The sequence below is a fragment of the Stenotrophomonas sp. TWI819 genome, assembly GCF_039673075.1.
GTDB classification, from domain to species: Bacteria; Pseudomonadota; Gammaproteobacteria; order Xanthomonadales; family Xanthomonadaceae; genus Stenotrophomonas; species Stenotrophomonas rhizophila_B.
Map to the genome: position 1 here is coordinate 400239 of NZ_JBDJKY010000002.1, position 54969 is coordinate 455207.

57 protein-coding genes (2 of these 57 running past the window's edge) are annotated in these 54969 nt (G+C 67.9%); 23 read left to right on the plus strand and 34 right to left on the minus strand.

What is annotated here, in order from left to right; genetic code table 11:
- The 3 genes in view from lgt to ABE463_RS04395 are tightly spaced (at most 11 nt apart) and all read left to right on the plus strand, a layout consistent with a single transcriptional unit that may run on beyond the window.
- On the plus strand, nt 1-26 hold the final stretch of the coding sequence (gene lgt, locus ABE463_RS04385; RefSeq protein WP_346467376.1) for a prolipoprotein diacylglyceryl transferase. 865 nt of this gene lie to the left of the window's left edge; only the last 26 of its 891 coding nucleotides appear in the window; the start codon falls outside the window, past its left edge; it ends in the stop codon at nt 24-26.
- On the plus strand, nt 23-817 hold the full coding sequence (locus tag ABE463_RS04390) for a thymidylate synthase (RefSeq protein ID WP_346467377.1): 795 nt from the start codon (nt 23-25) through the stop codon (nt 815-817). Before lgt ends, ABE463_RS04390 begins: the two co-directional genes overlap by 4 nt.
- An 11-nt stretch (nt 818-828) precedes the next feature.
- On the plus strand, nt 829-1320 hold the full coding sequence (locus tag ABE463_RS04395) for a dihydrofolate reductase (protein ID WP_346467378.1): 492 nt from the start codon (nt 829-831) through the stop codon (nt 1318-1320).
- A 43-nt stretch (nt 1321-1363) separates the two neighbouring features.
- Here ABE463_RS04395 and ABE463_RS04400 read toward each other — a convergent pair whose 3' ends face one another.
- The 9 genes from ABE463_RS04400 to ABE463_RS04440 all read right to left on the minus strand — a co-directional run bounded on the left by ABE463_RS04400 (nt 1364) and on the right by ABE463_RS04440 (nt 10749).
- Entirely contained in the window at nt 1364-2398 is a 1035-nt protein-coding gene (locus ABE463_RS04400) for a symmetrical bis(5'-nucleosyl)-tetraphosphatase (RefSeq protein WP_346467379.1), read from the minus strand.
- A gap of 13 nt (nt 2399-2411) precedes the next feature.
- Complete coding sequence (gene apaG / locus ABE463_RS04405; protein WP_346467380.1) at nt 2412-2795, minus strand: Co2+/Mg2+ efflux protein ApaG; 384 nt, start codon at nt 2793-2795, stop codon at nt 2412-2414.
- A 123-nt stretch (nt 2796-2918) separates the two neighbouring features.
- Nucleotides 2919-3749 (minus strand): 16S rRNA (adenine(1518)-N(6)/adenine(1519)-N(6))-dimethyltransferase RsmA, encoded by an 831-nt coding sequence (gene rsmA / locus ABE463_RS04410; protein ID WP_152154483.1) that lies wholly within the window; start codon nt 3747-3749, stop codon nt 2919-2921.
- Nucleotides 3746-4726 carry a 4-hydroxythreonine-4-phosphate dehydrogenase PdxA gene (gene pdxA / locus ABE463_RS04415; protein WP_346467381.1) on the minus strand — a complete coding sequence of 327 codons (981 nt, stop codon included), beginning with the start codon at nt 4724-4726 and terminating at the stop codon, nt 3746-3748. Before pdxA ends, rsmA begins: the two co-directional genes overlap by 4 nt.
- A gap of 3 nt (nt 4727-4729) precedes the next feature.
- Nucleotides 4730-6079 (minus strand): peptidylprolyl isomerase, encoded by a 1350-nt coding sequence (locus tag ABE463_RS04420; protein WP_346467382.1) that lies wholly within the window; start codon nt 6077-6079, stop codon nt 4730-4732.
- Nucleotides 6076-8529 (minus strand): LPS-assembly protein LptD, encoded by a 2454-nt coding sequence (gene lptD / locus ABE463_RS04425; RefSeq protein ID WP_346467383.1) that lies wholly within the window; start codon nt 8527-8529, stop codon nt 6076-6078. Before lptD ends, ABE463_RS04420 begins: the two co-directional genes overlap by 4 nt.
- A gap of 116 nt (nt 8530-8645) precedes the next feature.
- Nucleotides 8646-9557 (minus strand): histone deacetylase family protein, encoded by a 912-nt coding sequence (locus ABE463_RS04430; protein ID WP_346467384.1) that lies wholly within the window; start codon nt 9555-9557, stop codon nt 8646-8648.
- Nucleotides 9558-9591: 34 nt separating this feature from the next.
- Entirely contained in the window at nt 9592-10146 is a 555-nt protein-coding gene (locus ABE463_RS04435) for a cob(I)yrinic acid a,c-diamide adenosyltransferase (protein WP_259261884.1), read from the minus strand.
- An 18-nt stretch (nt 10147-10164) separates the two neighbouring features.
- Nucleotides 10165-10749: a hypothetical protein gene (locus ABE463_RS04440; protein WP_259261885.1), complete on the minus strand. Its 585-nt coding sequence runs from the start codon at nt 10747-10749 to the stop codon at nt 10165-10167.
- A gap of 94 nt (nt 10750-10843) precedes the next feature.
- On the opposite strand from ABE463_RS04440, the gene ubiH reads away from it, so the two are divergent.
- Nucleotides 10844-12049 (plus strand): 2-octaprenyl-6-methoxyphenyl hydroxylase, encoded by a 1206-nt coding sequence (gene ubiH / locus ABE463_RS04445; protein ID WP_346467385.1) that lies wholly within the window; start codon nt 10844-10846, stop codon nt 12047-12049.
- A complete protein-coding gene (locus ABE463_RS04450; protein WP_346467386.1) occupies nt 12046-13221 on the plus strand; it encodes a UbiH/UbiF family hydroxylase in 1176 nt (391 codons plus the stop codon). Before ubiH ends, ABE463_RS04450 begins: the two co-directional genes overlap by 4 nt.
- Nucleotides 13222-13230: 9 nt before the next feature.
- Here the strand turns inward: ABE463_RS04450 and ABE463_RS04455 are convergent, their stop codons facing one another.
- From ABE463_RS04455 to ABE463_RS04470, 4 genes are all read right to left on the minus strand, one after another.
- Entirely contained in the window at nt 13231-13626 is a 396-nt protein-coding gene (locus ABE463_RS04455; RefSeq protein WP_123728402.1) for an EF-hand domain-containing protein, read from the minus strand.
- A gap of 114 nt (nt 13627-13740) precedes the next feature.
- A complete protein-coding gene (rlmM, locus tag ABE463_RS04460; protein ID WP_121042813.1) occupies nt 13741-14787 on the minus strand; it encodes a 23S rRNA (cytidine(2498)-2'-O)-methyltransferase RlmM in 1047 nt (348 codons plus the stop codon).
- 24 nt (nt 14788-14811) lie between these two features.
- Entirely contained in the window at nt 14812-15372 is a 561-nt protein-coding gene (locus tag ABE463_RS04465) for a nucleoside deaminase (RefSeq protein ID WP_282263133.1), read from the minus strand.
- A gap of 202 nt (nt 15373-15574) precedes the next feature.
- Nucleotides 15575-17323 (minus strand): glutamine--tRNA ligase/YqeY domain fusion protein, encoded by a 1749-nt coding sequence (locus ABE463_RS04470; protein ID WP_346467387.1) that lies wholly within the window; start codon nt 17321-17323, stop codon nt 15575-15577.
- Between the two features lie 133 nt (nt 17324-17456).
- Here ABE463_RS04470 and ABE463_RS04475 point away from each other — a divergent pair, with 133 nt between their 5' ends.
- Together ABE463_RS04475 and msrA are read left to right on the plus strand one after the other, a co-directional pair.
- Nucleotides 17457-17723 carry a DUF2007 domain-containing protein gene (locus ABE463_RS04475; RefSeq protein WP_346467388.1) on the plus strand — a complete coding sequence of 89 codons (267 nt, stop codon included), beginning with the start codon at nt 17457-17459 and terminating at the stop codon, nt 17721-17723.
- A 30-nt stretch (nt 17724-17753) separates the two neighbouring features.
- A complete protein-coding gene (msrA, locus tag ABE463_RS04480) occupies nt 17754-18407 on the plus strand; it encodes a peptide-methionine (S)-S-oxide reductase MsrA (RefSeq protein ID WP_346467415.1) in 654 nt (217 codons plus the stop codon).
- Between the two features lie 161 nt (nt 18408-18568).
- Here msrA and ABE463_RS04485 read toward each other — a convergent pair whose 3' ends face one another.
- The 5 genes from ABE463_RS04485 to ahpC form a co-directional block, all read right to left on the minus strand.
- Entirely contained in the window at nt 18569-19531 is a 963-nt protein-coding gene (locus ABE463_RS04485) for a transaldolase (protein ID WP_346467389.1), read from the minus strand.
- A gap of 52 nt (nt 19532-19583) precedes the next feature.
- Nucleotides 19584-19991, minus strand: coding sequence for a nucleoside diphosphate kinase regulator (gene rnk, locus ABE463_RS04490; RefSeq protein WP_123728408.1), 408 nt, complete (start codon nt 19989-19991; stop codon nt 19584-19586).
- A gap of 137 nt (nt 19992-20128) precedes the next feature.
- The gene (gene oxyR, locus ABE463_RS04495) at nt 20129-21085 is read right to left on the minus strand and encodes a DNA-binding transcriptional regulator OxyR (RefSeq protein ID WP_123728409.1); all 957 of its coding nucleotides are present in this window, start codon (nt 21083-21085) and stop codon (nt 20129-20131) included.
- Nucleotides 21086-21176: 91 nt separating this feature from the next.
- Nucleotides 21177-22769: an alkyl hydroperoxide reductase subunit F gene (gene ahpF, locus ABE463_RS04500; protein ID WP_346467390.1), complete on the minus strand. Its 1593-nt coding sequence runs from the start codon at nt 22767-22769 to the stop codon at nt 21177-21179.
- A 151-nt stretch (nt 22770-22920) separates the two neighbouring features.
- Nucleotides 22921-23484, minus strand: a complete 564-nt coding sequence (gene ahpC / locus ABE463_RS04505; RefSeq protein WP_123728411.1) for an alkyl hydroperoxide reductase subunit C — start codon at nt 23482-23484, stop codon at nt 22921-22923.
- Between the two features lie 427 nt (nt 23485-23911).
- Here ahpC and prmC point away from each other — a divergent pair, with 427 nt between their 5' ends.
- Both prmC and pip read left to right on the plus strand, forming a co-directional pair.
- Nucleotides 23912-24760 (plus strand): peptide chain release factor N(5)-glutamine methyltransferase, encoded by an 849-nt coding sequence (gene prmC, locus ABE463_RS04510; protein ID WP_259262163.1) that lies wholly within the window; start codon nt 23912-23914, stop codon nt 24758-24760.
- A gap of 102 nt (nt 24761-24862) precedes the next feature.
- Nucleotides 24863-25807 carry a prolyl aminopeptidase gene (gene pip, locus ABE463_RS04515; protein ID WP_259262161.1) on the plus strand — a complete coding sequence of 315 codons (945 nt, stop codon included), beginning with the start codon at nt 24863-24865 and terminating at the stop codon, nt 25805-25807.
- Between the two features lie 89 nt (nt 25808-25896).
- On the opposite strand, the gene ABE463_RS04520 is transcribed toward pip, so the two are convergent.
- Nucleotides 25897-26784: a LysR family transcriptional regulator gene (locus ABE463_RS04520; protein ID WP_346467391.1), complete on the minus strand. Its 888-nt coding sequence runs from the start codon at nt 26782-26784 to the stop codon at nt 25897-25899.
- 109 nt (nt 26785-26893) lie between these two features.
- Here ABE463_RS04520 and ABE463_RS04525 point away from each other — a divergent pair, with 109 nt between their 5' ends.
- Nucleotides 26894-28339, plus strand: coding sequence for an MFS transporter (locus tag ABE463_RS04525; protein ID WP_346467392.1), 1446 nt, complete (start codon nt 26894-26896; stop codon nt 28337-28339).
- Nucleotides 28340-28343: 4 nt separating this feature from the next.
- Complete coding sequence (locus ABE463_RS04530) at nt 28344-29054, plus strand: hypothetical protein (protein ID WP_346467393.1); 711 nt, start codon at nt 28344-28346, stop codon at nt 29052-29054.
- On the opposite strand, the gene ABE463_RS04535 is transcribed toward ABE463_RS04530, so the two are convergent.
- Genes ABE463_RS04535 through ABE463_RS04550 form a run of 4 tightly spaced genes read right to left on the minus strand, consistent with a single transcriptional unit; the run spans nt 29011 to nt 31903 of the window.
- Nucleotides 29011-29820 carry an N-formylglutamate amidohydrolase gene (locus tag ABE463_RS04535; protein WP_346467394.1) on the minus strand — a complete coding sequence of 270 codons (810 nt, stop codon included), beginning with the start codon at nt 29818-29820 and terminating at the stop codon, nt 29011-29013. The two genes, ABE463_RS04530 and ABE463_RS04535, sit on opposite strands and share 44 nt — an antisense overlap.
- Nucleotides 29813-30364: an NUDIX hydrolase gene (locus ABE463_RS04540; RefSeq protein WP_123728417.1), complete on the minus strand. Its 552-nt coding sequence runs from the start codon at nt 30362-30364 to the stop codon at nt 29813-29815. The genes ABE463_RS04535 and ABE463_RS04540 overlap by 8 nt, the downstream gene beginning before the upstream one ends.
- Nucleotides 30361-31326 carry a 5'-3' exonuclease H3TH domain-containing protein gene (locus ABE463_RS04545; protein ID WP_226956695.1) on the minus strand — a complete coding sequence of 322 codons (966 nt, stop codon included), beginning with the start codon at nt 31324-31326 and terminating at the stop codon, nt 30361-30363. The genes ABE463_RS04540 and ABE463_RS04545 overlap by 4 nt, the downstream gene beginning before the upstream one ends.
- A 1-nt stretch (nt 31327) precedes the next feature.
- A complete protein-coding gene (locus tag ABE463_RS04550; protein ID WP_259262155.1) occupies nt 31328-31903 on the minus strand; it encodes a nitroreductase in 576 nt (191 codons plus the stop codon).
- A gap of 331 nt (nt 31904-32234) precedes the next feature.
- On the opposite strand from ABE463_RS04550, the gene ABE463_RS04555 reads away from it, so the two are divergent.
- Both ABE463_RS04555 and ABE463_RS04560 read left to right on the plus strand, forming a co-directional pair.
- On the plus strand, nt 32235-34562 hold the full coding sequence (locus ABE463_RS04555; protein WP_346467395.1) for a DUF1631 domain-containing protein: 2328 nt from the start codon (nt 32235-32237) through the stop codon (nt 34560-34562).
- 71 nt (nt 34563-34633) lie between these two features.
- Nucleotides 34634-35716, plus strand: coding sequence for an NAD(P) transhydrogenase subunit alpha (locus ABE463_RS04560; RefSeq protein WP_346467396.1), 1083 nt, complete (start codon nt 34634-34636; stop codon nt 35714-35716).
- 60 nt (nt 35717-35776) lie between these two features.
- Here the strand turns inward: ABE463_RS04560 and ABE463_RS04565 are convergent, their stop codons facing one another.
- From ABE463_RS04565 to ABE463_RS04575, 3 genes are read right to left on the minus strand one after another with little or no spacing between them, the layout of a single operon-like run.
- Nucleotides 35777-36208, minus strand: a complete 432-nt coding sequence (locus ABE463_RS04565; protein WP_259262151.1) for a DUF3106 domain-containing protein — start codon at nt 36206-36208, stop codon at nt 35777-35779.
- Nucleotides 36208-36543 (minus strand): hypothetical protein, encoded by a 336-nt coding sequence (locus ABE463_RS04570; RefSeq protein WP_259262150.1) that lies wholly within the window; start codon nt 36541-36543, stop codon nt 36208-36210. The genes ABE463_RS04565 and ABE463_RS04570 overlap by 1 nt, the downstream gene beginning before the upstream one ends.
- Nucleotides 36540-37115 carry an RNA polymerase sigma factor gene (locus tag ABE463_RS04575; protein ID WP_259262148.1) on the minus strand — a complete coding sequence of 192 codons (576 nt, stop codon included), beginning with the start codon at nt 37113-37115 and terminating at the stop codon, nt 36540-36542. Before ABE463_RS04575 ends, ABE463_RS04570 begins: the two co-directional genes overlap by 4 nt.
- A gap of 130 nt (nt 37116-37245) precedes the next feature.
- Here ABE463_RS04575 and ABE463_RS04580 point away from each other — a divergent pair, with 130 nt between their 5' ends.
- Together ABE463_RS04580 and ABE463_RS04585 are read left to right on the plus strand one after the other, a co-directional pair.
- Nucleotides 37246-37554 (plus strand): NAD(P) transhydrogenase subunit alpha, encoded by a 309-nt coding sequence (locus ABE463_RS04580; protein ID WP_121044596.1) that lies wholly within the window; start codon nt 37246-37248, stop codon nt 37552-37554.
- Complete coding sequence (locus ABE463_RS04585; RefSeq protein ID WP_102789567.1) at nt 37551-39002, plus strand: NAD(P)(+) transhydrogenase (Re/Si-specific) subunit beta; 1452 nt, start codon at nt 37551-37553, stop codon at nt 39000-39002. Before ABE463_RS04580 ends, ABE463_RS04585 begins: the two co-directional genes overlap by 4 nt.
- Before the next feature lie 198 nt (nt 39003-39200).
- Here ABE463_RS04585 and ABE463_RS04590 read toward each other — a convergent pair whose 3' ends face one another.
- Nucleotides 39201-39620: a hypothetical protein gene (locus ABE463_RS04590; protein WP_346467397.1), complete on the minus strand. Its 420-nt coding sequence runs from the start codon at nt 39618-39620 to the stop codon at nt 39201-39203.
- Between the two features lie 118 nt (nt 39621-39738).
- Between ABE463_RS04590 and sufT the strand changes: the two genes are divergently transcribed.
- From sufT to ABE463_RS04605, 3 genes are all read left to right on the plus strand, one after another.
- On the plus strand, nt 39739-40290 hold the full coding sequence (sufT, locus tag ABE463_RS04595) for a putative Fe-S cluster assembly protein SufT (RefSeq protein WP_123728426.1): 552 nt from the start codon (nt 39739-39741) through the stop codon (nt 40288-40290).
- 57 nt (nt 40291-40347) lie between these two features.
- Entirely contained in the window at nt 40348-41445 is a 1098-nt protein-coding gene (locus ABE463_RS04600; RefSeq protein ID WP_346467398.1) for a branched-chain amino acid aminotransferase, read from the plus strand.
- A 422-nt stretch (nt 41446-41867) separates the two neighbouring features.
- Complete coding sequence (locus ABE463_RS04605; RefSeq protein ID WP_346467399.1) at nt 41868-43613, plus strand: S8 family peptidase; 1746 nt, start codon at nt 41868-41870, stop codon at nt 43611-43613.
- A gap of 66 nt (nt 43614-43679) precedes the next feature.
- Here ABE463_RS04605 and ABE463_RS04610 read toward each other — a convergent pair whose 3' ends face one another.
- The 3 genes from ABE463_RS04610 to wrbA all read right to left on the minus strand — a co-directional run bounded on the left by ABE463_RS04610 (nt 43680) and on the right by wrbA (nt 45203).
- The gene (locus tag ABE463_RS04610) at nt 43680-44165 is read right to left on the minus strand and encodes an asparaginase domain-containing protein (protein WP_026070231.1); all 486 of its coding nucleotides are present in this window, start codon (nt 44163-44165) and stop codon (nt 43680-43682) included.
- 103 nt (nt 44166-44268) lie between these two features.
- Entirely contained in the window at nt 44269-44616 is a 348-nt protein-coding gene (locus ABE463_RS04615; protein WP_346467400.1) for a DUF2069 domain-containing protein, read from the minus strand.
- On the minus strand, nt 44613-45203 hold the full coding sequence (gene wrbA / locus ABE463_RS04620; protein WP_019186096.1) for an NAD(P)H:quinone oxidoreductase: 591 nt from the start codon (nt 45201-45203) through the stop codon (nt 44613-44615). Before wrbA ends, ABE463_RS04615 begins: the two co-directional genes overlap by 4 nt.
- A gap of 121 nt (nt 45204-45324) precedes the next feature.
- On the opposite strand from wrbA, the gene ABE463_RS04625 reads away from it, so the two are divergent.
- Nucleotides 45325-46599 carry a YihY family inner membrane protein gene (locus ABE463_RS04625; RefSeq protein WP_259262138.1) on the plus strand — a complete coding sequence of 425 codons (1275 nt, stop codon included), beginning with the start codon at nt 45325-45327 and terminating at the stop codon, nt 46597-46599.
- The gene (locus ABE463_RS04630; RefSeq protein ID WP_346467401.1) at nt 46596-47159 is read left to right on the plus strand and encodes a TlpA disulfide reductase family protein; all 564 of its coding nucleotides are present in this window, start codon (nt 46596-46598) and stop codon (nt 47157-47159) included. The genes ABE463_RS04625 and ABE463_RS04630 overlap by 4 nt, the downstream gene beginning before the upstream one ends.
- A gap of 112 nt (nt 47160-47271) precedes the next feature.
- Here the strand turns inward: ABE463_RS04630 and ppk2 are convergent, their stop codons facing one another.
- Genes ppk2 through hemA form a run of 4 tightly spaced genes read right to left on the minus strand, consistent with a single transcriptional unit; the run spans nt 47272 to nt 52199 of the window.
- The gene (ppk2, locus tag ABE463_RS04635) at nt 47272-48051 is read right to left on the minus strand and encodes a polyphosphate kinase 2 (protein ID WP_123728431.1); all 780 of its coding nucleotides are present in this window, start codon (nt 48049-48051) and stop codon (nt 47272-47274) included.
- Nucleotides 48052-48102: 51 nt separating this feature from the next.
- Nucleotides 48103-49812, minus strand: coding sequence for a tetratricopeptide repeat protein (locus ABE463_RS04640; RefSeq protein WP_346467402.1), 1710 nt, complete (start codon nt 49810-49812; stop codon nt 48103-48105).
- Between the two features lie 25 nt (nt 49813-49837).
- Nucleotides 49838-50923 (minus strand): peptide chain release factor 1, encoded by a 1086-nt coding sequence (gene prfA / locus ABE463_RS04645; protein WP_259262134.1) that lies wholly within the window; start codon nt 50921-50923, stop codon nt 49838-49840.
- Complete coding sequence (gene hemA, locus ABE463_RS04650) at nt 50901-52199, minus strand: glutamyl-tRNA reductase (RefSeq protein ID WP_019186102.1); 1299 nt, start codon at nt 52197-52199, stop codon at nt 50901-50903. Before hemA ends, prfA begins: the two co-directional genes overlap by 23 nt.
- A 65-nt stretch (nt 52200-52264) precedes the next feature.
- Between hemA and ABE463_RS04655 the strand changes: the two genes are divergently transcribed.
- The 3 genes in view from ABE463_RS04655 to ispE are tightly spaced (each overlapping or abutting the next) and all read left to right on the plus strand, a layout consistent with a single transcriptional unit that may run on beyond the window.
- Nucleotides 52265-53953: a tetratricopeptide repeat protein gene (locus ABE463_RS04655; RefSeq protein WP_259262133.1), complete on the plus strand. Its 1689-nt coding sequence runs from the start codon at nt 52265-52267 to the stop codon at nt 53951-53953.
- Nucleotides 53950-54609, plus strand: coding sequence for a lipoprotein insertase outer membrane protein LolB (gene lolB, locus ABE463_RS04660; RefSeq protein WP_259262132.1), 660 nt, complete (start codon nt 53950-53952; stop codon nt 54607-54609). Before ABE463_RS04655 ends, lolB begins: the two co-directional genes overlap by 4 nt.
- Nucleotides 54606-54969, plus strand: partial view of a 4-(cytidine 5'-diphospho)-2-C-methyl-D-erythritol kinase gene (gene ispE, locus ABE463_RS04665; protein WP_259262131.1) — the 5' portion only. The gene runs 506 nt beyond the window's last position; only the first 364 of its 870 coding nucleotides appear in the window; the start codon lies at nt 54606-54608; its stop codon lies beyond the right edge, outside the window. The genes lolB and ispE overlap by 4 nt, the downstream gene beginning before the upstream one ends.

Here is a 54969-nt window from a genome sequence, read left to right on the forward strand (position 1 = left end):
TCGCCCCTGAAGGCGCCAAGGCATGAAGACCTATCTCGATCTGCTCGCACATGTGCTGGAGCACGGCACGGAGAAATCCGACCGCACCGGCACCGGCACGCGCAGCGTGTTCGGTTGGCAGATGCGCTTCAACCTCAATGACGGCTTCCCGCTGGTCACTACCAAGAAACTGCACCTGCGCTCGATCATCCACGAGCTGCTGTGGTTCCTGAAAGGCGATACCAACATCGGGTACCTCAAGGACAACCAGGTGCGGATCTGGGACGAGTGGGCCGATGCCAACGGCGACCTCGGCCCGATCTACGGCAAGCAGTGGCGCAGCTGGGCCACCGCCGATGGCGGGGCGATCGACCAGATGCAGTGGCTGGTGGACGAGATCAAGCGCAACCCGGATTCGCGCCGGCTGGTGGTCAGCGCCTGGAACGTGGGCGAGCTGTCGCAGATGGCGTTGATGCCGTGCCACAACCTGTTCCAGTTCTATGTAGTGGACGGCAAGCTCAGCTGCCAGCTGTATCAGCGCAGTGGCGACATCTTCCTCGGCGTGCCGTTCAACATCGCCAGCTACGCGCTGCTGACCCACATGGTGGCGCAGGCGACCGGGCTGGGCGTCGGCGATTTCGTGCACACCCTGGGTGATGCGCACCTGTACTCGAACCACGTCGAGCAGGCCCGCGAACAGCTCGCCCGTGAGCCGCGCGCGCTGCCGACACTGTGGTTGAACCCCGAGGTGACCGATCTGTTCGGGTTCCAGTTCGATGACATCCGCATCGATGGCTACGACCCGCACCCGGCGATCAAGGCCCCGGTGGCGGTGTGAGCAGCACGCGCATGACGCTCTCCCTGATCGCCGCGCTGGATACCGACCACGGCATCGGCCGTGACAACGACCTGCCATGGAAGCTGCCGGACGATCTCAAGCGCTTCAAGGCGCTGACCGTCGGCAAGCCGATCCTGATGGGGCGCAAGACCGCCCAGTCGCTCGGCCGTGCCTTGCCGGGCCGGTTGAATCTGGTGCTGACCCGCAGCGGGCAGGTGCCCTTCGAGGGCATGCAGGCGGTGACCTCGATCGAGCAGGCGCTGCAGGCAGCGCGCGCTGCGGGGGCGGAGGAGCTGTGCGTCATCGGTGGCGGCGAGATCTATCGCCTGGCGATGGCCCAGGCCACCGATCTGCACCTGACCTGGGTGCAGACCACCGTGCCGGCCGATACCCATTTCCCGCCGGTCGATCCGGCGCTGTGGGTGGAGGTGGCGCGTGAACACCACGCGGCCGACGAGCGGCACGCGTTCGCGTTCGATTTCGTGGATTACCGCCGCGCCTGAGCCGGTGGTGCAGGCAGGCCGGTCGTACTGACCGGCCTGCGGATCATTCCGCGTCGCTGGTGACGTCGGTGTTCTGCGGCTGGTGCTGCGGCTGGGCGTTCTGCGCGGGCTTCGCACCCCCGCCTTGTCGGCCCTGACCACCACGGCCACGGTCGCGTCCTTGACCTTGCGCCTGGCGCGGCGGACGCCCGTTCGGCTGTGCACCCCCCTCCGCGGCCGGCCGGCGAGCCGGTGGACGCGGTGCGGACACCGGCTTGGGCACATCGCGGCCCGGTACCTGCACCACGCGCAGTTCTTCGGTATCCAGCTGCAGTGCGGTGAGCTTGCCACCCCAGACCGCGCCGGTATCGATCGCATGCACGCCCTGGGTGATGGTCAGGCCGAGGGCGGACCAATGCCCGCAGACGATCTTCAGATCGCGCTCGGCGCGGCCCGGCACTTCGAACCAGGGGTACAGGCCCTGTTCCTGCGTGCCCGGCGTGCCCTTGTCTTCGATCCCGATCCGGCCCCGCGGGGTGCAGTAACGCATCCGGGTGAACAGATTGATGATCGCGCGGGAGCGGTCGTAGCCGGCCAGCCCGGGGGACCAGCTGGGCTTGTCGCCGTACATGTTGCGGAACAGCTTGCGGTAGCCGCTGCCGTGCAGCTGCTGCTCGACCTCGCGGGCATGCTTTTCGGCCAGCTGGGTGGTCCACTTCGGGGCCAGCCCGGCGTGGATCATCATCCAGCCCAGCTCGCGGTCCACATGGGCCAGCTTCTGCAGACGCAGCCAGTCCAGCAGCTCGTCGCGGTCCTCGGCCTGCACGATGCGCAGCAGGTCCGGATTGACCTTGCGCTGCTCTTCCTCGGTGCGTGCACCGACCGCGAGCAGGGACAGGTCGTGGTTGCCCAGGACGATCACGCTGCTCTCGCGCAGTGAATGGACCAGGCGCAGGGTTTCCAGCGACTGCCCACCGCGGTTGACCAGATCGCCGCAGAACCACAGCTTGTCGACGGCGGGGTCGAACTTGATCTTTTCCAGCAACCGCTGGGTGACGTCGTAGCAGCCCTGCAGGTCGCCGATGGCCCAGACACTCATGCGTGCGCCTCCATCAGTGCAGTGTGCGCGGAACGGTCAGGACGAACGGCGCGATGTCGGCGGCGAACTCGGTGCCGTCGTCGGCCACCATGTCGTAGTGCCCCTGCATCGTGCCGTGCTCGGTCTCCAGCATGACACCGGAGGTGTAACGGAAGTCTTCACCGGGGCGCAGCCGCGGCTGTTCGCCGATCACCCCATCGCCATCGACATGCTCGATGCGGCCATTGGCATCGGTGATCTGCCAGTGGCGGGCCACCAGCCGTGCCGCGACGCGGCCCCGGTTGAGGATGCGGATCGTATAGGCGAACGCGTAGCGGCCGTCCTCCGGGGTGGACTGGTCATCGAGGAAGCGGGGGGCGACCTCGACGGAGATCGCGTAGTTTGCAGCGTCGTTCATGCAGGCAGTTTAGTGAATGTTGTGCACGATGAGATGAGTGCTGCCCAAGCTGGCAGCGCCCCCGTCATGGATGTCAGGCGGTTCCACGTGCGCGCGGCCGGTGAGGGCCACGAGGTGGCGCGCTCAACCTTGCGGCGCGTCAGCCTCGTACGGGACGTTGGCCAGCGCGATGAACTGCGCCACGTCCAGCTGCTCGGCACGGGCATCGCTGCGCACGCCGGCCGCCTCGAACTGTTCGGGCGTGCACACGTTCTGCAGCGCGTTGCGCAGGGTCTTGCGGCGCTGCCCGAAGGCGGCCTTGACCACATGGGCAAAGCGCTTGCGGTCCAGAATGCCGACCGTGGCCGGATCCCGCGGGACCAGTCGCACCACCGCCGAATCGACCTTGGGCGGCGGACGGAACGCACCCGGCGGCACCACGAACAGCGAGGTCACCTTGCAGAACGCCTGCAACATCACGCTCAGCCGGCCATACACCTTGCTGCCCGGATCGGCGGCCATGCGGTCGACCACTTCCTTCTGCAGCATGAAGTGCATGTCGGTGATCACCGCGGCGTGGTCCAGGGCATGGAACAGGATCGGCGAGGAGATGTTGTAGGGCAGGTTGCCGACCAGACGGATGGGGCTGCCGGCGGCCAGCTCGGTGAAGTCCACCTGCAGCACGTCGCGGTGGATGATGGTCATCTCGCCCAGCGGTTCGGCGGCGGCGGCCAGCGGGCCGACCAGGTCCCGATCGAACTCGATCACGGTCAGCTTCGGGTGGCGGCGCAGCAGCGGCAGGGTGATCGCGCCCTGGCCCGGGCCGATCTCGACCAGTCGGTCGCCGTCTTTCGGGCTGACCGCCAGGACGATCTTGTCGATGTAGCTGCGGTCGGCGAGGAAGTGCTGGCCGAGCTGCTTCTTGGCGGGGCCGGAGAAACCGGGGGCGCCGGAGGAGGAATACGAAGAAGTCATGGCACCAGTGTACGTTGGCGCGCCAGCCGGGCACACAGCGCGGTGGCAGCGAGGAGGCTGGAAGGGTCGGCCAGGCCGCGGCCGGCCAGATCCAGGGCAGTGCCATGGTCGACCGCGACGCGCGGGTAGGGCAGGCCCAGGGTGATGTTGACGGCCTGCTCGAAGCCGCTGTACTTGAGAACAGGCAGGCCCTGGTCGTGGTACATGGCCAGCACCGTGTCGAATCCGGCCAGCTTGGCCGGCAGGAAGGCGGTGTCGGCCGGCAATGGGCCGACCAGGTCCATGCCCCGGGCGCGCAGGCGCGCCAGCAGCGGGATGATCAGGTCCAGTTCTTCGCGGCCCAGGTGGCCGTCTTCGCCGGCGTGCGGGTTGAGCCCGAGCACGGCGATGCGCGGCGAGGCCAAGCCGAAATCACGCTGAAGCGCGTCGTGGACGATCTGCAGGGTCCGCGCCAGGCCATCGGCGGTAATCGCATCGGCGACCGCCCGCAGGGGCAGGTGGGTGGTCGCCAGCGCCACCCGCACGATCTCGTTGGCCAGCATCATCACCACCGGGGTGCGGGCCTGGTCGGCCAGCAGTTCGGTGGTGCCGCTGTAGGCGATGCCGCCCTCGTTGATGACCGCCTTGTGCACCGGGCCGGTGACCACGCCAGCGAGTTCACCGGACAGGCAGGCCTGACCGGCCTGACGCAGCGCGCCGATCACCGCCCCGGCGTTGGCCGCATCCGGCGTGCCGAAGCGCGACGGCACGGCATTGGGGATCGCGCGCAACGGCAGATCGCCCGGCTGGCGGGCGATGGCATCTTCAGGCAGGAGCTGCAGGGGCAGCGACAGCGCCGCGGCGGCGGCGTGCAGGGTATCCGGGTCGGCGAACGCGAGCAGCCGGCAATCAGTGCGCGGCTGCTGGATCAGACGGAGGCAAAGCTCCGGGCCGACCCCCGCCGGCTCGCCCGGGACCAGCGCGAGCTGCGGGAGCATCGATCAGGACTGCGGCGGGGTGGTCGCCGCGGCGCCAGCAGGCGTGTTGCCGCGCATGTCCACGTAGGCTTCGCCACGCAGTTCCTGCAGGAAGCGGTTGTACTCTTCCTCCAGCTTGCGACGGCCGATCGTTTCACGGATCTGGGCGCGCTGGTTGTCGGTGGTGGCGTCGGTCTGGCGCGTGGCGACGCGCTGGACGATATGCCAGCCGGCATCGGTGCGGAACGGCTGGCTCACGCCACCGTCGGCGACACCTTCAACCTGCTTGCCGAAGTCCGGACCGAACGCATCGACCGGGAACCAGCCCAGATCGCCGCCCTGGCCCTTGCTGTTGTTGTCTTCCGAGGATTCCTTGGCTACCGCATCGAACTCGGCGCCGCCGGCAATGCGGGCGCGCAGGGTGTCGATCTTGGCCTTGGCCGCGGCGTTGTCCTGCTGGTCGGTGATGCGGACCAGGATGTGGCGGGCGTGATACTCGGTGATGCTCTGACCACCGCCGGCGGTGGCATTGGCGTCACGCACCTCGACCAGCTTCAGCAGCTGGAAGCCGCTCGGGCCACGCAGCGGGCCGACCACGTCGCCGGACTTCATCTCTTTCATCATCTGCGCGAACGCATTCGGGATTTCATCCAGCGAACGCCAGCCCAGGTCGCCGCCTTCCAGCGCGTTGGGGCTGTCCGAATAACGGACCGCCGCGGCGTTGAAGTCGATCTCGCCCTTGTCCAGCAGCGCCTTCACGCCATCGGCCTTCTTCTGGCCGGTGGTGATCTGCTCGGCGGTGGCCCCTTCGGGCAGGCCGATCAGGATGTGCGCCAGGTGGTACTGGGTACCGACGGTGGCCTGCTGCTTGAGCGCGCCATCCACTTCGCCTTCGCTGACCGAGATGCGGCTCTGCGCAAAGCTCTGGCGCAGGCGCTGCACGGTGATCTCGTCACGGACCGAATTGCGGAAATCGTTGAAATCCAAGCCGTCGCTGGCCAGCCGCTGGCGCAGGGCATCCAGGGTGGAGCCGTTCTGCTGGGCGATGGCGTTGATGGCCTGGTTCAATTCCTGATCGCTGACCTTGATACCGCTGCTCTCGGCGCGGGCGACCTGCAGCTTGACCAGCACCAGGCGCTCGAGCACCTGGCGGTTGAGCACGTCATCGGGCGGCAGCTGGTTTTCGCGACCGGCATACTGCGCTTTGATGTTCTGGACGGCACGGTCCAGTTCGCTCTGCAGCACGACGTCCTCATCGACGATCGCCGCGATGCGGTCCAGACGCTGGCTCTGCTGTGCCATTACCTGCAACGGGGCCGTCGCGGAGGAGACCGCCAGCAGGGAGGCAAGGAGTACGGGAAGGGTCTTGGTCATGGGATCAGATTCGGATCGTAGTCATCGCGGGTCGCACCGGTGTTGCTGGGCGGCACCAGATAGAGGTCGTCTCGGTAGTAGCCGAGAATAGCACGGCGCAAGGTGCGGTCCGTGTTCTGGCCGATGGAGCTCAGGCCCTTGAGCACGAACTCGATCTGGAAGGAGTTGTTGAGCTCGCCTTCGCGGTTGCGCACGTAGCGGCGGGCGATGGCGCGAACGGCCAGGCAGCAGCTGTCCCACTGCACACCGCCGATGATTTCCAGCGGCGCGCGGTCCTGGATGGAGTAGTAGTAGCGACCGACCAGGCTCCAGCGCTCGTTGAGCGGATAGAGGAAGGACAGGTCGGCCTGCTCCAGCAGGGTGCGGTCACGACGGGCGGCGGTGGCCGACGCCTGCGGATTCAAACGGCTGCGGTAGGTCAGGTTGACGATGCCGTCGTTGGACATCAGGTAGCGCGCACGCACGCTGGCCAGGTCCTCACGCTTGTACTTGGGATCCCACTGGTAGGTGGCGCCCAGCGTCCAGCGGTCGTTGATCATGTAGTTCGTATCGGCGATCCAGGCCGACTTGCCCTGCTCGACCGGGGTTTCGCCGCGGTTGAGCGTGACCCGTGAATCATCGAAGTACAGGATCTGGCCGATGCTGCCGGAGAAGCGCTCTTTGCCGGTGTCCTGGTCGATGAAGCGGGTGCTCAGCGCCATGGTCAGCTGGTTGGCGTCGTTCTGCCGATCGGCGCCGGAATAGCGCGAATCGCGGAACAGCTGGCCCCAGCTGAAGGTGAAGTCGCGCGTATCAAAGACCGGCAGGTCGCTCTGGTCGCGGTACGGGGTACGCAGGTAGAACAGGCGCGGTTCCAGCGTATGCAGGAAGCGGGTGTCGCCGATGGTGGTCTCGCGGTCGAAGAACAGCCCGGCGTCGATCGTGCCGATCGGCAGGCTGCGGCTCGGCGAGGTGTTGCCGCGCAGCTGGTCCGGGGTGGCGGTGGCCGGATCGATACCGGCCGCGATCAGGTTCTGCCGGCGGATGTCATCGGCCAGCCCGCGCTCCAGGTCATACCCGGTGTAGCGGTAGGCCAGGGTCGGGGTGACATACCAGGCCGCGCCGCTGAACGGCATCGAGACATACGGCTTGACGTCCAGGCGTGAGCCGCCATCCATGGCGCGTGACACGCCGGTGCGCTCGTATTCCTGTTCCACGCCGAACTTCTCGTGCACGTCCAGATGCGTGAAGTTCACCGCTTCGGCATACACGCCGGTTTCCAGCCACGGCAGCAGCGGCTTGTCCCAGTTGACGAACAGGCGCGGCTGGCGGGCATACGGCAGGGACGTTTCGGTCAGCGTGTAATCGGTGAGCTGCCAGTAGTCGGCCATCAGGCCGCCGGTCCAGTTCTCGCCGGTGCCGTAGATGCCGATCTGGCTCTGCAGGTTGGAGGTGGTCACGCCGAGCAGCTTGTTGGAGAAATCCTCCAGATAGCGCTCATCGCTGACCCAGGCCAGATTCGCACGGGCCTGCCAGTTGGCATTGATGTTGTGGTACCCGCCAAACTCCACGCGGCCGCGATCCTTGTCGCGCAGCTTGTCGTTGGGCAGGTAGGCGGTCAGCAGCTCGCCGCGCCCACCGTCGTAGAGATACCGGAACTCGTTGTCGAGCATGAAGCCGCGCTTGCTCATGTAGCGCGGCATCAGGGTGTCGTCGAAGTTCGGCGCCAGGTTCAGATAGATCGGCTGGGTGTAGTCGAAGCCGTTGCGGCCGGACAGGCCGATCTGCGGGTAGAGCAGGCCGGTCTGGCGGCGATCATCGATCGGGAACTTGAAGTACGGCGCCCACAGCACCGGCACCTTGCCGATGCGCAGCACCGCATTGCGTGCGGTACCGAAGCCGGCGTCGTTATCGACCTCGATCTGCGGGGCCGACAGCTTCCACACCGGCTGCGAGGGATCGCAGGTGGTGTACGTGGAGCGATGCATCTGGCCGACCGCACCCTGCAGGTCGATCGACTCGGCACCGCCGTTGCCGCGGCGGGACACCAGCTGGTACTGGATGTCGCTGATCTTGTGGGTGTCGCTTTCCTGGTTGCCCTCGGCGCGACGGGCCTTCATCCGGATCGAGGAGTCCTGGTAGCGGACGTTGCCCTCGGCGACGTAATTGCCGCTCTCGGTATCGAAGCTCAGGTTGTCGGTCCCCAGGAACTGGTCACCGCGCTTGAGCGCGACGTTGCCCTGGTAGTTGGGCACCACGGAGGTGCCGGTGAGTTGGTCACCCTCGATATCGGTCGGCTGCTGGTCACGCGTCGCGGCCGCGGCTTTGTCGGCCTTGGGCGCATCGTCGAACACGGGCAGCACGTCGGTAACCGGGCACAGGCCCCAGTTCACCGGCTTGTCGTCGGCCAGGGCCGGCAGGCAGATGGCGATACTGAGGGGGAGGGGCAGCAGGCGGAGGGCTCGGCGCACGCGGTATCGGATTCGGGCGAAAACGGATCGTAGCTTGCCCCATCCCTTGCATAGGGGCAATGAAGGTCGCGCCGATGCAGGGGGCCGGGTTCATTCGCCACCCGGACCGGGTGGCCTCAGCGCAGCTGCCCGACGTGGGCCACGCTGCACTCGGCCAAGGCCTGCAGGTCGTAGCCGCCTTCCAGCATGGAGACGATCCGGCCCGCGCCGTGGCGCCGGGCCAGGCCACGCAGCTCGGTGGTGATCCAGGCGAAATCCTCGGTTTCCAGCATGAGGTCGGCCTGCGGGTCGCGCATGTGCGCGTCGAAGCCGGCCGAGATCAGCAGCAGCTGGGGCCGGAAATCGTCGATGGCCGGCAGCATCTCGTCGGCCCAGGTGTTGCGGAAGCGGAAGCCGCCGCTGCCCGGCGGCAGCAGGATGTTCATCAGGTTGCCGGCCCCGCGGTCGCGGCGCAGGCCGGAATTCGGGAACAGGCCGGCCTGGTGGGTGCTGTAGTAGGCCACGCCAGGGTCGGCGATGAAAATGTCCTGGGTGCCGTTGCCGTGGTGGACGTCGAAATCGACGATGGCGATCCGTTCCAGCCCGTAGCGATCGCGGGCGTAGGCCGCGGCGATGGCGATGTTGTTGAACAGACAGAAGCCCATCGCGGTGCTGGCACTGGCGTGGTGGCCGGGCGGGCGCACTGCGCAGAAGGCGACCGGGTCACTGCCGAGCATCACCGCATCGACGGCCGCCACCCCGGCACCGGCCGCGTGCAGGGCCGCGCTGGCCGAGCCGGGCGAGGTCATGGTGTCCATGTCGATCAGGCGCAGCGGCTCGGTCTGCGGCGTGAGCACCAGATCGATCAGCTCGCTGTCGTGTACGCGGGCCAGCTCGCCGAGCTTGGCCGGCGGGGCCTCGCGCCAGTCCAGCTGGTCCGGATAGGCCGCCTTGAGCGCATCCAGCACCCCCAGCAGGCGGGCCGGGCATTCGGGGTGGCCGCGGCCGGGATCGTGTTGCAGACAGGCGGGGTGGGTGAAAACCAGCATGCGGGCAGAATATCCGGTGGGGCGGCAGGGCCGTTCAGGCGTGGCGGCGCTCGTGGCGCCAGAGCACCTCGCCGTGGCCGTCGGCGCGGGCCAGCACGCGCGCGAGCACGAACAGCAGGTCCGACAGGCGGTTGAGGTAATGCAGCGCTTCCGGGCGGACCGTCTCCCGGCGCGCCAGCGTGACCGTCTCGCGCTCGGCCCGGCGCACGATGGTGCGGGCCAGGTGGCAGCGCGCGGCCGCTTCACCGCCGGCCGGCAGGATGAACTCCTTGAGCACGGGCAGATCGGCGTTGTAGTGGTCCAGCTGCTGTTCCAGTGCCTGGATGTCGGCAGCGTGGATGGCGGCATGGCCGGGGATGCACAGCTCGCCGCCCAGATCGAACAGCTGGTGCTGGATCACCGTCAGCAGCGCGCGGACATCCTCCGGCAGCGGCACGGCCAACAGCACGCCGAGCGCCGAGTTGGCCTCATCGACCGTGCCATAGGCGGCCACGCGGGCATCGTCCTTGGCCACGCGGCTGCCATCGCCCAGGCCGGTGCTGCCATCGTCACCGGTGCGCGTATAGATGCGGGAAAGGCGGTTGCCCATCGGCGAGCCCGGCCGCGCTCAGTGCAGCACGTCGCGGCGCGCCTGCAGCAGCTTGCCGACCTGCTCGGTCGCCAGCTGCAGGGCGGCGGCCAGGCCGACATAGACCGCGGCGGTGCGCAGGTAGGGCAGGAACCAGTCGCCGTAGTTTTTCGCCCAGCCATCGACGGTAGGGGCGGCCACGCTGTCGCTGGTCCAGTAGAAGCCGCCCTGGGCGAACAGATGGCAGACCGCGACCGCCGCGACCAGCAGCAGGGCGCCCTTGCCCAGCGCGGCCCAGGTGGCACCGTGGTAGCCGCCGCGCAGGAGCATGCCGCCGCTCCACATGGCGAAGTACGCCGGGAGCAGCATCCAGTAGCCGGGGGAGACGCAGTAGTGCTGCCAGAAATCCAGGCCGCTGCGGCGGATCACGATCCAGTCGACCAGCACCGCCAGCGCCATCAACAGCGGGAACGCCCAGCGGGTCCACGCGCGCAGGTAAAAGCCGCCGATGAAGAACACCGCCCAGGAGGCATCCGGAATCGCCGCGAAATGGTTGACTCGGGTGGCCGCCATCAACAGCACGAGCACGGACAGGACAAAGGCGCGTTGGGCAGTGGAGGTCATGGCGGTGACGGGTGAGGGCAGGCATTCATTCTACCGCCTGCTGCGGCAGCCCGCCGCACGCCGCCGGAACGGGCGAACCCTTATCATGGCGGGCATGAGTGAACGACATGATGTAGTGATCGTAGGCGGCGGGCTGGTCGGTGCCAGCCTGGCCATTGCCCTGGACCGTGCCGGCCGTGATGTCGGCCTGGTCGAGGCCTCGCCGCTGGGCACGCTGCCGGCGGTGTTCGACCAGCGCAACCTCAGCTTCGCTGCCGCCACCGTCAATGCGCTGACCGCGCTGGGCGTGATGCAGATGCTGGCCGGTGCCCCCGGTGCGATCACCCGTATCCATGTCAGCCGCGCCGGCGATTTCGGCCGGGTGCAGATGGAGGCCGCGCAGTACCAACGGCCCTGGTTCGGCCAGGTGGTGGTCGCCCGTGATTTCGGTCAGGCGCTGGAGGCGCGGCTGGAGACGCTGACCCGCCTGACCCGCTACCGTCCGGCCCGGTTCGTGCGCCTGGGCGCCACGGTGGACGGCTACCGCCAGGTGTTCATCGCCGAGGACGGCGGCGAGCGCTGCCTGCTGGCCCGGCTGGTGGTCGGTGCCGACGGGACCCGCAGCGGCGTGCGCGAGGCGCTCGGCATCGGCGTAGACGAGCATGATTTTCAGCAGACCCTGTTCGTGTCGCGGGTGCGCGCCGCCCGTGCGCCGGACGGCACCGCGTACGAGCGCTTCACCGACACCGGCCCGACCGCGTTGTTGCCGCGTGGCGATCGCCACTTCGGCGCGGTGCACGGCGTCGCCCGCGACCAGGCCGAGGCAGTGATGGCGCTGGACGATGCGGCGTGGGTGAGCCGCCTGCAGGGTGCGATCGGCTGGCGTGCCGGCCGGTTGCTGGAGAGCGGGCCGCGCAGCGCCTACCCGCTGGTCCAGGTGCTGTCGCAGGCATTGGTCGGCGAGCGTGCCGTCCTGCTTGGCAATGCCGCACAGACCATCCATCCGCTGGGCGCACAGGGCTTCAACCTGGGCCTGCGCGATGCGCTGACCCTGGCAGAGCTCGTGGCCGACGCCGACGATGCCGGCAGCGATGCGCTGCTGCGCGAACACGTGGCACGGCGTCTTGAAGACCGCGAGCAGACCATCGCCTTCTCCGGTGGGCTGGCGCGATTGACCAGCAACCCGGCACCGCTGATGCGGCCGCTGCGGTCGCTTGGGTTGTTGGCGGCACAGGCCACGCCGATGCAGTCGATGCTGGTGGGTGGCGCGATGGGCTTCCGCGGCCAGGTGCCGGCGCTGTGCCGCGGAGCGGGCCTGTGAGCCGGCGTCCGCAGGATGTGGTGGTGGTCGGCGGCGGCGTGGTCGGCGCGGCCTGTGCCCTGGCCCTGGCCGATGCCGGGCTGTCGGTGACGCTTGTTGAAGGCCGCGAGCCGGCCGCCTGGCAGCCGCAGCAGCCGGATCTGCGCGTGTATGCGTTCGCGCCGGACAACGCCCAGCTGCTGGCCGCGCTCGGCGTGTGGCCGGCGGTGACTGCCGCGCGTGCCTGTGCCTACCGCCGGATGCGGGTCTGGGATGCGGCCGGCGGCGATGAACTGCGTTTCGATGCCGATACGCTCGGCCGTGAACAACTGGGCTGGATCGTCGAGAACGATCTGCTGGTGGACCGCCTGTGGGCGGCGCTGCCCGCGGCCGGCGTGCAGCTGTGCTGCCCGGCGCGGGTGGAAGCGCTGGAGCAGGACGCCAACGGGGTGCGCCTGCGCCTGGACGACGGCCGTCGGCTGGAGGCCTCGCTGGCGATCGCCGCCGACGGTGCCGAATCCACCCTGCGCCGACTGGCGGGCCTGGAGGTCAGCCGGCATGACTACGCCCAGCGTGGCGTGGTTGCCTACGTGGATACTGAAAAGAACAATGAAGCCACCGCGTGGCAGCGCTTCCTGGTCACCGGGCCACTGGCGGTGCTGCCGATCAGCGCGCAGCGCAGTTCGATCGTGTGGACGCTGCCCGAGGCCGAGGCCGAGCGTGTGCTGGCACTGGAGGATGCAGCGTTCGGCCACGAACTCACCAACGCCTTCGCCGGCCGCTTGGGCGCGATGACCCTGGCCTCCAAGCGCGCGGCCTTCCCGCTGCGCCGCCAATTGGCGACCGGCTACGTCGCTGGCCGCGTGCTCGCGCTCGGTGATGCGGCCCATGTGGTGCATCCGTTGGCCGGGCAGGGCGTCAATCTCGGCCTGCGCGATGTCGCCGCGTTGCGGACGATGGTGCTGGCCGCCCAGCAGCGCCGCCAGGACTGGATGTCACCGCACCGCCTGCAGCGCTGGGCACGCGAACGCCGCAGTGAAAACACCGTCGCTGCGTACAGTTTCGATGCGATCAACACGGTGTTCTCCAATGATGAGATGCACCTGACCCTGGCGCGCGGTCGCGCGCTGGGCTGCGCCGGCAAGCTGCCGCCGCTGGTATCGATGTTCTGGAAGCGCGCGGCGGGGTTGTGACCGGCGCGCTCAGTCGATCAGCCAGCCGGCCAGATCGGCGCGGTCCAGCGTGCCGCGCCGCTTCACGTCCAGCGCGTTGAATTCATCGGCCAGTGTCGGGTTGGCCTGCGCCTCGGCGCGGCTGATGAATCCGTCGCCGTCGACATCCAGTGCCGCGAACGCGATGCGGTACTGACCGACCACGCTCACCGGCTGCACCGAACGCACCGTCACCGCGGCTTCGCCGGCCGGTGCGGCCAGCGTCACCTGATGGGTCACCTCACCCTGCGAGAGCGGCTGCGCGCGCACGCTGGCCGGCACCTCGCGCAGCGGTTCGCTGACCGCCGGAGGCGGCGTGCGGACCTGGGCCAGGGCAAGCGTGGGCAGCAACGTCAGCAGCAGGGTGAGGCTGGATCGGCGTCGCATGGAAACTCCGTATATCTGAGGTGGGGCGCCGGGTGCCCGGCGCGTGCTTGGATCATTGCCGCGCGTTGCGCGGCCAGCCGGGCATGGCCCGGCGCTACCGGTGCTGCGCCTGGGTCAGCGCAGCGGCGAGGCCAGCACCGTGATTTCTTCGCGGTCGTGATACAGCTGTTTGGCGCGCAGGTGCAGCGGTTTGCCGGCCTGTTCCTGGAACAGCTCCAGGCACAGGCGGGTTTCATCCCAGCGCTTTTTCATCGGCAGCTTGAGGTTGAAGATCGCGTGCTTGCACCAGCCCTCGCGGAACCAGGTGGCCATGCGCTCGGCCACGCGGCGCGGCTGTTCCACCATGTCGCAGACCATCCAGTCCAGCGGCGTCTCCGGCTGCCAGTGGAAGCCGTCGGCGCGCAGATGTTCCACCAGGCCGGTTTCCAGCACGTGTTCGCGCAGCGGGCCGTTGTCCACGCTGATCACCTTCACGTGCTGACGGGTCAATACCCACGTCCAGCCGCCCGGTGCGGCGCCCAGATCGGCCGCGCGCATGCCCGGCTTGACCAGCAGCTCGCGCTCTTCCGGCGTCATCAGGGTGAGCAGGGCTTCGTCCAGCTTCAGCGCCGAGCGCGAAGGCGCATCCGGCAGCAGCTTCAGGCGCGGGATGCCCAGCGGCCACGGCGCGCTGTCACGGGTATCGGCCACGCACACAAAGGCATGGCGACCATCGACGAACACGATGTGCAGGCGCGGCAGGCCGGTGTTGGGCTTGTCGGTCAGCAGGCCGGCCTTGCGCAGTGCCGGGCGCAGCGCATTGCCGAACGCGCGGGCCAGGCCGGCCAGCGGCTTGCCTTCGTCCGAGTCCGGATGCTCGACCCACATGTCGCCGAAGCGTTGCTGGCCCTGAAGCGCGGCAATGATCGGGGTGATGCGGTCGGCGGCATCGAGCTGCGGCAGTTCGGCCAGCACCTGCAGCTTCTGCCGGGCGAAGATCAGCGAGCGCCAGGACAGGGCCTTGGACAGCGCCGCGCCTTCCTCGGTGACGAACACCACGTAGCCGTCATTGCGCTGGGTGCGCGCATAGCCGGCCACGTTGGCATACGCCGCGCGCTCGGACAGCTCGGCGGCCAGTTCCGGTTCAAAGCCCTGGCGGCACAGACACAGCAGGCCGCTCATCGCATCGCGCCCGAAGCGCGGATATCAGTAATGGGCACCGTTGATCTCTCCGTACTGGCGCAGGACCGCGCGTGCAGCGTCGCGCTCGATGTCGCGCACGACCTCGATGCCACGCGTGTTGAGTTCGCCGATCCAGTCCGCCGGCAGCGGACCCTCGTCGAACGGGGTGAGTTCTTCCACGTCCTGCGCGCTGGCACCGATCAGCAGCCGATCGATACCGGCCCAGATGGTGGCGCCGTAGCACTGGCAGCACGGCTGCGAGGAGGTCGCCAGGGTGATCGGCGACAGCACATCGTTCAGGCGCGGGGTCTGCAGGCGCTGCTGGGCCAGCATGTAGGCCATGTTTTCGGCATGCGCCAGCGAGGTCGTATGCGGGACCACGCGGTTCACGCCGGCGGCGATCACACGATGATCCGGGCCAAACACCACGGCGCCGAAGGGGCCGCCGGTCTGCGCCTCGACATTCAGGCGCGACAGTTCGATCGCCAGCGCGACCTTGTCGGCATCCTCGGGATAGACACGGCCCAGATCGATCTGGTCGTGGATCCAGGCGGGCAGGGTGAGATGGACTTGCGCGTACAGCATCGGGACATGAACCTCTTCAAAGATGGCGCAGCGGCAGTGTATCGGGCCGCGCCCAGGGATGCCGTGCCCGCGCTGAACACGGCCACGCGCACGCCGGCGCAGGGCTGCGCCGGTCGCAGGGGAACTGGAGCGCAGGCCCTGCCATGGCAGGGCTGCGTAGGTGACATCGGGCGGCCGGTGCCTGGCACCGGCCGGGTGCAGCTTACGCCGACCAGGTATCGCGCAGGGTCACGCTGCGGTTGAACACCGGCTTGGCCGCGGTGTGATCGCGGCGATCAGCGACGAAGTAGCCGGTCCGCTCGAACTGGAACGACTGTTCCGGCGCGGCGGTGGCCGCGGCCGGTTCGACATAGCCGGTAACAGTGCGGCGCGAGTCCGGATTAAGGTAATCGCGGTAGGTCTTGCCCTCGGATTCGTCGTCGGGGTTGGCCACCGAGAACAGACGGTCGTACAGGCGGATCTCGGCCGGCACTGCGTGCACGGCGCTGACCCAATGGATGGTGCCCTTGACCTTGCGGTTGGCGCCTTCCATGCCCGGGCGCGATTCCGGATCCAGCCAGCCGCGCAGTTCGGTGATGGTGCCCTCGGCATCCTTGATCACCTCATCGCAGCGGATGATGCCGGCGCCGCGCAGGCGCACTTCGCCGCCCGGCACCAGGCGCTTCCAGCCCTTCGGCGGGACTTCAGCGAAATCCTCGCGCTCGATCCACAGCGTGCGTGCGAACGGCACTTCGCGGGTCCCGAACGCCTCGTCCTTGGGGTGGTTGGAGAAGGTCAGGGTTTCTTCGTGGCCTTCGGGCAGATTGGTCAGCACCAGCTTGACCGGGTCGACCACGGCCATGCGGCGCGCGGCGGCACTGTCGAGGTCTTCGCGCAGCGCGCCTTCGAGCACGCTGAAATCGATCAGCGAGTTCTGCTTGCTGATGCCCACGCGTTCGGCGAACAGGCGCATCGCCGCCGGGGTATAGCCACGGCGACGCAGGCCCTGCAGGGTCGGCATGCGCGGGTCTTCCCAGCCATCCACCAGCTGCTCGGTGACCAGCGCCATCAGCTTGCGCTTGCTCATCACCGTGTAGTTGATGTTCAACCGCGAGAATTCGATCTGGCGCGGCTTGGCGGCTTCACGCGGCAGGCCGCGATCGACCAGCGGCTGGGTCAGCGCATCGTGGTGGGCGAAATCGACGTTGTCCACGCACCAGTCGTACAGCGGGCGGTGGTCTTCGAACTCCAGCGTGCACAGCGAATGGGTGATGCCCTCGATGGAATCGCCCAGTGCATGCGCGAAGTCGTACATCGGGTAGATCGGCCATGCGTTGCCGGTGTTCTGGTGTTCGACGTGCTTGATCCGGTACAGCGCCGGGTCGCGCAGGTTGATGTTGCCGCTGGCCATGTCGATCTTGGCGCGCACGGTGCGCGCACCATCCGGGAACTCGCCCGCGCGCATGCGGCGGAACAGATCCAGGTTTTCTTCGACGCTGCGGTCGCGGAACGGCGACGGACGGCCCGGCTCGGTCAGGGTGCCGCGGTAGGCGCGCACTTCCTCGGCCGACAGGTCGCACACATACGCCTTGCCATCGGTGATCAGCTTCTGCGCGGCCAGGTAATAGGCATCGAAGTAATCCGAGGCATGGCGCAGCTCGTTCCACTCAAAGCCCAGCCAGCGCACGTCATCCTGGATCGCGGCCACGTACTCCGGATCTTCCTTGGCCGGGTTGGTGTCGTCGAAGCGCAGGTTGCACACACCGTTGAACTCACCGGCGATGCCGAAGTTCAGGCAGATCGACTTGGCATGGCCGATATGCAGGTAGCCATTGGGCTCGGGCGGGAAGCGCGTCTTGATCGCGGCATGCTTGCCGCCGGCCAGGTCCTCGCGGACGATCTGACGGATGAAATCCCGTTTTTCCTGGGTTTCCGGAAGGGCGTCGGTGGGGGCGGCGGTAGACTCGGACATGATGCGCGGTCGCAGTTAAAAGGCAGAAAGACCAACAGTTTAGCCTGTCGGGGGTGGGCTTGCCCGGCCGCGTGGGTCGGCACGCCTTCAGCCCCCGGGCGTATGCTGGGCCCATGTCCTCCGGAGCCGCCCCATGCATGTGATCTACCAGGCCGACAACCTGTTCGACGCCCATCTGGTCAAGCACGCCCTGGAGGACGCCGGCATCCCCGCCTTCGTCTTCGGCGAATCGCTGCTGGGCGGCATGGGCGAGCTCCCGCTGTTCGGCGTCCTGCGCGTGTGCGTCCCCGATCTGGCCCGTCCTGAAGCGGAAGGCATCGTCGCCCAGCTGGACTTGGGCGCGGCCCCGGACGACCCCATATGGGACGGAGACGAAAACGCCGGCCTGTCGCCGGCCTAGGAGAACGCCATGTTGGGTATTGGAAACGGTCTGTTGGGCATCGGCGCCTTCAAGCAGCGCCTGCCGCGCCCGGAAGAAGCGTTGCCCGGCCGCGAGCAGCCCTTGCCGTTGCTGCACAACCAGCATTACGTCAACAGCCACCCGCTCAAGGACAGCTTCACCGGCCTGGCGCGCATCCGCTTCGCGATGGGCTGTTTCTGGGGCGCGGAGCGCAAATTCTGGACCATCCCCGGCGTCTACTCGACCTCGGTCGGCTACGCCGGCGGCGTCACCCCGAACCCCACCTACGAAGAAGTCTGCTCCGGCCTCACCGGGCACACTGAAATCGTCGAGGTCGTCTACGACCCGGCCATCGTCCCCCTCGAACGCCTCCTCCAGGTTTTCTGGGAAAGCCATGACCCCACCCAGGGCATGCGCCAGGGCAACGACACCGGCACCCAGTACCGCTCCGCGATCCACGCCACCACCCAGGCCCAGCACGACGCCGCCCTGACCAGCCGCGACGCCTACCAGCAGCGCCTCAACGACAGCGGTTACGGCCCCATCACCACCGATATCGTCTTCCCCGCGCCCGAGTACTACTACGCCGAGGACTACCACCAGCAGTACCTTGCCAAGAACCCCAACGGCTACTGCGGCATCGGCGGCACCGGCGTCAGCTGCCCCATCGGCGTGGACGCCTGACAACGGAGAAAGCCGACCAACGGTCGGCTCTACCAGGTCCAGCAGACAGCCCTAGGCTCGCCGCGCTACTGCTCTCCCCAACGCACCAGCCGTACGCGCCAAAAACAAAAGGCCCCGCATGAGCGGGGCCTTTTTTCGTGCAGCCATCCAACCGCCAGCGCTTACAACCGCTCGCGGATCGTCTGCCGCAACGCCTCCAGATCCTTGGCGAACGCATCGATACCGCTCGCCAGCTTCTCCGTCGCCATCGGATCGGCCGCCAGATCCGCCGCAAACCGCGCCCCATCGATCGGCGTCACCTGCACAGGCTCGGCCGCACCGGCCACCAGCCTGCGCGGCAGCGCACCGTGATCGGCGTCCAGCTTTTCCAGCAGATCCGGCGAAATCGTCAGACGATCGCAGCCCGCCAGCGCCTCGATCTGCGCCGTCGAACGGAACGACGCGCCCATCACCACCGTCGGCGAACCGCGGCGCTTGAACTCGGCATACACGCCGCGCACGAACACCACACCCGGGTCTTCATCGATGGTAGCCGGCGCCTGCCCGTTGGCCACGTACCAATCCAGGATGCGGCCCACGAACGGCGAAATCAGGAACGCCCCGGCCTCGCTGCACGCCAAGGCCTGGGTCGGATTGAAGATCAGCGTCAGGTTGCAGTCGATCCCCTCGGCCTGCAGCTGACGCGCCGCGTCCACGCCTTCCCAGGTCGCCGCGATCTTGATCAGCACCTTGCTGCGCGGCACACCGGCCGCCTCGTACATCGCGATGAACTGGCGCGCCTTGGCAACCGTCGCCGCCGTATCGTGGGCCTGGTCCGCATCGACCTCGGTCGAGACACGGCCCGGCACCAGCGTACTGAGCAGCGTGCCCACGCCCACGGTCAGCCGATCGGCCACCGCGTGCACGATGGTCTCGCGCTCACCCGCCTGCTCACGACCCCAGGCCAGCGCGTTCTCGATCAGATCGGCGTACACCGGCAGATCCAGCGCCTTCTTCACCAAGGTGGGATTGGTCGTGCAATCGACCGGCTTCAAACGCTTGATCGCCTCGACATCGCCGGTATCGGCAACTACCACGGACAGATCACGCAACTGGGAGAGTTTTGACGGCGAAACGGTGCTCATTGCAACTCCTGGTACGAACGGTGGAGCCTGCGCGGATCGCAGCAGGCAGGGGTCAGGCGTGAGACGCGTGGTGAACGGCGGTCACGCGCAGGCGCAGCTTACGGCCACCCGGCGCGTCCCAGTCCATGGTCTGGCCAACCGACAGGCCCAGCAGGGCGGTGCCCACCGGTGCAAGGATCGAGACCTTGCCCTGTTCAACATCGGCTTCGCGCGGATAGACCAGCGTCAGCACGTGTTTCTCGTTCTGCAGCTCATCTTCGCATTCCACGCGCGAATGCATCATGACGGTGCCCTCGGGCATCGCGTCCGGCGCCACAACGGTCGCACGGTTGAGTTCCTGGGCCAGGGCGAGCGCGGCAGGCGTCTGCGCTACGGCGGGGGATTCGAGCATGGCATCCAGGCGGTCCATGTCGTGGCTTGAAACGATGATCGAAGGGGGCAGTCCGCTGGAAGTGGACATGGTGTAGCTCCTTGCGTGTGTGGAAGACCCAGTAAAAAGGCGGCGCCTGCTGGCACCGCCTCGTTCTATTGTGCTGACAATCGTAGGCGGATGCGACCCGTCCGGCGTATCGGCCCCGCCGGACGGTTCAGTCCGGCTCAGCCTGCGCGGGCGCTGCGTGTCTCACCGGCACCAGGGACATCGGTGGTTTCCAACGCAAACAGGCCCTGCGGCAGTCGTTTGAACTGTTGGGCCAGCTGCTCCAGGAAGCCGGTCATCGCCGAACTGCGTCGCCAGGCCATCGCGATGCGGCGGCTGGGGCGGTCATCGCCGCTGAAGTCCAGCAGGCGGATGTTCTCCGAACGCGGCACCGGCGGCTTGACCGAGAGCGTCGGCAGCAAGGTGATGCCCACATCGGCGGCCACCATCTGCCGCAGCGTTTCCAGGCTGGTCGCGCGGAACTCGGATTTTTCGTTGGCGCCGAACAGCCGGCAGACCGCCAACGCCTGGTCGCGCAGGCAATGCCCGTCTTCGAGCAGCAGCAGTTTCTGCGAGGACAACTCCTGCACGTCCAGATGCTGGCGGCGTGCCAGCGGATGCTGCCCGGACACGGCCAGCAGGAAGGGCTCCTCGAACAGGAATTCCGCATGCAGCTGGTCATCGTCCAGCGGCAGCGCCAACAACGCCGCATCCAGCTTGCCTTCGCGCAGTCGCGCCAGCAGCTCGTCGCTCTTTTCCTCGACCAGCAGCAGCTCCAGCTGCGGGAAGCGTTCGCGGATGTTGGGGATCACATGCGGCAACAGGTACGGCCCCAGCGTGGGGAAGATCCCCAGCCGCACCGTGCCGGCTTCCGGATCGCGGCTGCGCCGCGCCGCTTCCTTCATCTGCTCGACCTCGGCCACGATGGTGCGGGCACGCGCGGCGGCTTCCACCCCGGCCGGGGTCAGCATGACCTTGCGCGGTGCGCGCTCCACCAGCGGCAGACCCAGCTCGTCCTCGAGCTTGCGGATCTGGGTGGACAGGGTGGGTTGGCTGACGAAGCAGGCGGCAGCCGCCTTGCCGAAATGGCGGTGGTCGGCCAGCGCCACCAGATACTTCAAATCACGTAGGTTCATTTCCTTGGACCTCTCACGGTAATGGACCGGGTGATGGCGTGGCTTACCCAGCAGACAGACAGGGCTCCCGGCGAACCGGGAACCGGACGTTTCAGGCAGCTTCGGCGACAGCGCCGCTGCTCTTGGGAACGGAGGTGCGGATCAGGTGATCAAAGGCGCTCAGTGCCGCAGTGGAACCGGCGCCCATCGCGATGACGATCTGCTTGTACGGAACGGTCGTGCAATCGCCTGCGGCGAAGACACCCGGCACGCTGGTCTGGCCGCGGTCGTCGATCAGGATCTCGCCACGCGGTGACAGCGCCACCGTGTCCTTCAACCATTCGGTATTCGGCAGAAGACCGATCTGCACGAAGATGCCTTCCAGTTCCACCCGGTGCGAATCGCCCCCGACGCGGTCCTGGTAGACCAGGCCCGTCACCTTCTGGCCATCGCCCAGCACTTCCTGGGTCAGGGCGCTGGTGATGATGGTGACGTTGCCCAGACTGCGCAGCTTCTTCTGCAGTACTTCATCGGCCCGCAGTTTGTCATCAAATTCCAGAAGGGTCACATGCGTCACCAGACCCGCCAGATCGATCGCCGCTTCCACGCCGGAGTTGCCACCGCCGATCACCGCCACGCGCTTGCCCTTGAACAACGGGCCATCGCAATGCGGGCAGTACGCCACGCCTTTGTTGCGGTACTGATCTTCGCCGGGCACGTTCATCTGGCGCCAGCGCGCACCGGTGGACAGGATCACCGAACGCGACTTCAGCGACGCGCCGTTCTCCAGTTTGATCTCGACCAGGCCGTCATCGCCGGCCGGCACCAGCGCGGTGGCGCGCTGCAGGTTCATGATGTCCACCTCGTACTCGCGCACGTGTTGCTCCAGCGCGGCAGCCAGCTTCGGACCTTCGGTCTCCTTGACGGAGATGAAGTTCTCGATCGCCATCGTATCCAGCACCTGGCCACCGAAACGTTCAGCGGCAACACCGGTACGGATGCCCTTGCGTGCGGCATAGATCGCCGCGGCCGCGCCGGCCGGACCACCGCCCACCACCAGCACATCGAACGGGGCCTTGGTGCTCAGCTTTTCGGCATCGCGCTTGGACGCACCGGTGTCCAGCTTGGCCACGATCTGCTCCAGCGTCATGCGGCCCTGATCGAATACCTCGCCGTTGAGGTACACGGTCGGCACGGACATGATCTGGCGCGCTTCGACCTCGGCCGGGAACAGGCCCCCGTCGATCGCGACGTGCTGGATGCGCGGGTTCAGCACCGCCGCCAGGTTCAGTGCCTGGACCACGTCCGGGCAGTTCTGGCAGGACAGCGAGAAGTAGGTTTCGAACCGGTAGTCGCCCTCCAGGTTGCGCACCTGCTCGATCAGCTCGGCGGTGGCCTTGGAGGGGTGACCACCCACCTGCAGCAACGCCAGCACCAGCGAGGTGAACTCATGGCCCATCGGCAGGCCCGCGAATACCAGATGGATGTCCTGGCCCGGCGTGGTCAGTGCGAAGGAGGGCGTACGCGCGTTGCTGTCGCGACGCACGTCCAGGCTGATCTGCGTGGAGAGCGTGGTCAGCGTGTTGAGCAGCTCGAGCATTTCCTGCGACTTGGCGCCGTCATCCACGTGCGCCGTGATCTGGATCGGACGGGTGACACGTTCCAGATAGGTCTTCAGCTGGGACTGGAGGTTGGCATCCAACATCGAAAAACTCCTTGAATCAGGCAAGGGGGCAGCGTCGACGCACCCCGCGGGTGCATCTGCGCGACATGGGGGTGAACCGAAACCGGCGCGTGCGGCACCGGCTTGGGTTCACCCCCATCCCCGGCGGGCGGGGATGGGGGTGAGGAGCGGCTTAGATCTTGCCGACCAGGTCCAGCGACGGGGTCAGGGTCTTTTCGCCTTCCTTCCACTTCGCCGGGCACACCTGGTTCGGGTTGGCGGCGGTGAACTGGGCAGCCTTCAGCTTGCGCAGGGTCTCGGAAACGTCACGGGCGATCTCGTTGGAGTGGATCTCCAGGGTCTTGATCACGCCTTCCGGGTTGATGATGAAGGTGCCGCGCAGGGCCAGGCCTTCTTCGGCAATGTGCACGCCGAAGGCGTTGGTCAGCTGGTGGGTCGGATCGCCGACCAGCGGGAACTGGGCCTTGCCGACGGCCGGCGAGGTTTCGTGCCACACCTTGTGCGAGAAGTGCGTGTCGGTGGTGACGATGTAGACCTCGGCGCCAGCCTTCTGGAACTCGGCGTAATGATCGGCGGCGTCTTCAATCTCGGTGGGGCAGTTGAAGGTGAACGCGGCCGGCATGAAGATCAGCACGGACCAGTGACCCTTCAGGGTGCTGTCGGAGACCTTGATGAACTCGCCGTTCTGGTAGGCGTTGGCTTCGAACGGCTGGATCTGGGTGTTGATGAGCGACATCGTTGTTCCTCTTGGTGAAGGGGGTGGGTGAAGCGACCAACACAGGTTAGCGGCTCCGTTCCCATAAGAACAATCCATTGATTGCATCTATACGATAGACAAAGGCTATCAAAATGGTCTGATCCTGCGATGAATGGTGATGGCCAGATCCGTCAGAACCGTTGCAGCGCAATGACCACGGCGCTCGCGCCGATGATGGGCTCAATAGTCTGTGCTTATCCGGGCAGCGGGCAATCTGAACGCTTGCGGCCCATCCCGCGCCGGGGACCCGTGATTTCCGGCCGAGATCGATAGCGATCACAAATGTAGATATGTGTTGCGATGGTCGAATTCAATCGCGTGGTCGGTCGCGGAAGGCCGTTTTCCCCGACCGATCCTGGCGGTGGCGTGAATTACACTGCGGCCCCCACCGCTGCTCCGCTCCGCCATGACCGCCGCCCCGCCAGACGTCCGCCAGCTGCTCGCCGATGCCGCCACCCGCCTGCCCGGCGTGGAAGGCCGCCATGAGGCCGAACTGCTGCTGCTGCACGTGCTGGAACGCGAGCGCAGCTGGCTGTTCGCGCATGCCACCGATCCGGTCGAGCCGGTGCAGGTGGCGGCGTTCGAGGCGCTGCTGGCCAAACGCCTGGCCGGTGAGCCGGTGGCGTACCTGCTGGGCCGCCGCGGCTTCTGGACCCTGGACCTGGAGGTCAGCCCGGCCACCCTGATCCCGCGCCCGGAGACCGAACTACTCGTCGAGCTGGCGCTGGCACGATCGCCCGAAGATGCCGCCTTGCGGGTCGCCGACCTCGGCACCGGCAGTGGCGCGATCGCGCTGGCGCTGGCCAGCGAACGGCCGCAGGCGCAGGTAGTGGCGACCGACCTCAGCGAGGCAGCCCTTGCGGTCGCCGCGCGCAACGCGCAGCGCCACGCACTGGGCAACGTCCGCTTCCGGCAGGGCGCGTGGTACGCACCGCTGGCAGGCGAGCGCTTCGATCTGATCGCCACCAATCCACCGTACATCGCCAGCGACGACCCGCACCTGGCCCAGGGCGACCTGCGTTTCGAACCGCCCACCGCGCTGGCCTCCGGCCAGGACGGGCTGGACGACATCCGCCTGATCATTCACGGTGCGGCAGCGCACCTGCGGCCGGGCGGCTGGTTGCTGATCGAGCATGGCTGGGATCAGGGCGATGCGATCCGCGCGCTGTTGCAGCAGGCCGGTTTCCAGTCGGTCGCCACCGAACGCGACCTGGAACAGCGCGACCGGGTGAGCCTTGGCTGTCTGCCGGCCTGACGGCATGCCATCCCAGCGCTGACCCCGAGGCTAGAATGACCTGTCCACCGGGCCGCCGCGCAGCGTGATGCGGCGACTGTCATTCCACATGGAGTTTCTGTCATGCGTACGCTGTATCCCGCCATCACCCCTTACGACGTCGGCACCCTGAAGGTCGATGACCGCCACACGCTGTACTTCGAGCAGTGCGGCAATCCCGACGGCAAGCCGGTGGTGATGCTGCACGGTGGCCCGGGCGGCGGCTGCAGCGACAAAATGCGCCAGTTCCACGACCCGGCCAAGTACCGGATCATCCTGTTCGACCAGCGCGGTGCCGGCCGTTCCACGCCGCATGCGGACCTGGTCGACAACACCACCTGGGACCTGGTCGCCGACATCGAGACGCTGCGCGAGCACCTCAAAGTGGATCGCTGGCAGGTGTTCGGCGGCAGCTGGGGCTCGACCCTGGCGCTGGCCTACGCGCAGACCCACCCGCAGCGCGTGACCGAGCTGGTCCTGCGCGGCATCTTCATGCTGCGCCGCTGGGAACTGGAGTGGTTCTACCAGGAAGGCGCCAACCGCTTGTTCCCGGATGCGTGGGAGCACTACCTCAAGCCGATCCCGGCGGTGGAGCGTCACGACCTGATCTCGGCCTTCCACCGCCGCCTGACCAGCGACGATGAAGCCACCCGCCTGGCCGCGGCCAAGGCGTGGAGTGTGTGGGAAGGCGCGACCAGCTTCCTGCACGTGGACGACGACTTCGTGAACAGCCATCAGGATCCGCAGTTCGCGCTGGCCTTCGCCCGCATCGAGAACCACTACTTCGTCAACGGCGGCTTCTTCGAGGTGGAAGAACAGCTGCTGCGTGACGCGCACCGCATCGCCGACATTCCGGGCGTGATCGTGCACGGCCGTTACGACGTGGTCTGCCCGCTGCAGAGCGCGTGGGAACTGCACAAGGCGTGGCCGAACTCGACGCTGGAGATCAGCCCGGCCTCGGGCCACTCCGCGTTCGAAGCGGAGAATGTCGACGCGCTGGTGCGGGCGACGGATCGTTTCGCGGGTTGATGGAGGCGTGCCGACCAACGGTCGGCGCCTACCGTGTTACCCCCTGACGTCGTGCGGTGGATCACGACCGTTGGTCGTGATGCGGCGGGTTACCAATTACCGCCCAACAACGCCTCCGCCAGCACCTGCAGCTTCGGTGAGGCCTGCCGCGAAGGTGGATAAACCAGCGACAGCACCCGGCTGCGGCCCTCGAAGGGCTGCAGCACCCGCTGCAGCCGCCCGTCGGCCAACGCATCGGCCACCGCGAAATCCATCACCTGCACGATGCCGATCCCGGCCAGCGCCCCCTCCACCAGCGGATCGCCGCTGTCGAACACCATCCGCGCCGGTGGAGTGAACTCGCGCAGCTGGCCCTCGGCTTCGCGGAACTGCCAATCCACCAGCCGCCCGCTGCGCAGATTGCGCACCGCCAGGCAGGCGTGATCCCGCAGCGCGTCCACGGTGGCCGGTTCCCCGTGCTGCGCGATGTAGGCCGGGGAAGCGACCGTGACCCAGTGCAACGGCCGCAGGGGGCGGGCCACCATGCGCACGTCGCTGATCGGCCCGGTGCGCAGCGCGGCATCGAAGCCTTCTTCGACCAGATCGACCAGGCGGTCGTTGAGCACCAGCTCGAACTGCAGCTGCGGGTGCGCCGCCATCAACTGCCCGGCCAGCGGCACCAGCACTTTGCGCCCGAACATCGAGGGCGCCGTCAGCTTCAACACGCCCGACGGCGTGGAGGGGCGATCACCCAGCCGGCGCTCGGCATCCTCCAGCCCGCTCAGCAGCGGTGCGCAGTGCTCGACGAACTGGCGGCCATCCGGGGTCAGGCTGACGTTGCGGGTGTTGCGGTGGAGCAGCCGCACCCCCAGGGCGCTCTCCAGCCGGCTGATCGCCCGTGACAGACCGGATTGGCTGATCCCCAGCTGGCCGGCGGCGACGGTGAAGCTGCGCGCGTCGGCCACCTGCACCAGCATGCGCACGGCGTTGAGGTCCATCGCTCCTCCGATTCATGCGGATATGCATGACAGATATCGAAGTATCCGGGTTTATTTCTGCAGCGTCATCAATGAGACTGCCCACCTTCTTACGCAGTACCGAGTCGGCATGACCTCCCCCCTGTCTCCCGCTGGCGCGCCGGCGCCCGCATTTCCGCGCCTGGCCCTGGCGTTGCTGGCCACCGCCCAGCTGATCATCGCGCTGGACTCCACGATCATCTTCGTTGCCCTGCACGAGATGGGCGCGCAGCTGCGCATCAATGCCCAGCAGCTGCAGTGGATCGTCAGCGGCTACACGGTGGCGTTCGGCGGGTGCCTGCTGCTGGGCGGCCGCGCGGCTGATCTGCTCGGTCGCCGCCGGGTCTATCGGTTGGGCATGGCGCTGTTCGCGCTGGCCTCGCTGGTCGGTGGTTTCAGCACCAGTGCGTGGCTGCTGATCGCGGCCCGCGCGGTGCAGGGCATCGGCGCGGCGTTGCTGTTCCCGGCGACGCTGGCGCTGATCAGCACGATCTACGCCGAAGGCGCGCCGCGCAATCGCGCGCTGGCGATCTGGTCGATGGCCAGCGCCGGCGGCCTGGCCTTGGGCACGCTGCTCGGCGGCGTGCTCACCCAGAGCTTCGGGTGGGCCTCGGTACTGCTGGTGATCGTGCCGTTCGCCGGCGGCTGCGCGCTGCTGGGCGGCTGGTGGCTGCCGCGCGATCCTGCGCCGCTGGCGGGCCGCTCGTTCGATCTGGCTGGCTGCGTCACCGTGACCTTCGGCGGCAGCCTGCTGGTGACCACCCTGGTGCAGGGCCCGGTATGGGGCTGGTCGGCGCCGCTCACGCTGATCTGCCTGCTCGTGTCGGCGGTGATGCTGGCCGCGTTCGTGCAGATCGAACGCCGCAGCCGCGACCCGCTGATGCAGTTCTCGCTGCTGCGCCTGCGCAGCCTGCGTGCGGCGATGCTGCTGACGATGCTGTTCATGAGCAGCTACGGCGTGCAGTACTACTTCCTGGCGCTGTACTACCAGGATGGCTACGGCTGGGGTGCGCTGCAGGCCGGCCTGGCGTTCCTGCCGCCGACCCTGGTGTGCACGTTCGGCATCCGCATCGCCGAGCGCATGCTCGCGCAGCGTTCGCCGCGCCAGGTGCTGACGGTGGGCATGCTGGCCGGCGCGATCGGCATCGCCGCGGTCGCCGTCGCGCTGCCGTACGGCGCGACCTACTGGGCGCTGCTGCCGGGCATCGTGGTGCTCAGCCTCGGCCAGGGCATCACCTGGACGGCGATGTGGATCGTGGCCGGGCAGGGCGTGCCCGCCGCGCAGCAGGGCGTGGCCTCGGGCATGGCTGCCACCGCACAACAGATTGGCGGCGCGCTGGGCCTGGCGTTGCTGGTGATGCTGGCCAACGCTGGTCGCGGCAGCGCCGCCGCCAGCAGTGAGGCGGCCCTGCAGGGCATGATTCATGCGCAGTACGGCGCGGCCCTGTTCGCGCTGCTGGGTGTGGGCGTAGCGCTATGGCTGCGGCCGCAGGAAGACGCTGCGGCCGCAGCGACGGTGTCCGCGAATGAAGGATGAGGCGATGACCGACCTGCTTACCCTTTGCCAGGCGCTTGAGGCGATCGCCGGATGCACCAACGATCGTGACGTGTGGGACCGGTATGGCTGGGTCTATGCCACCGACGGCGACGAACGGGATGCCCGGTTCTGGTTGTCCGACCATGACGCTGAGCATGACGACCCCAGCGTGGAGGCGTTCGCTGCCCAGCATGCGCTGAGCACGTATCTGGAGGCCGCCACCTTCGCCGATGTGCTGGACGTGCAGAAGCGCCAGTGTCCGTTGTCCACGCTGGACGACTACGCGCAGGCGCTGGCGTACTACAGCGAGTACGACGCGTTCGCGCCGGTGGCGGGCATCGATGAAGCACTGGGTGAGGCGACGGCCGAGGCACGACAGGCCGCGCATGCGCTGGGCGTGGGGCGCGGGATTTTCGCCGCGTTCGACGTGGCGCTGGTGCAGTGCCCGGCATCGAAGGTGAAGGACGCTGCCCGCATCGTTGCAGCGGTGCTGGATGTCCCGGTGGGCCGGGCGTTGGCGTTGTGCCGTGACCTGCCGGTGGAACTCGGTCGTGACCTGGAGCGCCCGCGTGCCGCTGCCATTGCGGCGGCCTTCCAGGCGGCCGGCATCGCGCTGGAGATGCGGGGATACCGTGCGTTTCCGTGGATGGATGCGCCTGCGACAGTACGCCTTATGCCGGTGGCACTGCGTCCAGCTGCGGCTGAAGTGCGGTGAAGATGCGCGCCAGGCGCTGCGCCCAGGCCTGCTGGCCGGCGGCATCGGCAATCAGGTCCTGGCGGATCTCCAGCTCCACGTGCACCAGCCCGCGGCCTTCGCCATGCACCGGCACGGCATAGTCGCTGGTGCTGCTGACCGCGTAGGGCTGGTTGTCGCCCACCACCAGGTCACCTTCTTCGCGCAGCGCCTGCAGCAGCGGACGCGCAAAGCGCGTGTCCCGGTGGTACAGCACGCCGGCATGCCAGGGGCGCGCAGCATCATTCATCACCGGGGTGAAGCTGTGCATCATCACCAGCAGCGTTGGCCGGGCCTGTGTCTGGCGCGTGTCCAGCTCGGCATCGATGCGTGCATGGTAGGGCGTGTGGATCGCGTCGATGCGCTGCTGACGCTGCAGCGGTGACAGGCGCTGGTTGCCGGGAACCATGGTGAGATCGCTCACCGCCGGCATCAGCGTGGGCGAGGTCAACGGCCGGTTGCAGTCGATCACCAGTCGCGAGTAGGTCTGCGTGATCGCCCACGCATCGAGCAGGCGCGCCAGTTCAAGCGTGACGCCGGCGATGCCGATGTCCCAGCCGATGTGGCGGTCCCGTTCGCGCTGCGGCAGGCCGAGGCCGGCCAGCGCCGTCGGCACCAGCTGGCCGGCGTGGTCGGCGATCAGCAGATACGACGAGCGACCGTCTGCCTGATGCACGGTGAACGGCGCCGGGTCGGACGGCCCGAGCAGTGACGCACCGGTGTGCGGATGGGCGAACGCATCAGCCACGCGGCGTGCCGTCCAGATGGTGTTCGATCATCCACAGGCCGGCCCACAGCTTGGCGTCCAGTTCATAGCCCTGGCCCATCTTCTCGACCAGCCACGCGGCGGCGCGGGCGCGCGGAATCTCGTGCACGGTGATGTCTTCGCTGGCATCACCACCGCCCTCACCAACCTTGCGCAGGCCGGTGGCACGGACGAAGGCGATTTTTTCGCTGCTGGCCCCGGAGGAGGTCGGGCCGATCATCAGCACCTCGGCGTGATCGGCGGTCCAGCCGGTTTCTTCCTCCAGCTCGCGCACGGCCGAGACCTCGATCGACTCGCCGGCATCGATGTCGCCGACCAGGCCGGCCGGCATCTCGATGGTCCTGGCCTGCAGTGGCACGCGGAACTGTTCGACGAACAGCACCGTGTCGTCCGGGGTGACCGCGATGATGATCGCGGCCAGGCCGCCGGCGTGGGTGCGCTCGCTGTACTCCCACGTGCCGCGCACGACCATGCGCTGGTACTTGCCTTCAAAAACGACCTTCGGGGCTTGCGTATTTGGGCTCATGCGAACTCACTGGCAACGGAAGAGGAATCGGACAGGCCGGCGGCGGTGAACAGGCGGCGCCGGGTCAACGGCCCGAACCGCAGTGCATCGCACAGGCCCTGCAGCATCTGTGCATCGGCCACGCCCCGGCTGAAATCGACGGCGGCGCCGTCCAGCGGCGCATCCAGCGCGATGGTGGTCAGCTGGCGCCACAGCAGCGCATGCTCGCGCTGTTCGCGCAGGCGCACCGCCATCTGCGCCGCACCGCGCAGGCGCAGGAAAGGCACTTCATCCAGGCGCTCGTACAGCACGTCCAGGCTGCCGAAATGGGCCAGCAGCACCGCGGCGGATTTGGCCCCGACCCCGGTCACCCCGGGGATGTTGTCGACCGCATCACCGCACAGCGCCAGGTAATCGGCGATCTGGTGCGCATGCACGCCGTGGCGGGCTTTGACGCCGGCCATGCCCCAGCGCTGGTTGCGCGCGTAATCCCACTGTTCGTCATGCTCGAACAGCAACTGCGACAGATCCTTGTCGGCGGAGATGATCACCCCGCGCATCCCCGCATCGCGGCGTGCATGCAGGGCGCTGCCGATCAGGTCATCGGCCTCGTACTCGTGGTGGGCCAGCACGGCCAGGCCGAGCGCGGTGCACAGTGCCTTGCAGTGCGCGAACTGGCGGCGCAGCGCGTCGGGCGCGGGATCACGGTTGGCCTTGTAGGCCGCGTAGATCCGGTGCCGGAAGCAGCTGTCCAGGGCTTCATCAAAAGCGATGGCGATGTTGGCGGGGCGTTCGCGCTCGAGCAGGTCGAGCAGGAAGCGCGCGAAGCCGTGCACGGCATTGGTTGGCCACCCCTGCTGATCCTGGAACTCATCGGGCATCGAATGCCACGCGCGGAACACGTACAGACTGGCGTCGACCAGGTACAGCGGCGCACGCAGCGGCGGGGGCGCCATGCCGGGGCCGGCGGGAAGGGCGGACATCTCAGCCCTCCCAGTCCTGCAGCAGCGCGGCCGGGTCGGGGCGCTCGCGTTCGGGTACCTCGGTCTTCGGCGTGCCGATGTGGATGAAGCCGGCGATCTGCTCGCCCTCGGCCAGGCCCAAGTGGGCGTGCACGGCCGGGTCGAAGGCCATCCAGGCGGTCAGCCACTGCGCGCCGAAGCCAAACGCCTGCGCGGCCTGCAGCAGGGCGAAGCAAACGCAGCCGGCGGTCATCAGCTGTTCGGCCTCGGGTACCTTGGGGTTGGGCCGCGGGCTGGCGATGACGGTGATGATCAGCGGTGCATGGGAGAACCGCTGGCGGTCCTTGTCCAGCTGGGCAGCGGACACCTGGGGGTCGCGCTGGACGGCACGGTCGGCCAGGAACGTACCCAGACTGTGACGTGCATCGCCAGCGATCCGCAGGAAGCGGTACGGCACCAGTTTGCCGTGGTCGGGCACACGCACGGCGGAGGTGAGCATCCGCAGCAGGGTGTCCGGATCCGGACCGGGTTCGCCCAGTTGCTTGGCGGGGACCGAACGGCGGGCGTCCAGGGCATGCAGCGCAGGGGGAACGGACATGGTCTCTCAATCAGGCTTCACGATGCCCCGATTATAGTCGTCCGTGTTTGTGGCACGGTCTTGGGCGATCTCGGTGCAATTTGCGACAAAGCGTGATGAACATCACCTAATCAGCGGACTTCCTTCACGTGGCTGTACTCGCTTCCACGTCCTGCTGCGCTTACGATACAAGGCCTGCCGGGTCACCGGTAATGAGGTCTAACGTGTCGACTGTTTCATTGTCTCTGACCGGTCGGCCGGCCTATCCTCCGAACGTGGGCGCATGGGGTGCGCCGGCGTTCGTTGTATCCATGTTGTACTCAGTACCTGTGAAGGTGGGGAGCCTTCTCGCATGATCGCCACGCCCAATGTAGGGGGGCACCCGGGCCGTGACCCGGCGTTGTTGAAGATGGCCCGTGAGGCCGTGCTGCCTGGGCTGATCGAGTCGTTCTCGACGGTGCTGGCGCGCTTCGACGACGTGCTGTTCGACCGTGCCGGCACTGCCGGCGCGTCGCAGTTGCTGTTCCTGGATGGCATGCGCGAGCTGCGCCGCCGCCGGGACGACATCGTGGCCGGGTTCCGCGCTCACCTGACGCAAGGCTGGGAGGCGCTGGAGCGGGGCGACCCGTTGTCGGCCGAAGCCACCTTGGCCGGGCAGATCGAAGATGGCCTCAGCCTGGTTCCTGAACACGTGCTGGAATCCCGCCTGGCGGTGCGCAACTTCGCCACCGTGTTGCTGCGTGACTTCAAGCCGGTGTTGTCGCGGCTCGACCGCCGCCTGGGCGTGATCGCCGGTGGTGTCGAGCTCAATGCCGATACCAATCCGATCAGCCCCGAGCATATCGGCGTTGCCATCCACGAGGCCTTCGCCGATTGTGAACTGGCCCCGGAAGTTCGGCTGGTGCTGATCAAGCTGTGCGAGCGCGATCTGCAGCAGCCGATCGGCAAGCGCTACGAGTACCTGGATGAACAACTGGCCGCTGCGGGCGTGATGCCGCAGATGGCCGCGCGGCGGCCACCGCCGCGCGCACCCTCGCCGCCGCCGCGCCCCGAGCGCGAGGCCGGGTTTGACGGTTTCGATGCCGACACGGCGCTCGGCAGCAGCGCCGAGGAGGGCCAGGCACCGGCCTGGGCCCGCCGCTTCGCCGATCGCTGGGCCGAGAGCCGCGGCCGCCTTCAGGGCAGCCAGACCGGGCATCAGGACCTGCCCGGCGATGCGGGTGACAGCCTCGGCGGCAACCAGGGCATGCTGCTCGATGCCCTGCACGAACTGCTGCAGCAGACCCGCCATGTGCGCGAGGACGCCACCTCGGCGGCCAGCGTCGCGGTGGGCCAGCAGCGCCCGCTGAGCCAGCGCGAGATGATGTCCGTGCTGTCGCTGCTGCAGGCCACGCCGAGCGCGACCCTGCGCGCGGCGATCGGCGAGGACGGCGAATCGCTGGCGCAGCGGTTGAAGAGTGAAGTGCTGTCCGGCGCGACCCGGCTCGGGGTGGATCCCGCGCAGGCGCGGCTGGACCCGCAGGATGAAGATGCGATCGATCTGGTCGGCATGCTGTTCGACGTGATGCTGGACGAGCGCGACCTGGAGGGCCGCTCGCGCGAGCTGATCGGCCGGCTGGTGGTGCCCTTCGTCAAGGTCGCCATGCTCGACCGCCGCATGTTCGTGCAGAAGACCCACCCGGCGCGCAAGCTGCTCAACTCGCTGGCTGAGGCCTGCGAAGGCAACACCGGCGAGAGCCAGGCCGAGCGCGTGCTGATGGGCAAGGTCGAGGAGATCATCGAGCGCCTGGTGGCCGAGTTCAACGAGAACCTGGCCATCTTCCTGACCCTGGAAGAAGAATTCCGCGATTTCCTGACCCAGCACCGGCGCCGGATCGAGATCGCCGAGCGCCGTGCCGCCGAGACCCAGCGCGGCCAGGAAAAACTTGAAATGGCGCGCCAACGGGCCAGCACCGAACTGGACCGGCGGATTGGCGACACGACCTTGCCGCAGGCGATCGGTGAATTCCTGCGCCAGCCCTGGCAGCACCACCTGACTCTGACGGTGCTGCGCGAAGGCGAAGACGGCGCCTCGGTCGGTGAGGCCCTGAGCTTGGCCGATGGCATGCTGGATGAAGTGGCCGAGGCGCGCCGGCATATCGTCGGCAAGCCGTGGCTGCAGGCCTGGCAACCCGCGTTGCGCAAGGTCTTTGCCAGCGTCGGTGTGCATGCCGACGCGGCGACCAGTGCCATCGATGCGCTGCACGACACCCTGCAGGGCATCGCCGAATCGCGCCCGGAGCTGGAACGCGCGCTGCCCGAGCTGCCGCAGGTGGCGTTGCCTTCGCCGCCGGCGCAGGAATCGGCGGCGGTGGTGGAGCTGGGCAGCAAGGTGGATGTCAGCGATTTCGACAATGCCGATGCCGACCGCTTCCGCGGCCTGGAGATCGGCAGTTGGCTGGATTTCGTCGACAAGGACGGCAAGGTGCAGGCCGGCAAGCTGTCCTGGGTGAGTCCGATTTCGCAGCGCCTGCTGTTCGTCAACCGGCGCGGGGTGCGCTTCTGCGTGGCCTCGCCGGAAGAACTGGCGGTGATGGTGCGCCTGGGGCGTCTGCGTGCGCATATCGACGATGGTGCCTTCGACAGCGCCATGCAGGGCGTGATCGATCGCCTGGATACCAAGAACGCCACCGTGCATTGACCCCGGGGGCCACCTTGGCCTGACGATCGGGTTACGATCAGCCCACAATCCGCTGATCGTCGGGGACAGGCATGGCTGTCGAGGTGTTGGTGGTAAAGGAACATGCGCCGGGGGAACGGCGCGTGGCGATGACGCCGGAAACGGCGCGCAAGTTGATCGCGCTGGGGGCGGGCGTCGCATTCGAGCCCGGAGCAGGGTTGGCGGCGGGCTTCCCCGATGCGGCGTATCAGGACGTGGGCGCCCAGCCAGCCGATGACACCCGCCTGGGCCAGGCCGATCTCGTGCTGTGCGTACAGCCACCCTCCAATGACCGCCTTGCCCGACTGAAATCCGGTGCCAGCCTGATCGGCATGCTGCACCCGCAGGCCGACGCCGAACGTGCCGGCCTGATCCAGTCACGTGGCCTGCAGGCGTTCCCGCTGGAGCGTCTGCCGCGCACCACGCGTGCGCAGTCGATGGATGTGCTCAGTTCGCAGGCGGGCATGGCCGGTTACAAGGCCACCCTGATCGCGGCCCAGCGCGCGCCGCGCTTCTTCCCGATGCTCACCACCGCCGCCGGCACGATCCGTCCGTCCAAAGTGCTGGTGGTCGGTGCCGGTGTGGCCGGCCTGCAGGCGATTGCCACGGCCCGCCGTCTCGGCGCGCAGGTGGAAGGCTTCGATGTGCGCCCGGAAACCCGCGAGCAGATCGAATCGCTGGGCGGCAAATTCCTGGATCTGGGCGTGAGCGCGGTCGGCGAAGGCGGCTACGCGCGGCCGCTGACCGATGAAGAGCGTGCCGAGCAGCAGCGTCGCCTCGGCGAGCACCTGCGCACGGTGGACGTGGTGATCTGCACCGCGGCCGTGCCAGGGCGGCCAGCGCCGAAAATCGTCAGTACCGCGATGGCGCGTGGCATGAAACCGGGCAGTGTGATCGTCGATCTCGCCGCCGAAACCGGCGGCAACTGCGAGGCCACGCAACCGGGCGAGGTAGTGGATCTGGACGGTGTGCTCATCGACGGTCCGCTCAACCTGGCCAGCCAGGGCGCGGTGCATGCCAGCGAGATGTACGCCCGCAACGTCTACAACTTCGTCGCGCTGTTCCTGAAAGACGGCGCGGTCACCTTCGACTGGGACGACGAACTGCTCGCCAAAACCCGCTGGGTCGCCGCCTGAAATAACAGAAATAACAGGGACGGAGGGGATTAATAACTACCTCCGTCCCTGTTAAGGCGTTCAGCGCTTCGGCGGCGGTGGCGGTGTCGGTGCAGGGTTGGCTTTGAGCCAGGCCTTGCGTTCATCCGGGGTCATCCGCGCCCAGCGGTCGCGCAGCGCCTGCCGCTGCTCCGGGGTCATGCTGCGCATCTGACCGAACAGCGCGCGCGCCTGTTCGCGCTGTTCCGGCGTCATGTTCTCGAAACGGTGGCGGCCCCGGTGCGCCTGCGCGCGCTGTTCCGGGGTCATGGTCAGCCAGCGCTGGCCGTGCTGCAGCATGCGCTCGCGTTGCGGCGCCGGCGCGTCGTTCCAGCGGTCACGCACGGGCGCGATCAACGCCTCGCGCTGCTGCGGGCTGAGTGTGTCCCAGTCCGGCAGCGGGGCGGTCTGCGCCCAGCCGGCCGCACTCAGCGTCAGCAACATCAGCCCCAGGGACAGTCGCAGTTTCATCATCACTCCATTGCCAGGTCGGTACTGCCCAGCCACACATACAGATCGGGATTTTCGTCGAGAACGTCGCTGCCGTCATCGGCCGCGCTCGCCACGACCGGTGCCGGCGGGGCGGTCGATTCGCCGAGGAGGAAACTGTAGCCCAACGCGAGCGCGACCACCGCCGAACAGGCCGTGGCCATCCACCAGGACGGGGTGTGCCGCTTGGCCGACGGGCCGGCATGACGCGCGCTGCGCAGCCGCGCCAGCGTGGTCGGCGAGAGCGTATCCAGCGCCTGCGCATGCAGCTGCCGCAGGGCGGCATCGTCATGTATCGAAGGGGGCAGGGGGCGGTTCACAGGGCGATCTCCAGAGACTGCTGCAGCGCCTGGCGGGCGCGCGAAAGATGGGTTTTGACCGCGCCTTCGCTGCAGCCCATGGCCTTGGCCGTGGTGGCGCCGTCCAGGTCCTGCAGCACGCGCAGGGTAAAGGCCTCGCGCTGGCGCGCGGGCAGCTCCCGCAGCGCCTGCACCAGTTGTGCGTACTGATCGCGCTGCTCATGGGCCTGGGCCGGGCCGGGCGCGTGGTCGGCCCAGTCGATGTCATGGTCGCCGCCGGCCTCGTCGCTGCTGCGCCAGAACTTGAGGCGGAAGCCACGGCGGCGCTGCAGATCCACCACGCGGCGGCGCAGGATGCTCCAGAACAGCGGTGCCCATTCGGCGGCGGGTTTGTCGCGGTAGCCGAGCATCTTCAACATGCTGTCCTGCACCGCATCCAGCGCGTCCTCGCGCTGGCGCAGGCCGGCCTCGGCGAAGCGGAACGCGCGCGGGCCGATGCCGGCCAGGAACGCATCCAGCGACACCGGCAGCGCCGCTTCGGCAGGGGCGGGCAGTTCAGCATCCATCGACGGTAGGGGAGAGCTCACCAGCACAGGGTAGCGGTCCGGCAGGGGGATACCGTGAGAACGCCCCAGGGCGGCCGCGGTTGACCGGCCCGCCCGATTGGTTCAGCGCATGGTTATGATGCAGGGGACGGGATGACCGCCTGGGAGACTGACTGCAATGAGCGACGGGTTCGTGGCGTTGTATATCTTCATGTTGGCCGCCATTGCCGGCCACGTGATCATTTCGCGGGTGCCGGTGATCCTGCATACCCCGTTGATGTCCGGCTCCAACTTCATCCACGGCATCGTGCTGATCGGGGCGATGGTGGTGCTGGGACACGCGCAGACCCCGCTGGAGAAGATCATCGGGTTCATCGCGGTGGTGCTCGGCGCGGGCAACGCGGCCGGTGGCTACGTGGTGACCGAACGCATGCTCGACATGTTCAAGCCCAGCGCCAAGCGCGACGCCGGGGAGAAGACGCCTTGAACGTGACCACCGCGCAACTGCTGCAGTGGCTGGTCCAGGTGAGCTATCTGGTGGCCGCCACCCTGTTCCTGCTCGGCCTGCAGCGCATGGCCTCGCCGATGACCGCGCGCAGCGGCATCCGCTGGGCCGGGCTGGGCATGCTGATCGCCACGGTGGCGACGTTCTTCCTGCCCGAGCTGCACAACATCCCGCTGATCCTGGCGGCGGTGGCGATCGGCACCGGCGTGGCGTGGTGGTCGGCCAAGCGCGTGGCGATCACCGACATGCCGCAGATGGTGGCGCTCTACAACGGCATGGGCGGCGGCTCGGCGGCGGCGATCGGTGCGGTCGAACTACTGCGCTTCTCGTTCCTGACCAACCGCGATACCACGCACTGGAGCGAGCAGGCACTGGCCGATCTCGCCGCGCGCCAGCCGTCGGCCACCGTGCTGGCGCTGGCGGTGATCGGTTCGGCGATCGGTGCGGTCTCGCTGTCCGGCTCGATCATCGCCTGGGCCAAGCTCGATGGTCGGCTCGACCGCCGCGTCACCTTCCCGGGGCAACAGGTGTTCAACCTGCTGGTCGCGCTGGCGATGGTGGTGCTGGGCATCTGGGCAGCGGTCACCCTGAGCCCGGTGGCGATCATCAGCTTCTTCGTGGTCGCACTCGCGCTGGGCGTACTGATGACGCTGCCGATCGGTGGCGCGGACATGCCGGTGGTGATCTCGCTGTACAACGCCTTCACCGGCCTGGCGGTGGCCTTCGAGGGTTACGTGCTCGGCAACGAGGCCTTGATCATCGCCGGCATGATGGTTGGCGCGGCCGGCATCCTGTTGACCCGTTTGATGGCCAAGGCGATGAACCGGCCGATCAGTGGCGTGCTGTTTTCCAACTTCGGCGGCGGCGGTGTCGCGCAGGAAATCAGCGGCGCGCAGAAGCCCATCGAGGCCAGCGACGTCGCTGCGATGCTGGCCTTCGCCGAGCGCGTGGTGATCGTGCCCGGCTACGGTATGGCCGTGGCCCAGGCGCAGCACAAGGTGTGGGAGCTGGCGCAGCGGTTGATCGATCGCGGCATCAAGGTGAAGTTCGCGATCCACCCGGTGGCCGGGCGTATGCCGGGGCACATGAACGTGCTGCTGGCCGAAGCGGGCGTGCCCTACGACCTCATCGCCGACATGGACGACATCAACCCGGAATTCCCGAACACCGACGTGGTACTGGTGATCGGCGCCAACGACGTGGTCAATCCGGTCGCGCGCACCGACCCGGCCAGCCCGATCTACGGCATGCCGATCCTGGACGTGGTCAACGCCCGCAACGTGGTGGTGATCAAGCGCGGCAAGGGTACCGGGTTTGCCGGCATCGAGAATGCGCTGTTCTATGCCGACAACGCCCGCATGCTGTACGGCGATGGTGCGGGTGCGGCGAGCGCGCTGGTCAGCGAACTGAAGGCGCTAGACGGCGGGTAAACGTCATCGCATGCGCGCTGACGCCCCACGTTCTGCTGCGCACAACGCGGGCCCGGACTCATCAGCACCCAGACCCCCGCGCCTTCGGCGCCGCCCCCTGACTCAGGGGGCTCTCCTCCAGCTGCATTCCGACAGCGTGCAGGGGAGCCGCCTGCTAGCTGGCATTACCGACGGAGCAGCAGCGCGAATGCGATGACGTTACCTCGCCACCCACCAACCCACGACCAGCCCCACGCCCAGCCACAGCCATTCGACCGCGCCATTGGCCAGGCCGCTCAGGGTCCAGGCCAGATAGGGCCCCATGCGCAACGCTGATTCCCACGGGGTGAGTCCCATCGAGCCGCCGAGGTAGGCCGAAGCGATCCCCCAGTTGGCTGCCAGCGCCACCAGCACGGTGGCCAGCAGGGTCAGCACCACCCGGGTGGTACCGGCGCGCAGGGTGCCCAGACGCAGCATGAAGGCGATCTCCAACGCCACCAGAACCGCCATCCAGCCGGCCTGGCGGCCGGTCAGCAGGGCGATGAACAACCAGGCCAACGTGGCCGTGACGACACCAAGCAGCAACATCGGGGGCCAGAGCCAGTGGCGGCTCCGGACAGGCACGGACGTGGGCGACATGCAATCTTCCTGTAAGTCCCCACAGGATACCGGCTTGCGGGGTGACCGGCGCGTGGGCGGCCACTGGGCTAAAATGGTCGCCTTGCGGGAATTGGCCGCGACCCCCATATCGATCCACATGTATTCCCGTAGCAGTGAACCTGTCCACTTCGAACGCGACTGCGAGGCCGTCATGGTCCCGCAGGGCGAAACGGTCACGCTGCCCGCTGGCAGCTATGGCTACATCACCCAGGCCCTGGGTGGGAGCTATACCGTCTTTGTCGAAGGCAATCTGTTCCGCATCGCCGGCAAGGATGGCGATGCCATCGGCAAGGAAGCGCCCCCGGCGCTGGAACTGCCCGCCGATGCCTCCGACGAGGAGGTCGAAAAACTGGTGTGGCAGCAGCTGCGCACCTGTTTCGATCCGGAAATCCCCTTCAACATCGTCGATCTGGGCCTGGTCTATGAAGTGGACCTCAAGCACCTGGATGACGGCCAGCGCGAGGTCGAGATCAAAATGACCCTGACCGCCCCCGGCTGCGGCATGGGCGAGATCCTGGTCGATGACGTACGCAGCAAGCTGGAAATGATCCCGACGGTGGCGCAGGCCGACGTCGAGCTGGTGTTCGACCCGCCGTGGGGCCGTCACATGATGTCCGAGGCCGCCCGGCTCGAAACCGGCATGCTGTAACCGCCCATCGCCAGCCGGCGTCACGGCGTTCCCCGTAACCAGAACAGGAAATATCCGGTGTCCCAGTCTTCCGTGAGCTTCAACACCACCCGTTCCGCCCAGCCGCGCAGCAGCGAGGAGCGTGAGCGCATCCTGGCCGCCCCCGGTTTTGGTCTGCACTTCACCGATCACATGGTGGAAGTGCGTTGGGACAAGGACACCGGCTGGCACGATGCCGTGGTGCGCCCGTACGGCCCGCTGCAGCTGGATCCGGCCGCCGCGGTGCTGCATTACGGTCAGGAAATCTTCGAAGGCATCAAGGCCTACCGCCACGCCGACGGCTCGATCTGGACCTTCCGCCCGGAGGCCAACGGCCGCCGCCTGCAGCGTTCGGCCCAGCGCCTGGCGCTGCCGGAACTGCCGGTGGACATCTTCGTCGAATCGCTCAAGCAGATGATTGCCGTGGACGCCAGCTGGGTGCCGTCGGCCGACGAATCCAGCCTGTATTTCCGTCCGTTCATGATCGGCGATGAAGCCTTCCTCGGCGTGCGCGGCGCGCACAAGGCCGGCTACTACGTGATCGCCAGCCCGGCCGGTCCATACTTCGCCAAGGGTGTGGCGCCGGTGTCGATCTGGCTGTCCACCGACTACGCACGCGCAGGCAAGGGCGGCACCGGCGCGGCCAAGTGCGGTGGCAACTACGCTGCCTCGCTGCTGCCACAGCAGAAGGCGCAGGCGCAGGGCTGCTCGCAGGTGCTGTTCCTGGATCCGGTCGAGGGCAAGTACCTGGAAGAACTGGGTGGCATGAACGTGTTCCTGGTCTACAAGGACGGCACCCTGGTGACCCCGTCGCTGTCGGGCAGCATCCTGGAAGGCATCACCCGCGAAAGCATCCTGCAGCTGGCCCGCGACCGCGGCATGAAGGTCGAAGAGCGCAAGGTCACCCTCGAGGAGTGGAAGGACGGCGTGACCTCCGGCGAGATCGTGGAAGCGTTCGCCTGCGGTACTGCTGCGGTGGTCACCCCGATCGGCCAGCTCAAGGGCGAAGGCTTCTCGGTGGGCGACATCAACGCGCCGGCCGGCGAAGTGACGATGTCCCTGCGCAAGGAACTGACCGACATCCAGTACGGTCGCCTGCCGGACCGTCACGGCTGGCTGGTCCGCCTGGACGCCTGATCCCTGCGGATCCGAAGGAAGCCAAAGAAACCCGCCTGGTGACAGGCGGGTTTTTTGTTGCCTGTCCCACGGTGGCAATGTCGCAAGCCTTTGATGCGCAAGCGATGTCCGGGTGTCGGGGACAGTGACAGCCATTTCGGACATTTCTTGACGCAGGCAGAGCGTTCAAACGCTGCCGAGACCCTTCACTTTCACAAACCCTCGACACAGAAAGTCTCAAATCCGACATTTCATGTCACTGAAGTGCAGCTGAAACATTGTTGATCGTGCGGTGAGCCACTAGCGTCGGTGTGGGCGGTTTGATGTCAGGGGAACCGATCCACTCACCCGGCCCGATCCGCGCCATCGCTTCCCGCAGCCCCCGGATCGGATCAGGATTCTCAGCCGCGACGACGGCATTCACTGTCTGAAAGGGAAATCCGATGTCTCATGTCTCGCAACACCGTTTGCGTCACCGTGCATGGGTTGTACTGGGCGCCTCCGTTCTGTCGACCCTGCTGCTGGCCACCCCGGCGTTCGCCGGTGATGTGCAGTTGAGCGGCCTGTCCTCGGCGCCGACCCACCAGCGCTTCATCGTGAAGTACAAGGATGGCAGTACCGAGGTCGCTACCCCGACCGCGCTGGCCAGTTCGCTGAAGGCCGCCGCCGCGGCCGTGCCGGCGGCCCAGGGCCGTGCGCTGGGGCTGCAGAAGCTGCGCCAGCTGGCGATCGGCCCGACCGTGGTCAAGGCCGACCGGCCGCTGGACCGCGCCGAAGCCGAACTGCTGATGCGCCGCCTGGCGGCCGACCCGGGCGTGGAATACGTTGAAGTCGATCAGCTGATGCAGGCCACCCTGGTGCCCAACGACACCCGCTTTTCCGAGCAGTGGGGCTTCGGCACCAGCAACGCCTCGATCAACGTACGCCCGGCCTGGGACAAGGCCACCGGTACCGGCGTGGTGGTGGCGGTGATCGACACCGGCATCACCAACCATCCGGACCTCAACGCCAACATCCTGCCAGGCTATGACTTCATCAGCGACGCGGCGATGGCGCGCGACGGCGGTGGCCGCGACAACAACCCCAACGACGAAGGCGACTGGTACGCCGCCAACGAGTGTGGCGCGGGCATTCCGGCCTCCAATTCCAGCTGGCACGGCACCCACGTGGCCGGCACCGTCGCGGCGGTGACCAACAACAGCAGCGGCGTGGCCGGCACAGCGTTCAATGCCAAGGTCGTCCCGGTGCGCGTGCTCGGCAAGTGCGGCGGCTACACCTCCGACATCGCCGACGCGATCGTCTGGGCTTCCGGCGGTACCGTCAGTGGCGTCCCGGCCAATGCCAACCCCGCCGAAGTGATCAACATGTCCCTCGGCGGCGGTGGCAGCTGCTCCACCACCTACCAGACCGCGATCAACGGTGCCGTCTCGCGCGGTACTACCGTGGTCGTCGCTGCCGGCAACAGCAACACCAACGTCTCCTCCTCGGTACCGGCCAACTGCGCCAACGTCATCGCCGTTGCCGCGACCACCTCGGCCGGTGCCCGCGCCAGCTTCTCCAACTACGGCGCCGGCATCGACATCTCGGCCCCGGGGCAGGGCATCCTCTCCACCCTCAACAGTGGCACCACGGTGCCGGGCACCGCATCGTATGCCTCCTACAACGGCACCTCGATGGCCGCCCCGCACGTGGCCGGCGTGGTCGCGCTGATCCAGTCCGTTGCCCCCACCGCCCTGAGCCCGGCCGCCATCGAGAGCCTGCTCAAGAGCACCGCACGGCCGTTGCCGGGCGCCTGCTCCGGCGGTTGCGGCGCGGGCATCGTCGATGCCGCCGCGGCGGTGACGGCCGCGCTGGGCGGGACCAACCCGAACCCGGGCACCGGTAACGTGCTGCAGAACAACGTCCCGGTCACCGGCCTCGGCGCCGCCAGCGGTGCCTCGCTGGCCTACACCGTGACCGTGCCGTCCGGCCGCAGCCAGCTGAAGGTCACCATCGCCGGCGGCAGTGGCGATGCCGATCTCTACGTCCGCTCCGGCAGCGCCCCGACCGACACCGTCTACACCTGCCGCCCCTACCTGAGCGGCAACAACGAGACCTGCACGATCACCTCACCGGCGGCTGGCACCTGGCACGTACGGGTCAAGGCCTACTCGACCTTCTCCGGCCTGAGCCTCACCGCGCAGTACTGATCGCGGTCCCATCGCACCAACGCAGAACGCCCCGGCATGCCGGGGCGTTCGTTCACTCAACAGTGATTACGCAGCTTCGAACCGGTTCGCCGCCACGTTCTTGCGCACCTGTTCCGGATTCCAGATCCGGCCGTTCATCGCGATGTACACACCGCTCGGCAACGACTGCACCGCACCGATCGCACACCCGATGTTGAACTCCGCATCCGAGCCGCGGAAGCGCGCCGGGCTCAACGCACCGGTCATCACGATCGTCTTGTCGGTGATCGACTTCAGCACCTGGCCGGTCTGCACCATCGAATCGGTGCCGTGCGTCACCAGCACATGCCGCGTCGGCTGGGCGGCGATCGTGGCCCGGATCAACTCACGGTCCTCGTCGGTGATGTGCAGCGAATCCTTGCGCAGGATCGGGATCACATTGAAACGGAAGGTCACGCCCAGCTCGCGCAGGATCATCCCGATCTGCGGATCACCGATCTGATAGTCCGACTTGTCGTCGAAGTAGATCTTGTCGATCGTGCCACCGGTGGTGATGATCAGTAGTTCTTCCATTGCAAGCATCCTGGGTACCAGACAGAAGGGCACGGAACCGCCGCGCCGACCCGTAGATGATACGGCTGCCGCCCGCCCGATGCAGGCTTGGGACGCCGGACGGTCAGCCCGCCGTCGTCTTGCGGCCGAAGCGCCGGCGCAGCCCCGGCGTGCTGGCGACCCCGATCACGGCCAGGGCCAGCCCCAGCTCGAGCCAGGCCCACAGTGCCACCTCCGGGTGGCTCCAGGCACTCATCACCCCGTGGCTGAACCAGAACAGCGCCAGCACGCCGGCCCAGAACATCGCCTTGCCCCGCCGCACCAGCACGCCCAGCGCCAGCAGCAGCGGCGGCAGGGTGAACACCAGCTGGGTGGCCAGCCAATGCTTGTCCTGCGCGAACCAGACCGCGAACAGCACCGCCAGCGCCACCAGCAAAAGCGCAAGGACGATTTCCTGGGCGCGCGTGCTCACGCCAACCGCCGCGCGATATCGGCCACCCTGCGCCCCAACGCCCGCGCCAGGATGCTCTCATCCTCGCTCGGCACCGGGTTGTCGTCCGCCCCGGCCACATGGCTGGCGCCATACGGCGTGCCGCCGGTGGTGGTATGGCTCAGCGCCGGCTCGGTGAATGGGATACCCACGATCAGGCAGCCGTGGTGCAGCAGCGGCACCTGCATCGACAGCAGTGTCGACTCCTGCCCACCGTGCAGCGAGGCTGTCGAGGTGAACACGCCGGCCGGCTTGCCGGCCAGGGTGCCGTTGACCCACTCCGCGCCCAGCCCGTCCAGGAAGTGCTTCACCGGCGCGGCCATGTTGCCGAAGCGGGTCGGGCTGCCCAGCAGCAGCCCGGTGCATTCGGCCAGGTCGGCCACGCTCACATACGGTGCGCCGTCCTCGGGCACCGGGGGCAGCGCGGTCTGCGTCACCGCCGCCACCGGGGGCACCGTGCGCAGCCGCGCGCTCATGCCCGGCACCTCGCCGATGCCGCGCGCAATCTGGCGGGCAAGCCGTGCCACTGAACCGCCACGGCTGTAGTACAGCACCAGGATCTCCGCCATTTCGCTTTCATCTCATTGCGTCCGATGCCGGCAGTATGGCAACGCAGCCCGCTCAGGGCGAGGCCGGGCACTGTGAGCCGGCGTGCATGCCCCACACCCGTCATCGGGTACCCTTGCGCCGATGGAACCTCTCGATACGATCAACCTGTGGATCGAACGCGTGCGGGACCGCGCGCGCACGATCAGCTTCGGCCGCTTCCTGTGGCGCCGCTTTCTGGATGACCGCCTGTTCCAGGCGGCCGCCTCGCTGGCCTACACCACGGTGTTCGCGCTGGTGCCGCTGGCCATCGTGGTGTTCGGAGTGCTCTCGGCGTTCCCGGTGTTCGACCGCTGGAGCGACACCCTCAGCGACTACGTGTTCTCCAACTTCGTGCCCAACGCCGCGCGCGCCGCCGAAGGCTACCTGCGACAGTTCTCAGCCAGCGCCGGGCAGCTGACCGCCGCCGGCTTCATCGCCCTGGTGGTGTCGCTGCTGATCACGCTCAACAGCGTGGAGGAAACCTTCAACCAGATCTGGCGGGTGAGTTCGACCCGGCCGAAGCTGACCCGCTTTCTCGTGTACTGGACCGTGCTCACGCTTGGCGCGATGCTTGCCGCCGCCTCGCTCGCGGTCTCGGCGCGGGTGTTCGCGCTGCCGCTGTTCGGCACCAGCGAGGGCCGCTGGCTGGCCAACGTCTCACTGACGGTCGCGCCGATCCTGATCGAGTTCGTCTGCATCATGCTGGTGTATCGCGTGGTGCCGCACCACACGGTCAAATGGCGCCATGCCGTCCCCGGCGCGATCCTGGCCGCGATCATGCTGGAGCTGGTGAAGTGGGGCATGGGCGCCTACCTGGGCAGCTTCCAGTCCTATCAGAAGCTTTACGGCACGGTCGCCTTCGTGCCGATCCTGCTGCTGTGGATCTACCTGTGCTGGGTCTCGGTGCTGCTCGGTGCATCGCTCGCCTCCTCGATCGCCGCGTTCCGCTACCAGCCGGCCGACCTGCGCCTGCCGGTGGGGTATGAGATCTATGGCCTGCTGCGCTTGATCGGCCGCTTCCACCAGGCGCGTACCGAAGGGCGCAGCCTGGATGACGACGAGATCCTGCGGTTGGAGCCTATGCTGACCGATTCGCTGCTGCAGACGCTGCTCTGCGATCTGGAAGCGATCCGCGTGGTGCGCCGCGACGAGCAGGGCGAATGGCTGCTCGCGCGCGACCTGGACAAACTCACCCTGGCCGACCTGTACGAGACCACGCAGATGCGGATCCCGATCAAGGAAGCCTACCTGCCGTATCGCGACGACAGCCTCGGCACGGCCTCGGTGGCCGCGCTGGACACCTTGCGCCTGCCGCTGCGCGAACTGCTCAAACGCCGCGTCAGCGACATCTACTCGACCCCCGGAGACAAACCATGACCGCCAAGCCCCTGCTGCTGGCCCTGGGCCTGCTCACGCTGGCCGCCTGCAACAAGCCCGCCGCACAGAGCGAGGCCACTGCGCCTGCCGCCCCGGCCCCGATCAACGCGCCCGCCGCGCCGCCGACCGAAGCCGTGCCGGCCACCGAGCGCAAGACCGTCGAACAGCCGACGCTGAAAGCCAAGGCGCTGGACGGCACCGACTACGATCTGGCCGCGCACCGCGGCAAGTGGGTGGTGGTGAACTTCTGGGCAACCTGGTGCGCCCCGTGCCGCAAGGAAATGCCCGAGCTCTCGGCGCTGCACGCGATGCGCAATGAGATCGAAGTGGTCGGGCTGGCCTTCGAGGACATCGAACCGGCCGAGATGAAGGCGTTCCTTGAGAAGCGCCCGGTCACCTATCCGATCGTGATCGTGGACACCTACAACCCGCCGGAAGACTTCGCGATCCCGCGCGGCCTGCCGATGACCTACCTGATCGCGCCGGATGGCAAGGTCGCCAAGGAGTTCCTTGGCCCGGTCACCGCGCACGACATCGAAGCGCGGATCAAGGAAGGCTGAGCCTGACGGGCGTGCCGGTGGATAGCCGGCACGCCTTTGCCCCGCTGCGCGCGGTAGACCCACGCCGTGCGTGGGTACCGAGTGCAGCAAAGCATCCCCGCATGGCGTGGATCTACGTGGTCACGAAGGGTTCGATCGGCTTCAGCACGCCGAAGTGCTCCTTGTGCAGCTTGCCCTTCAACGGCGGCAGCGCCAGCACGGGTTCGTCCACGCGGGTATCGGGCAGGCGGTCGAGCAGGTTGCGGATCAGGCCCAGCCGCCCGCGCTTCTGGTCGTTGAAGTCCACCAGCGTCCACGGGGCATCATCGTTATGCGTCGCGCGCAGCATCGCTTCGCGGCTCTCGGTATAGGCGCTGTACTTGCTGCGTGACTTCAGGTCCACCGGCGACAGCTTCCAGCCCTTGAGCGGATCGAGGTGGCGCTCGGCGAAGCGCTTTTCCTGTTGTGCCTGGTCCACGCTGAGCCAGTACTTGAACAGCACGATGCCATCGTCGATCAGCAGCTTCTCGAACACCGGCGTCTGCGCCAGGAAGCTGCGGTACTGCGCCTCGGTGCAATAGCCCATCACATGCTCGACGCCGGCGCGGTTGTACCAGCTGCGGTCCATCAGCACGATCTCGCCCGCCGCCGGCAGGTGCGAGACATAGCGCTGGAAATACCACTGCGTGCTTTCGCGATCGGTTGGCTTGGGCAGCGCGACCACCTTGCACTGGCGCGGATTGAGATGCTCGGCGATCGCCTGGATCGCACCGCCCTTGCCGGCCGTGTCGCGGCCTTCGAACAGCACCAGCACGCGCTGCCCGGTGTGCTGCACCCAGCGCGCCATCGCCGCCAGTTCCAGTTGCATTGGTTCCAGCAGGGCCTGGTAGTCCTTGCGCTTGAGCTTGCCCATCGGCGTGCCTCGGTGATTCACAGGGAAGCCCGAGCCTAGCGCAGCCGATGCTCAGGCGATGTGTGGGCCCTGCCAGCCGCGTTCGCGCGCGAGCGTTTGGATCACCTCGGTGAGGTCGCGCGCGAAACCGGCCATGTCGAACAGGCCGCTGGCCTCGCGCCGTTGCGCCAGCGTGGCACGCGCCGCCTGCAGTGCAGCCGGGTCGTTGCCCAGCTGGATGGCGGTGGCCACGAACGCCGCGTCATCGGCCACGTTGAACGCATGCATGCCCAGGTGATGATTGAGGCTGCCGGCCACCCGCGAGGCGAACGTTGTGCCCGGGCAGGTCAGCACCGGGCAGCCGGCCCACAGCGCATCGGAGGCGGTGGTGTGGGCGTTGTACGGGTGCGTGTCCAGGAACAGGTCGGCGTGCTGGTAACGCGCCAGGTATTGCGGGTGGGGCAGGCGCGGCATGAACACCAGCCGCGCCGGATCCAGCTGCGCCTGGCGTGCGGCGCTGCGCAGGCGCGCGTCGGCGTTGCCCGGGCCGGAGAGCAGCCACAGCACGCTGCCGGGCACGCCGTGCAGCACTGCGAACAGCCGCTGCATGCTGCGCGGATTGAGCTTGTAGCTGTTGTTGAAGCAGCACAGCACCACGCCCTGCGCGGGCAGGCCGCAGTCCTCGCGCGAGGGCACCGGCTCCAGCACGCGGGTGTTGTCCGAGGGCTGGAACGCACGCGGCAGGCGCCGCACGTTCTCACTGAACGCCGGTGCCAGCGCGTCGGGCAGCACGAAGGCATCGGCCAGCACATGATCGATCCAGGGCGCGCCGGAGGTGCCCGGGTAGGCCAGCCAGTTGATCTGCACCGGGGCCGGGCGCATCGCCAGCACCTGCGGGGTGCCGCCACCGCCCCAGCCGCGCAGATCGAACAGCACGTCGATGCCGGCCTCGCGGATGCGTCGGGCGATCACCTGATGCGGCTGCGCGCTGACATCGTGCAGCGTGTGGGCGGCCTGCTGCAGACGCTGGCGGATGCTGCTGCCGTCATCCGCGCTGAGCGCGAACAGATGCAGGTCCAGCATGCCCAGCGCGCGCAGCTGTTCGAACAGGGCGACGGTCAGCAGGCCGGTGGGATGCGCGCCGAAGCCGTTGGAGAGGAAGCCGGCCCGCAGCGTGCCGTGCGGGCGCACCGTGGCCGGCGGCAACCGCGGGATGCCTTCGGCCAGCGCCGCCGCGCGCTGGCCGGCGCAGGCCAGCTGCTCGGCGGCGCTGCTGTCTTCGCTGAGGAAGGCGAACGGCTCGACCACCGCCTGGCCCTGCGCGACGGCCTGGCGCACCCGCGCCGACAACCGCTCCAGATCCCGCCAATCGCACAGTCGGCGCTGCCAGTTGAGCAGCTGCGCAGTGATGTAGGGCTCGCCCGGCAGCAGACGGTGTGCATGGCGATACGCATCCGCCGCCGCCTCCGGTTGCCCCGCATCTTCCAGTGCGTGGCCGAGCCACAGGGTGATGCCGGGGTGCTGGGGCGCGCGATCCGCCGCCTGGCGCAGCAGTGTGGCGGCCTCGCCATGGCGGCCCTGCATCCAGCGTGCGCGACCCAGCCGGGCCAGGGCCTCGGGGTGGTCGCCGCGCAGCTGCAGCGCACGGGTGGCGGCCTGTTCGCCGGCACGCACATCGCCGGCTTCCAGCTCCGCGTCGGCCAGCATTACCCACGCAATGAAATCGGTCGGTTGCCGCTGCACCGCCTGGCGCAACTGCAGGCGCTGCGGATCGGCACTCATCGCTGCCGCGCCCGGGCGGGCATGCTCAGCTGCCTTCCGCGAGCCGGGCCAGCTCGTCGGCCTGGTGTTCGTGGGTCAGGCGGCTGACCAGCGCATCGAGATCGCCGGTCAGGATGTTGGGCAGGTCGTACAGGGTCAGCCCTTCCACGCGGTGGTCGGTGATCCGGCCCTGCGGGAAGCTGTAGGTACGGATGCGCTGGCTGCGGTCGCCACTGCCGACCTGCAGCCGGCGGCTTTCGGCCTGGGCGGCGGCCTGCTTGCTGCGCTCGGTATCGAGCAGCTGCGCTTTGAGGCGTTTCATCGCCTTGTCGCGGTTGGCGTGCTGGCTGCGCTCGGTCTGGCATTCCACCACCACGCCGGTGGGCAGATGGGTGATGCGGATCGCCGATTCGGTCTTGTTGACGTGCTGGCCACCGGCGCCGGAGGAACGGTAGGTGTCCACACGCAGATCGGCCGGGTTGATCACCACGTCCTCGACGTCATCCGCCTCGGGAATGATCGCCACCGTTGCGGCCGAGGTATGGATGCGGCCCTGTGACTCGGTCGCCGGCACGCGCTGCACGCGGTGCGTGCCCGATTCGAACTTCAGCCGCGAGAACGCGCCACGGCCGACCACGCGCGCCACCACTTCCTTGTAGCCGCCATGTTCGCCCGGGTTGTCCGATTCGATCTCGACCTTCCAGCCCTGGCGCTCGGCATAGCGGGCGTACATGCGGAACAGATCGCCGGCGAAGATCGCCGCCTCGTCACCGCCGGTACCGGCTCGCACTTCCAGGAACAGGTTGCCGTCATCGCGCGGATCGCGCGGCACCAGCAGCAGGGCCAGTGCTTCGTCCAGCTGCTGCAGGCGCTGCTGCGCGGCGATGATTTCCTCGTCGGCCAGTTCGCGCAGGTCAGGGTCCTCGCGCATCGCTTCGGCGGCGGCGAGATCGGCCTTGGCACGGGCTTCGTCGGCCAGCGCGTTGGCGACCGGCTCCAGCTGCGAGAACTCGCGCGACAGCGCGCGGAAACGGTCGTTGTCCCCGACCACGGCCGGGTCGGACAACAGGCGTTCCAGTTCTTCGCGGCGCTCGGCCAGCGCTTCCAGCTTACGGCGCAGGGTCGGCGTCATCATTCCTCGCTACATCGGTACGCACGGCAGGGTGCTGGTAACCCGGCTTGGCCGGGAACAGGCGCTCGGCGGCGCGGGTGAGTTCAGTATCGCCGCTGAGCGCGGCCGCGCGCAGGGCGGCGGTCGGCGGGTGCAGCAGGCGGTTGGTCAGGCCGTGCGCGAGCAGCTCGAGCACCTCTTCCGGTGATTTGCCGTGGGCGAGCTGCTGGCGGGCTTTCTCCAGCATCTCCACGCGGGTCGCTTCGCCATAGGCGCGCAGTTGCCGCAGCGGGGCCTGGTGCACGCTGGCCTGCAGCGTTTCCACGAAGCGGGCGACCTGCAGCTCGATGATCGCTTCGGCCTCGGCCGCGGCTTCCCGGCGGCTGCGGCGGTTGTCTTCGACCGCGCGCTCCAGATCATCCACGGTGTACAGGAAGGCGTCGGCCAGTTCGCCCACGCCGGCCTCGATATCGCGGGGCACGGCCAGATCGAACAGCAGCATCGGCTTGTGCTTGCGGGTTTTCAGTGCGGCGGCCACGTGCGCGCGGGTGATCACCGGCTCACGCGCGGCGGTGGCCGAGAACACCACGTCGGCCTCGCCCAGATGACGGTCCAGCTCACTCAGGGGCAGGGCGACGCCGCCATGACGGCTGGCCAGCTCCTGCGCATGGGCCAGGGTGCGGTTGGCGATCAGCAGCCGCCGCACGCGCCCTTCGCTGAGATGGCGCGCGGCCAGCTCGATGGTCTCGCCGGCGCCGACCAGCAGCACGGTGGAATCTTCCAGCCGCGCGAACGAGTTCTGCGCCAGGCGCACCGCAGTGGAGGCCACCGACACCGGGTTGGCGCCCACGCGGGTATCGGTGCGGGCGCGCTTGGCCACAGAGAAAGTCTGCTGGAACAGCCGGTCCAGGCGCTGGCCGAGCAGGCCGTGATCGCGCGCCAGGGCCCAGGCATCCTTCACCTGGCCCAGGATCTGCGGCTCGCCCAGCACCATTGAATCCAGCCCGGTGGCCACCCGGAACAGGTGGCGCACCGCATCGGCGTCGGCGTGCTGGTAGAGGTACCCATGCAAGGTGCCGGCATGTGACTCCAGCCACTGCGCCAGCGCGTCACCGGATTCGGCCACCGCGTACAGCTCGGTGCGGTTGCAGGTGGAGAGCAGGACCGCCTCGGCCACCTGTGGCGTATCGCGCAGCGACGCCAATGCCTGGGGCAGGGCGTCGCCGCCAAAGGAGGCGCGTTCGCGCAGTTCCACTGGCGCGGTCTGGTGATTCAGTCCGAGCACCCACAGGGTCATTGTTCAGTTGCTTGCGATAAGCTGCTGGCCATTCAAGTCGTCATTTTAAGGCTCAGATGCCCCCGATGCCCGCATTGATTCGCATCTCCAGCGTTCTGCTGCTGTCGTTGTTCACCGCCAACGCCCTGGCCGCCCCCCCGGCAGCCCCGGCGAAGGCCAAGAACAGCACGGCCGAGGCGGTCCCCCTGGCCCCGGTCATGGCGGGCGAATTCGCCCTGCAGGCCGGCAAACTGGGCGACGCCGCGCGCTGGTACCTGGAGGCGGCCGAGGCCAGTGAAGGCGATGCCGGCCTGGCCGAGCGCGCCTCCCGGATCGCCATGCTGGCCAACGATGACAAGCGCGCGGCCCGCGCGCTGGCCCTGTGGGAGCAGCGAGCGCCGCGCTCACTGGCCATGCGCAGCAGCACCGCCGCGCTGGACATGCGCCAGAACAAGGTGAAGGCCGCCCGCACCGAACTGCAGGCGCTGCTCAAGGACCCGGATCCCACCGCCTGGAAGTTTGCGATCGGCGCCCTGATCAGCGGCGGCAGCGATCCCAAGGTTCCGGCCCAGGTGCTGGGCGAGCTGGTGGATGCCAATGCCATCCCCGACCGCCTGGAGGTCTGGCAGGAGTTCGGTCGCCTGGCCATGCGCATGGAGCAGCCCGAGCTGGCCCGGCGCATGGTGGATGAGGTGGTCAAGCGCTTCCCGGATGAGCCGCGCGTGGCCCTGCTGCACGCCAGTCAGCTCACCCAGGCCGGCAAGTCCGATGAGGCGCTGGCCCTGTTGAAGGGCGTGGAGCCCAAGACCACGCAGGACCCCGAGCTGCGCAACGCGGTGGCGATCTCCTACGACCTGATGGGCCAGCCTGCTGCGGCCGAGCGCGTGCTGGCGGTCGGCCCGCAGGATGTGCAGACCTACGGCATGCGCGCCTCGCTGCTGGCCAAGCAGAAGGACGACCCGGGCCTGCTGGCCCTGTATACCGAACTCTCCGGGCAGGCGACCAAGCCGGATCCGGCCCAGCGCCTGCTGCTGGGCAAGATCGCCGAGTACCTCAAGCGCTACGAGGAAGCGGTGAACTGGTATCACAGCGTGCCCGGAGGCCCGGAGCGCGATGAATCGCGCCTGCGCGCGGCCAATGCGCAGAACGAACTGGGCCGCACCGACAAGGCGCTGGCCGAAGTGCACGCCATCCAGTCCGATGCCACCGTCGATGACGATGCCCGCCGCGATGCCTACCTGCTCGAGGCCGAGCTGCGCCAGCGCGGCAACGACGATGCCGGTGAGCTGGACGCGCTGGCCCGTGGCCTGGCCGCGTATCCGGACGAAAACGCGCTGCTGTATGCCCGCGCGCTGGCCTGGGAGCGTCGCGACGACATCCCGCGCGCCGAGGCCGACCTGCGCAAGGTGCTGGTCACCGATCCGGAGAACATCGCCGCGCTCAACGCGCTCGGCTATACCCTGGCCGACCGCACGCAGCGTTATCAGGAAGCCTTGGAACTGATCGACCGCGCGCGCGTGGCCGAGCCGGACAACGCCGCCATCGTCGACAGTTACGGCTGGGTGCTGTATCGCCTGGGCCGCAACGAAGAAGCACTGGTGCAGCTGCGCCGCGCCTGGACCCTGGCCAAGGATGCGGAGATCGCCGCGCATGTGGGCGAGGTGCTGTGGGTGTTGAACAAGAAGGACGAGGCGCGCCACTTCTTTGAAGAGGCTCGCAAGCTGGACCCGGACAACCGCGCCCTGCAGCGCGTGATCGAGAAATACGGCGTATGAATCTGCTGTCCCTGAAGGCCGCGTTCGCCGCGGCCGTGGCGTTGTCGCTCTCCGCCTGCGTGTCGCTGGATGAGCGCAAGGCGCCGTCCGCCCCGACCGTGGTCGCCGCGGTATCGGCCGCTGCGCAACAGGCCGAGGCCGAGCGCATCGCGGCCGTGCGGGCGCAGCCGGCCTGGTCGTTCCAGGGGCGGGTGGCGATCAGCAAAGGCCGCAATGGCGGCAGCGGCCGCATCGACTGGCAGCAGCAGGCGGCCGGCTATGTGGTCGAGCTCAGCGCGCCGGTCACCCGGCAGAGCTGGAAGCTGACCGGCGACAGCCATCACGAGGGCGGCCGCCTGGAAGGTCTGGAAGGCGGCACGCGCGAAGGCGAGGATGCCCAGCAGGTCCTGCTGGAGGCCACCGGCTGGGACATCCCGGTCAACCAGCTGCCGGATTGGGTGCGCGGTCTGGTCGCCGATGCTGCCCCGGCCGAGTTGGTCGAGCGCGACGGCGAAGGCCGCCCGCGTCGCGTGCAGCAGCTGGGCTGGGAGATCCAGTACCTGGATTGGTACCCGGCCGAAGCCGGTCGCCCGGTGCTGCCGCGCCGGATCGAAGCGGTCAAAGGCGACGCGAAGGTGCGCCTGGTGGTCGACAGCTGGGTACTGGCCACGCCATGAGCAGGTTGGATGGAGTCGACGGCGGGTCGACCTGGCCGGCCCCGGCCAAGCTGAATCTGTTCCTCCACATCACCGGCCGGCGCCCGGACGGTTATCACCAGCTGCAGACCGTGTTCCGGCTGCTCGATTGGGGTGATCGGATCCATCTGCGTGTCCGCGACGACGGCCGGATCCGCCGTGAGGGCACCTCCGTGGCTGGCGTTGCCGAGGCCGACGATCTGGCGATCCGCGCCGCGCACCTGTTGAAGGCTGCGGCGAACATCGGCCAAGGTGCCGATATCGGCGTCGAAAAGTGCGTGCCGGCGGGCGGTGGCTTCGGCGGCGGGTCCTCCGATGCCGCCACCGTCCTGGTCGCGCTGA

Bases quoted from the DNA above. Each gene is read 5' to 3' on its own strand.
- ABE463_RS04390 (WP_346467377.1), top strand. From the start codon at position 23: ATGAAGACCTATCTCGATCTGCTCGCACATGTGCTGGAGCACGGCACG.
- ABE463_RS04395 (WP_346467378.1), top strand. From the start codon at position 829: ATGACGCTCTCCCTGATCGCCGCGCTGGATACCGACCACGGCATCGGC.
- ABE463_RS04400 (WP_346467379.1), bottom strand. From the start codon at position 2,398: ATGAGTGTCTGGGCCATCGGCGACCTGCAGGGCTGCTACGACGTCACC.
- apaG (WP_346467380.1), bottom strand. From the start codon at position 2,795: ATGAACGACGCTGCAAACTACGCGATCTCCGTCGAGGTCGCCCCCCGC.
- rsmA (WP_152154483.1), bottom strand. From the start codon at position 3,749: ATGACTTCTTCGTATTCCTCCTCCGGCGCCCCCGGTTTCTCCGGCCCC.
- pdxA (WP_346467381.1), bottom strand. From the start codon at position 4,726: ATGCTCCCGCAGCTCGCGCTGGTCCCGGGCGAGCCGGCGGGGGTCGGC.
- ABE463_RS04420 (WP_346467382.1), bottom strand. From the start codon at position 6,079: ATGACCAAGACCCTTCCCGTACTCCTTGCCTCCCTGCTGGCGGTCTCC.
- ABE463_RS04430 (WP_346467384.1), bottom strand. From the start codon at position 9,557: ATGCTGGTTTTCACCCACCCCGCCTGTCTGCAACACGATCCCGGCCGC.
- ABE463_RS04435 (WP_259261884.1), bottom strand. From the start codon at position 10,146: ATGGGCAACCGCCTTTCCCGCATCTATACGCGCACCGGTGACGATGGC.
- ABE463_RS04440 (WP_259261885.1), bottom strand. From the start codon at position 10,749: ATGACCTCCACTGCCCAACGCGCCTTTGTCCTGTCCGTGCTCGTGCTG.
- ubiH (WP_346467385.1), top strand. From the start codon at position 10,844: ATGAGTGAACGACATGATGTAGTGATCGTAGGCGGCGGGCTGGTCGGT.
- ABE463_RS04455 (WP_123728402.1), bottom strand. From the start codon at position 13,626: ATGCGACGCCGATCCAGCCTCACCCTGCTGCTGACGTTGCTGCCCACG.
- rlmM (WP_121042813.1), bottom strand. From the start codon at position 14,787: ATGAGCGGCCTGCTGTGTCTGTGCCGCCAGGGCTTTGAACCGGAACTG.
- ABE463_RS04465 (WP_282263133.1), bottom strand. From the start codon at position 15,372: ATGCTGTACGCGCAAGTCCATCTCACCCTGCCCGCCTGGATCCACGAC.
- ABE463_RS04470 (WP_346467387.1), bottom strand. From the start codon at position 17,323: ATGTCCGAGTCTACCGCCGCCCCCACCGACGCCCTTCCGGAAACCCAG.
- ABE463_RS04475 (WP_346467388.1), top strand. From the start codon at position 17,457: ATGCATGTGATCTACCAGGCCGACAACCTGTTCGACGCCCATCTGGTC.
- ABE463_RS04485 (WP_346467389.1), bottom strand. From the start codon at position 19,531: ATGAGCACCGTTTCGCCGTCAAAACTCTCCCAGTTGCGTGATCTGTCC.
- rnk (WP_123728408.1), bottom strand. From the start codon at position 19,991: ATGTCCACTTCCAGCGGACTGCCCCCTTCGATCATCGTTTCAAGCCAC.
- oxyR (WP_123728409.1), bottom strand. From the start codon at position 21,085: ATGAACCTACGTGATTTGAAGTATCTGGTGGCGCTGGCCGACCACCGC.
- ahpF (WP_346467390.1), bottom strand. From the start codon at position 22,769: ATGTTGGATGCCAACCTCCAGTCCCAGCTGAAGACCTATCTGGAACGT.
- ahpC (WP_123728411.1), bottom strand. From the start codon at position 23,484: ATGTCGCTCATCAACACCCAGATCCAGCCGTTCGAAGCCAACGCCTAC.
- prmC (WP_259262163.1), top strand. From the start codon at position 23,912: ATGACCGCCGCCCCGCCAGACGTCCGCCAGCTGCTCGCCGATGCCGCC.
- pip (WP_259262161.1), top strand. From the start codon at position 24,863: ATGCGTACGCTGTATCCCGCCATCACCCCTTACGACGTCGGCACCCTG.
- ABE463_RS04520 (WP_346467391.1), bottom strand. From the start codon at position 26,784: ATGGACCTCAACGCCGTGCGCATGCTGGTGCAGGTGGCCGACGCGCGC.
- ABE463_RS04525 (WP_346467392.1), top strand. From the start codon at position 26,894: ATGACCTCCCCCCTGTCTCCCGCTGGCGCGCCGGCGCCCGCATTTCCG.
- ABE463_RS04530 (WP_346467393.1), top strand. From the start codon at position 28,344: ATGACCGACCTGCTTACCCTTTGCCAGGCGCTTGAGGCGATCGCCGGA.
- ABE463_RS04540 (WP_123728417.1), bottom strand. From the start codon at position 30,364: ATGAGCCCAAATACGCAAGCCCCGAAGGTCGTTTTTGAAGGCAAGTAC.
- ABE463_RS04545 (WP_226956695.1), bottom strand. From the start codon at position 31,326: ATGTCCGCCCTTCCCGCCGGCCCCGGCATGGCGCCCCCGCCGCTGCGT.
- ABE463_RS04550 (WP_259262155.1), bottom strand. From the start codon at position 31,903: ATGTCCGTTCCCCCTGCGCTGCATGCCCTGGACGCCCGCCGTTCGGTC.
- ABE463_RS04555 (WP_346467395.1), top strand. From the start codon at position 32,235: ATGATCGCCACGCCCAATGTAGGGGGGCACCCGGGCCGTGACCCGGCG.
- ABE463_RS04560 (WP_346467396.1), top strand. From the start codon at position 34,634: ATGGCTGTCGAGGTGTTGGTGGTAAAGGAACATGCGCCGGGGGAACGG.
- ABE463_RS04565 (WP_259262151.1), bottom strand. From the start codon at position 36,208: ATGATGAAACTGCGACTGTCCCTGGGGCTGATGTTGCTGACGCTGAGT.
- ABE463_RS04580 (WP_121044596.1), top strand. From the start codon at position 37,246: ATGAGCGACGGGTTCGTGGCGTTGTATATCTTCATGTTGGCCGCCATT.
- ABE463_RS04590 (WP_346467397.1), bottom strand. From the start codon at position 39,620: ATGTCGCCCACGTCCGTGCCTGTCCGGAGCCGCCACTGGCTCTGGCCC.
- sufT (WP_123728426.1), top strand. From the start codon at position 39,739: ATGTATTCCCGTAGCAGTGAACCTGTCCACTTCGAACGCGACTGCGAG.
- ABE463_RS04605 (WP_346467399.1), top strand. From the start codon at position 41,868: ATGTCTCATGTCTCGCAACACCGTTTGCGTCACCGTGCATGGGTTGTA.
- ABE463_RS04610 (WP_026070231.1), bottom strand. From the start codon at position 44,165: ATGGAAGAACTACTGATCATCACCACCGGTGGCACGATCGACAAGATC.
- wrbA (WP_019186096.1), bottom strand. From the start codon at position 45,203: ATGGCGGAGATCCTGGTGCTGTACTACAGCCGTGGCGGTTCAGTGGCA.
- ABE463_RS04625 (WP_259262138.1), top strand. From the start codon at position 45,325: ATGGAACCTCTCGATACGATCAACCTGTGGATCGAACGCGTGCGGGAC.
- ABE463_RS04630 (WP_346467401.1), top strand. From the start codon at position 46,596: ATGACCGCCAAGCCCCTGCTGCTGGCCCTGGGCCTGCTCACGCTGGCC.
- ppk2 (WP_123728431.1), bottom strand. From the start codon at position 48,051: ATGGGCAAGCTCAAGCGCAAGGACTACCAGGCCCTGCTGGAACCAATG.
- ABE463_RS04640 (WP_346467402.1), bottom strand. From the start codon at position 49,812: ATGAGTGCCGATCCGCAGCGCCTGCAGTTGCGCCAGGCGGTGCAGCGG.
- prfA (WP_259262134.1), bottom strand. From the start codon at position 50,923: ATGACGCCGACCCTGCGCCGTAAGCTGGAAGCGCTGGCCGAGCGCCGC.
- hemA (WP_019186102.1), bottom strand. From the start codon at position 52,199: ATGACCCTGTGGGTGCTCGGACTGAATCACCAGACCGCGCCAGTGGAA.
- ABE463_RS04655 (WP_259262133.1), top strand. From the start codon at position 52,265: ATGCCCGCATTGATTCGCATCTCCAGCGTTCTGCTGCTGTCGTTGTTC.
- lolB (WP_259262132.1), top strand. From the start codon at position 53,950: ATGAATCTGCTGTCCCTGAAGGCCGCGTTCGCCGCGGCCGTGGCGTTG.